The sequence below is a fragment of the Campylobacter curvus genome (assembly GCF_013372125.1).
GTDB classification, from domain to species: Bacteria; Campylobacterota; Campylobacteria; order Campylobacterales; family Campylobacteraceae; genus Campylobacter_A; species Campylobacter_A curvus.
This window is the reverse complement of record NZ_CP053826.1, coordinates 1,666,770-1,724,440: the sequence shown is the minus strand read 5'-3', so window position 1 is coordinate 1,724,440 and position 57,671 is coordinate 1,666,770. Positions and strand designations below refer to the sequence as shown.

The 57,671-nt window shown below is 43.4% G+C and carries 54 protein-coding genes and 1 tRNA gene (1 of these 55 only partly in view); 27 read left to right on the top strand and 28 right to left on the bottom strand.

What is annotated here, in order from left to right:
• From CCVT_RS08445 to CCVT_RS08435, 3 genes are all read left to right on the top strand, one after another.
• A protein-coding gene (locus tag CCVT_RS08445; protein ID WP_227898161.1) for a M99 family carboxypeptidase catalytic domain-containing protein crosses the window boundary here: on the top strand, positions 1-1,105 show its 3' portion. Its footprint begins 197 nt before the window's first position; only the last 1,105 of its 1,302 coding nucleotides appear in the window; its start codon lies beyond the left edge, outside the window; it ends in the stop codon at positions 1,103-1,105.
• Entirely contained in the window at positions 1,102-2,121 is a 1,020-nt protein-coding gene (tsaD, locus tag CCVT_RS08440) for a tRNA (adenosine(37)-N6)-threonylcarbamoyltransferase complex transferase subunit TsaD (protein ID WP_018135937.1), read from the top strand. The genes CCVT_RS08445 and tsaD overlap by 4 nt, the downstream gene beginning before the upstream one ends.
• A 184-nt stretch (positions 2,122-2,305) precedes the next feature.
• Complete coding sequence (locus CCVT_RS08435) at positions 2,306-5,251, top strand: TonB-dependent receptor domain-containing protein (RefSeq protein WP_018135938.1); 2,946 nt, start codon at positions 2,306-2,308, stop codon at positions 5,249-5,251.
• 66 nt (positions 5,252-5,317) lie between these two features.
• Here the strand turns inward: CCVT_RS08435 and CCVT_RS08430 are convergent.
• Positions 5,318-5,415, bottom strand: a tRNA-Sec gene (locus CCVT_RS08430).
• Positions 5,416-5,581: 166 nt separating this feature from the next.
• Between CCVT_RS08430 and CCVT_RS08425 the strand changes: the two genes are divergently transcribed.
• On the top strand, positions 5,582-6,133 hold the full coding sequence (locus CCVT_RS08425; RefSeq protein ID WP_018135939.1) for a BON domain-containing protein: 552 nt from the start codon (positions 5,582-5,584) through the stop codon (positions 6,131-6,133).
• Positions 6,134-6,391: 258 nt separating this feature from the next.
• On the opposite strand, the gene CCVT_RS08420 is transcribed toward CCVT_RS08425, so the two are convergent.
• From CCVT_RS08420 to CCVT_RS08410, 3 genes are read right to left on the bottom strand one after another with little or no spacing between them, the layout of a single operon-like run.
• Entirely contained in the window at positions 6,392-8,836 is a 2,445-nt protein-coding gene (locus tag CCVT_RS08420) for an efflux RND transporter permease subunit (RefSeq protein ID WP_026175395.1), read from the bottom strand.
• A 6-nt stretch (positions 8,837-8,842) separates the two neighbouring features.
• Positions 8,843-9,439 carry a Tgt2/MlaC family protein gene (locus CCVT_RS08415; protein WP_018135941.1) on the bottom strand — a complete coding sequence of 199 codons (597 nt, stop codon included), beginning with the start codon at positions 9,437-9,439 and terminating at the stop codon, positions 8,843-8,845.
• 2 nt (positions 9,440-9,441) lie between these two features.
• On the bottom strand, positions 9,442-10,143 hold the full coding sequence (locus CCVT_RS08410) for an MlaA family lipoprotein (RefSeq protein WP_018135942.1): 702 nt from the start codon (positions 10,141-10,143) through the stop codon (positions 9,442-9,444).
• A gap of 159 nt (positions 10,144-10,302) precedes the next feature.
• Here CCVT_RS08410 and CCVT_RS08405 point away from each other — a divergent pair, with 159 nt between their 5' ends.
• The 8 genes from CCVT_RS08405 to CCVT_RS08370 all read left to right on the top strand — a co-directional run bounded on the left by CCVT_RS08405 (position 10,303) and on the right by CCVT_RS08370 (position 17,897).
• Positions 10,303-11,088, top strand: coding sequence for a TOBE domain-containing protein (locus tag CCVT_RS08405; RefSeq protein ID WP_018135943.1), 786 nt, complete (start codon positions 10,303-10,305; stop codon positions 11,086-11,088).
• On the top strand, positions 11,089-11,844 hold the full coding sequence (modA, locus tag CCVT_RS08400) for a molybdate ABC transporter substrate-binding protein (protein WP_018135944.1): 756 nt from the start codon (positions 11,089-11,091) through the stop codon (positions 11,842-11,844).
• Positions 11,841-12,239, top strand: a complete 399-nt coding sequence (locus CCVT_RS08395; protein ID WP_018135945.1) for a TOBE domain-containing protein — start codon at positions 11,841-11,843, stop codon at positions 12,237-12,239. Before modA (CCVT_RS08400) ends, CCVT_RS08395 begins: the two co-directional genes overlap by 4 nt.
• Entirely contained in the window at positions 12,232-13,107 is an 876-nt protein-coding gene (locus CCVT_RS08390) for a sulfate/molybdate ABC transporter ATP-binding protein (protein ID WP_018135946.1), read from the top strand. The genes CCVT_RS08395 and CCVT_RS08390 overlap by 8 nt, the downstream gene beginning before the upstream one ends.
• A 50-nt stretch (positions 13,108-13,157) precedes the next feature.
• Positions 13,158-13,823: a molybdate ABC transporter permease subunit gene (gene modB, locus CCVT_RS08385; RefSeq protein WP_018135947.1), complete on the top strand. Its 666-nt coding sequence runs from the start codon at positions 13,158-13,160 to the stop codon at positions 13,821-13,823.
• Between the two features lie 313 nt (positions 13,824-14,136).
• Positions 14,137-14,634, top strand: a complete 498-nt coding sequence (locus CCVT_RS08380; protein WP_018135948.1) for a redoxin domain-containing protein — start codon at positions 14,137-14,139, stop codon at positions 14,632-14,634.
• A gap of 39 nt (positions 14,635-14,673) precedes the next feature.
• On the top strand, positions 14,674-16,245 hold the full coding sequence (locus CCVT_RS08375) for a class I SAM-dependent methyltransferase (protein WP_018135949.1): 1,572 nt from the start codon (positions 14,674-14,676) through the stop codon (positions 16,243-16,245).
• Between the two features lie 176 nt (positions 16,246-16,421).
• A complete protein-coding gene (locus CCVT_RS08370; protein WP_227898160.1) occupies positions 16,422-17,897 on the top strand; it encodes a Na+/H+ antiporter in 1,476 nt (491 codons plus the stop codon).
• Between the two features lie 129 nt (positions 17,898-18,026).
• On the opposite strand, the gene CCVT_RS08365 is transcribed toward CCVT_RS08370, so the two are convergent.
• From CCVT_RS08365 to topA, 6 genes are all read right to left on the bottom strand, one after another.
• Positions 18,027-18,839, bottom strand: coding sequence for a 3'(2'),5'-bisphosphate nucleotidase CysQ family protein (locus CCVT_RS08365; protein ID WP_018135950.1), 813 nt, complete (start codon positions 18,837-18,839; stop codon positions 18,027-18,029).
• A 15-nt stretch (positions 18,840-18,854) separates the two neighbouring features.
• Positions 18,855-20,132 carry a citrate synthase gene (locus CCVT_RS08360; protein WP_018135951.1) on the bottom strand — a complete coding sequence of 426 codons (1,278 nt, stop codon included), beginning with the start codon at positions 20,130-20,132 and terminating at the stop codon, positions 18,855-18,857.
• Positions 20,133-20,135: 3 nt separating this feature from the next.
• Positions 20,136-21,305, bottom strand: coding sequence for a cation:proton antiporter (locus CCVT_RS08355; protein ID WP_009650930.1), 1,170 nt, complete (start codon positions 21,303-21,305; stop codon positions 20,136-20,138).
• 88 nt (positions 21,306-21,393) lie between these two features.
• Positions 21,394-22,272 carry a biotin synthase gene (locus CCVT_RS08350; protein ID WP_227898180.1) on the bottom strand — a complete coding sequence of 293 codons (879 nt, stop codon included), beginning with the start codon at positions 22,270-22,272 and terminating at the stop codon, positions 21,394-21,396.
• Between the two features lie 475 nt (positions 22,273-22,747).
• The gene (locus CCVT_RS08345) at positions 22,748-23,272 is read right to left on the bottom strand and encodes a YfcE family phosphodiesterase (protein ID WP_018135953.1); all 525 of its coding nucleotides are present in this window, start codon (positions 23,270-23,272) and stop codon (positions 22,748-22,750) included.
• Positions 23,273-25,381, bottom strand: a complete 2,109-nt coding sequence (gene topA, locus CCVT_RS08340) for a type I DNA topoisomerase (RefSeq protein ID WP_018135954.1) — start codon at positions 25,379-25,381, stop codon at positions 23,273-23,275.
• Between the two features lie 189 nt (positions 25,382-25,570).
• Between topA and CCVT_RS08335 the strand changes: the two genes are divergently transcribed.
• The 4 genes from CCVT_RS08335 (at position 25,571) to CCVT_RS08320 (ending at position 29,867) form a co-directional block, all read left to right on the top strand.
• On the top strand, positions 25,571-27,079 hold the full coding sequence (locus CCVT_RS08335; RefSeq protein WP_018135955.1) for a flagellin B: 1,509 nt from the start codon (positions 25,571-25,573) through the stop codon (positions 27,077-27,079).
• 478 nt (positions 27,080-27,557) lie between these two features.
• Positions 27,558-27,842 (top strand): hypothetical protein, encoded by a 285-nt coding sequence (locus CCVT_RS08330; RefSeq protein ID WP_018135956.1) that lies wholly within the window; start codon positions 27,558-27,560, stop codon positions 27,840-27,842.
• Positions 27,835-28,554, top strand: coding sequence for an SDR family NAD(P)-dependent oxidoreductase (locus CCVT_RS08325; RefSeq protein ID WP_018135957.1), 720 nt, complete (start codon positions 27,835-27,837; stop codon positions 28,552-28,554). The genes CCVT_RS08330 and CCVT_RS08325 overlap by 8 nt, the downstream gene beginning before the upstream one ends.
• An 8-nt stretch (positions 28,555-28,562) precedes the next feature.
• The gene (locus tag CCVT_RS08320) at positions 28,563-29,867 is read left to right on the top strand and encodes an ANL family adenylate-forming protein (RefSeq protein WP_018135958.1); all 1,305 of its coding nucleotides are present in this window, start codon (positions 28,563-28,565) and stop codon (positions 29,865-29,867) included.
• A gap of 138 nt (positions 29,868-30,005) precedes the next feature.
• Here CCVT_RS08320 and CCVT_RS08315 read toward each other — a convergent pair whose 3' ends face one another.
• The 13 genes from CCVT_RS08315 to dcd are packed head-to-tail and all read right to left on the bottom strand — an operon-like array spanning position 30,006 to position 41,382.
• Positions 30,006-30,776 (bottom strand): oxidoreductase, encoded by a 771-nt coding sequence (locus CCVT_RS08315; RefSeq protein ID WP_018135959.1) that lies wholly within the window; start codon positions 30,774-30,776, stop codon positions 30,006-30,008.
• Positions 30,769-31,470: an acylneuraminate cytidylyltransferase family protein gene (locus tag CCVT_RS08310; RefSeq protein ID WP_018135960.1), complete on the bottom strand. Its 702-nt coding sequence runs from the start codon at positions 31,468-31,470 to the stop codon at positions 30,769-30,771. Before CCVT_RS08310 ends, CCVT_RS08315 begins: the two co-directional genes overlap by 8 nt.
• The gene (locus CCVT_RS08305) at positions 31,463-32,371 is read right to left on the bottom strand and encodes a Gfo/Idh/MocA family protein (RefSeq protein ID WP_018135961.1); all 909 of its coding nucleotides are present in this window, start codon (positions 32,369-32,371) and stop codon (positions 31,463-31,465) included. The genes CCVT_RS08310 and CCVT_RS08305 overlap by 8 nt, the downstream gene beginning before the upstream one ends.
• Entirely contained in the window at positions 32,371-33,417 is a 1,047-nt protein-coding gene (locus tag CCVT_RS08300; RefSeq protein WP_018135962.1) for a nucleotidyltransferase family protein, read from the bottom strand. Before CCVT_RS08300 ends, CCVT_RS08305 begins: the two co-directional genes overlap by 1 nt.
• Entirely contained in the window at positions 33,414-34,577 is a 1,164-nt protein-coding gene (gene neuC, locus CCVT_RS08295; protein ID WP_018135963.1) for a UDP-N-acetylglucosamine 2-epimerase, read from the bottom strand. Before neuC ends, CCVT_RS08300 begins: the two co-directional genes overlap by 4 nt.
• Positions 34,574-35,572 carry an N-acetylneuraminate synthase gene (neuB, locus tag CCVT_RS08290; protein WP_018135964.1) on the bottom strand — a complete coding sequence of 333 codons (999 nt, stop codon included), beginning with the start codon at positions 35,570-35,572 and terminating at the stop codon, positions 34,574-34,576. Before neuB ends, neuC begins: the two co-directional genes overlap by 4 nt.
• A 43-nt stretch (positions 35,573-35,615) precedes the next feature.
• Entirely contained in the window at positions 35,616-36,110 is a 495-nt protein-coding gene (locus tag CCVT_RS08285) for an LbetaH domain-containing protein (RefSeq protein ID WP_018135965.1), read from the bottom strand.
• A 15-nt stretch (positions 36,111-36,125) separates the two neighbouring features.
• The gene (locus CCVT_RS08280) at positions 36,126-36,290 is read right to left on the bottom strand and encodes a PglD-related sugar-binding protein (RefSeq protein WP_018135966.1); all 165 of its coding nucleotides are present in this window, start codon (positions 36,288-36,290) and stop codon (positions 36,126-36,128) included.
• Positions 36,291-36,302: 12 nt separating this feature from the next.
• Positions 36,303-36,437 carry a PglD-related sugar-binding protein gene (locus CCVT_RS08275; protein WP_018135967.1) on the bottom strand — a complete coding sequence of 45 codons (135 nt, stop codon included), beginning with the start codon at positions 36,435-36,437 and terminating at the stop codon, positions 36,303-36,305.
• Positions 36,438-37,589, bottom strand: a complete 1,152-nt coding sequence (locus CCVT_RS08270; protein WP_018135968.1) for a LegC family aminotransferase — start codon at positions 37,587-37,589, stop codon at positions 36,438-36,440. It lies immediately after the preceding gene.
• Positions 37,576-38,763, bottom strand: a complete 1,188-nt coding sequence (locus CCVT_RS08265) for a UDP-N-acetylglucosamine 4,6-dehydratase (protein WP_155827505.1) — start codon at positions 38,761-38,763, stop codon at positions 37,576-37,578. The genes CCVT_RS08270 and CCVT_RS08265 overlap by 14 nt, the downstream gene beginning before the upstream one ends.
• Positions 38,760-40,763, bottom strand: coding sequence for a motility associated factor glycosyltransferase family protein (locus CCVT_RS08260; RefSeq protein WP_081605504.1), 2,004 nt, complete (start codon positions 40,761-40,763; stop codon positions 38,760-38,762). Before CCVT_RS08260 ends, CCVT_RS08265 begins: the two co-directional genes overlap by 4 nt.
• Before the next feature lie 58 nt (positions 40,764-40,821).
• Positions 40,822-41,382: a dCTP deaminase gene (gene dcd, locus CCVT_RS08255; protein ID WP_009650856.1), complete on the bottom strand. Its 561-nt coding sequence runs from the start codon at positions 41,380-41,382 to the stop codon at positions 40,822-40,824.
• 196 nt (positions 41,383-41,578) lie between these two features.
• Here dcd and modA (CCVT_RS08250) point away from each other — a divergent pair, with 196 nt between their 5' ends.
• The 4 genes from modA (CCVT_RS08250) (at position 41,579) to CCVT_RS08235 (ending at position 44,840) form a co-directional block, all read left to right on the top strand.
• A complete protein-coding gene (modA, locus tag CCVT_RS08250; RefSeq protein WP_018135971.1) occupies positions 41,579-42,280 on the top strand; it encodes a molybdate ABC transporter substrate-binding protein in 702 nt (233 codons plus the stop codon).
• A 40-nt stretch (positions 42,281-42,320) separates the two neighbouring features.
• Complete coding sequence (locus CCVT_RS08245) at positions 42,321-42,986, top strand: molybdate ABC transporter permease subunit (protein ID WP_026175398.1); 666 nt, start codon at positions 42,321-42,323, stop codon at positions 42,984-42,986.
• Positions 42,987-43,050: 64 nt separating this feature from the next.
• Positions 43,051-43,509 (top strand): acetyl-CoA carboxylase biotin carboxyl carrier protein, encoded by a 459-nt coding sequence (gene accB, locus CCVT_RS08240; protein WP_018135973.1) that lies wholly within the window; start codon positions 43,051-43,053, stop codon positions 43,507-43,509.
• Positions 43,509-44,840, top strand: coding sequence for an acetyl-CoA carboxylase biotin carboxylase subunit (locus tag CCVT_RS08235; protein WP_009650871.1), 1,332 nt, complete (start codon positions 43,509-43,511; stop codon positions 44,838-44,840). The genes accB and CCVT_RS08235 overlap by 1 nt, the downstream gene beginning before the upstream one ends.
• A 67-nt stretch (positions 44,841-44,907) precedes the next feature.
• On the opposite strand, the gene CCVT_RS08230 is transcribed toward CCVT_RS08235, so the two are convergent.
• The gene (locus CCVT_RS08230; protein WP_026175400.1) at positions 44,908-45,738 is read right to left on the bottom strand and encodes a peptidyl-prolyl cis-trans isomerase; all 831 of its coding nucleotides are present in this window, start codon (positions 45,736-45,738) and stop codon (positions 44,908-44,910) included.
• Positions 45,739-45,807: 69 nt separating this feature from the next.
• Here CCVT_RS08230 and gltX point away from each other — a divergent pair, with 69 nt between their 5' ends.
• The 3 genes from gltX to upp are packed head-to-tail and all read left to right on the top strand — an operon-like array spanning position 45,808 to position 49,064.
• On the top strand, positions 45,808-47,187 hold the full coding sequence (gltX, locus tag CCVT_RS08225) for a glutamate--tRNA ligase (RefSeq protein WP_018135975.1): 1,380 nt from the start codon (positions 45,808-45,810) through the stop codon (positions 47,185-47,187).
• On the top strand, positions 47,184-48,437 hold the full coding sequence (locus CCVT_RS08220; protein ID WP_018135976.1) for a malic enzyme-like NAD(P)-binding protein: 1,254 nt from the start codon (positions 47,184-47,186) through the stop codon (positions 48,435-48,437). Before gltX ends, CCVT_RS08220 begins: the two co-directional genes overlap by 4 nt.
• The gene (gene upp / locus CCVT_RS08215) at positions 48,438-49,064 is read left to right on the top strand and encodes a uracil phosphoribosyltransferase (protein WP_018135977.1); all 627 of its coding nucleotides are present in this window, start codon (positions 48,438-48,440) and stop codon (positions 49,062-49,064) included.
• 375 nt (positions 49,065-49,439) lie between these two features.
• Here the strand turns inward: upp and CCVT_RS08210 are convergent, their stop codons facing one another.
• A complete protein-coding gene (locus CCVT_RS08210) occupies positions 49,440-49,589 on the bottom strand; it encodes a hypothetical protein (RefSeq protein WP_169331153.1) in 150 nt (49 codons plus the stop codon).
• Between the two features lie 135 nt (positions 49,590-49,724).
• Here CCVT_RS08210 and CCVT_RS08205 point away from each other — a divergent pair, with 135 nt between their 5' ends.
• Together CCVT_RS08205 and CCVT_RS08200 are read left to right on the top strand one after the other, a co-directional pair.
• Entirely contained in the window at positions 49,725-50,276 is a 552-nt protein-coding gene (locus tag CCVT_RS08205; protein ID WP_018135978.1) for an NAD(P)H-dependent oxidoreductase, read from the top strand.
• A gap of 15 nt (positions 50,277-50,291) precedes the next feature.
• Positions 50,292-50,990 (top strand): MqnA/MqnD/SBP family protein, encoded by a 699-nt coding sequence (locus CCVT_RS08200; protein ID WP_018135979.1) that lies wholly within the window; start codon positions 50,292-50,294, stop codon positions 50,988-50,990.
• Positions 50,991-51,011: 21 nt separating this feature from the next.
• Here the strand turns inward: CCVT_RS08200 and CCVT_RS08195 are convergent, their stop codons facing one another.
• The 3 genes from CCVT_RS08195 to selA all read right to left on the bottom strand — a co-directional run bounded on the left by CCVT_RS08195 (position 51,012) and on the right by selA (position 54,932).
• The gene (locus tag CCVT_RS08195; protein ID WP_018135980.1) at positions 51,012-51,731 is read right to left on the bottom strand and encodes a thioredoxin domain-containing protein; all 720 of its coding nucleotides are present in this window, start codon (positions 51,729-51,731) and stop codon (positions 51,012-51,014) included.
• A 61-nt stretch (positions 51,732-51,792) separates the two neighbouring features.
• Positions 51,793-53,610 carry a selenocysteine-specific translation elongation factor gene (gene selB, locus CCVT_RS08190; protein WP_018135981.1) on the bottom strand — a complete coding sequence of 606 codons (1,818 nt, stop codon included), beginning with the start codon at positions 53,608-53,610 and terminating at the stop codon, positions 51,793-51,795.
• Complete coding sequence (selA, locus tag CCVT_RS08185; protein WP_018135982.1) at positions 53,607-54,932, bottom strand: L-seryl-tRNA(Sec) selenium transferase; 1,326 nt, start codon at positions 54,930-54,932, stop codon at positions 53,607-53,609. The genes selB and selA overlap by 4 nt, the downstream gene beginning before the upstream one ends.
• 138 nt (positions 54,933-55,070) lie before the next feature.
• On the opposite strand from selA, the gene CCVT_RS08180 reads away from it, so the two are divergent.
• Positions 55,071-56,747 (top strand): 4Fe-4S binding protein, encoded by a 1,677-nt coding sequence (locus CCVT_RS08180; RefSeq protein WP_018135983.1) that lies wholly within the window; start codon positions 55,071-55,073, stop codon positions 56,745-56,747.
• Positions 56,740-57,456, top strand: coding sequence for a TorD/DmsD family molecular chaperone (locus CCVT_RS08175; RefSeq protein WP_018135984.1), 717 nt, complete (start codon positions 56,740-56,742; stop codon positions 57,454-57,456). Before CCVT_RS08180 ends, CCVT_RS08175 begins: the two co-directional genes overlap by 8 nt.
• The last annotated feature ends 215 nt before the right edge of the window (positions 57,457-57,671 follow it).

Sequence of the window (57,671 nt, the reverse complement as noted above, 5' to 3'; positions counted from 1 at the left end):
CAGCCTCTGGGTCGTGCCAAATCTAAATTTCCCAAGCATCATCCAGCGAAGCCGCGGCACCAAAGGCGACATGAACCGTAAATTTGCGCACATCGACAGGGGCGATCCAGACTATGACGCGGTAATGCGCATCAAAGACGTGATAACGGACAAAAACGTATCTATCATCTTAAATTTACACGATGGCAGCGGGTATTACCGCGACACTTTCGTAAATAAGGACGAAAATCCTGACAAATGGGGCAATACCTGCATAATAGATCAAAGCAGTCTAAAGGGCGCTAGGTACGAAAATTTAGAGGGCGTAGCGGCTAGGGTGAGAGACGTCATAAACGCTCATTTACTCGACGCCAAGCATGCTTATCACATCAAAAACACACACACCGCACTTGGCGATAAAGAGATGCTAAAGAGCCTCACGTATTACGCTGTGACGCAGAGCAAGTCGGCATTTGCAAACGAAGCGAGCAAAAATTTAAACGCCGAGCAGCGCACCTACTATCATCTGCTGGCCATCGAGGAATACATGCGCGTAGCGGGGATAGAATTTACGCGACCTTTCGCGCTGAACGTAAAGGAGGTGAAAAAGGCGATAGAAAAGGAGATCCGCCTGAGTCTCTTTGACGATGCTTTCGTGCTGAATATCCACAATCTAAAAGGCAGTCTAAATTTCGTCCCGCTAAAAAAGGGCGAGCTAAGATACAGCTCGTCAAACCCTCTCATCGCCGTTTTAAAGGACGGTAACGGCTACAAGGTGCAGTATGGAAACCGCTTTGTGACAAAGCTAAATCCGCAGTATTTCGAGTATGCACCCGTTTTAAAAGATATCGCGCTGGTCGCTGATGGCAAGCAAATTTCAGCCAAAAGCGGGGATAAAATTTCGCTCAAAAACAGCTTTAAAATTTTAAAGATCCCTAGCGTGCGCACAAATGTCATCGGATACAGCGGCAAGAGTGGCGACGAGGCGGGCGAGGAGATAGCTAAAAGGCAAATGAGCGGCTCTTATGCCGTCGATAAAGAAAGCAAAGTCTACCGCGTGGAATTTTACCGAAACGATGGCGGCGCCGATAAATTTGCCGGTATGATCTTGGTGGAGTTTAAATGATACTTGGTATAGAAAGCAGCTGCGACGATAGCTCGGTTGCGCTTTTGGATATCAAAAATTTAAAGCTGCTTTATCATAAAAAGATCTCTCAAGAAAGCGAGCACAGCCCCTTTGGCGGCGTAGTGCCGGAGCTTGCCGCGAGGCTTCATACAAAGGCACTGCCGGCGCTACTTGAAGAGATAAAGCCAAAATTTAAAGAGATAAAGGCTATCGCCGTCACAAATGAGCCCGGCCTTAGCGTGAGCCTGATAGGAGGCGTGAGCATGGCAAAGGCCCTTAGTGTGGCGCTAAATGTGCCGCTCATCGCCGTAAATCATCTGGTGGGGCATATCTATTCGCTGTTTTTGGGCTGCGAGGCGAAATTCCCACTTGGCGTCTTGCTGGTAAGCGGCGGGCATACGATGGTGCTTGACATCGATACGGCGGGTAAAATTTCACTGCTTGCCGGCACTAGCGACGATAGCTTTGGTGAGAGCTTTGATAAGGTGGCTAAGATGATGCAGCTTGGCTACCCTGGCGGCGCGGCGGTGCAAAATTTAGCGCAGCAATGCAAAGACAAGCAGAGGTTTAAATTTACTATCCCGCTTTTGCACGATAAACGGCTGGAGTATAGCTTTTCCGGGCTTAAAAACCAAGTGAGGCTTGAGATAGAAAAGATAAAAGGCCAAAATTTAGCAGGCGCGACAGATCGCGAGCTCTCAAACGACGATATGGCGGACATTTGCTACGCTTTTGAAAATGCAGCCTGCGCGCACATCATGGATAAGCTGACTAAAATTTTCAAAGAGCGCCAGTTTAAGCGCTTTGGCATCGTGGGTGGAGCGAGTGCGAACCTGAATTTACGCTCTCGTATCGAGCGACTATGCCTTGAAAGCGGTTGCGAGCTACTTTTAGCTCCGCTTGAATTTTGCTCCGATAACGCCGCGATGATAGCACGCGCGGGCCGCGAGAAATACCTAAAAGGCGAGTTTGTGAAGCATAACGAGCTAAACATCAACCCGCGTGTGAAATTTTGATCATCGATACTACCGATCCTTTCGTAATTTATAATAATTTATTTATCCAAAACTAATCAATTTTTTTTATTTTTAATAAAGTTTTAATAATTTTCATTTTAAAATACGCTCAAAAATTGATAAAGATTATATAAATTGCTATATATCGTGTAATCAAAATTTTTAATAAATTCAAGGAGTTTTTATGAGTGGCAACAGATTAAAGTTGTCTTTGATTGCTTTATTGATCCTAAACGCAGGAGGGTTATTCGCAGCAGACGAAAAGGATGTAAAGCTAGATAGTATCGAAGTTATCGGCACGACGCCTGATGACGATGTGAAGACCAAAAAGGTCGGAGAGACTAAGAAGAGCGCTGAGACGCTTAGCAAACAGCAGGTTTCAGACAGTAGAGACCTCGTAAAATACGAAACCGGCGTAACGGTCGTAGAGGCGGGAAGATTTGGCGCTAGCGGATATGCCATACGTGGTGTAGACGAAAACCGCGTAGCTATCACTATCGATGGGCTTCATCAGGCCGAGACGCTTTCGTCTCAAGGCTTTAGAGAGCTATTCGAAGGATACGGAAATTTTAACAATACCCGCAACGGCGTAGAGATGGAAAACGTCAAGCTAGCTACCATAACAAAAGGTGCCGACTCTATAAAGACAGGCTCAGGTGCACTTGGTGGCTCTGTGATGTTTGAGACCAAAGATGCAAGGGATTATCTGATAGATAAGAACTGGTATTTTGGTTTTAAAAATGGTTACCAAAGTAGAGATAGTCAAAATTTTAGATCCATTAGCGCTGCTGCCAGGGTCAAGTGGTTTGATATATTAGTCATAAATACAAACAGGAACGGACACGAAACAAAGAATTATTTTTACGATATATATTCTCCTGAAGAAGATAGGCATAAAGTTGGTAGAGAAAGGGAAAAGGTAGATCCATATAACATAACTCGCAAAAGCACTATGATAAAAATAGGCTTTCAACCAAGCGAAGAGCATAGATTTAGTGTAATGCATGATGATTCCAAAATAGGTTCAGTAGGGGAAGACTTTTCTTATACATTAAGACCAAGCACTATGACAAATATATTTTACGATGGAGGTAGAGTAAATAACGACAAATCAACTAGAACGAATACACAATATACTTATGAGAGCTTTGTAGAGACTCCTTTTTGGGATAGTTTTAAGATATCATACTCTAAACAAAAGATAACAAATACCGCCAGAACTGATGAATTTTGTACTGGCTCAGAGTGTAGAGAGGTACAAAATCCACAAGGGCTACATATTGATAGCGGTGGTGGAGCTCATAAAACGGTTGATAAAAGTGGTAATGAACTAACGGCAGAGTATGATTATGGAACTACCATTAAAAATTCTGCTGGACAAGAGCTTCATCAAGGAACTGACTATCAAGAGTATTCGATAGAAAGGACATATCTTGACTGTTCTAAAATAGACTGCACAAAGAAATTTAAGGTTCTTCAAAAGACAGATGAAGAATGGAGTAGCGTTTATAGATTTGTAGAAAGAGATATAGAAATCATAGAAAGAAATGGTAAAAAATATGGTTATATCAAAACTAAAACAAAAGATTTAGGATGGACTACCGCAAAAGAAGATACATCATTTATAGTTCCAGGCAGAGCTGGTCGCCACGTGAGTTTTTATAATGATAGGGATCTAAACACTGATACAAAGCAATTCAATATAGATTTTGATAAAGAATTTACACTACTAGGTACAGAGCACTCTATGAAATACGGTATGCTTTATAGTAAAACAAATAAAAGTATGGTGAATAAAGATGGATTTAGAGGAGGTAATATCCAGTGGTGGTCTGATTGGTTTATAGGATCGGATAGCACTCCTGATGCAAATGGGATTTACCAGCCAAATCCGGGAAATTGGCCAAATGGCTCAAATGTAAAACAAAATACAAACGATATCCACAGCTATCTTGTACCCGTAACCACTAAAACTTCTGCATTTTATATCGGTGACGATATGAAGATTGCGGATTGGCTAGGATTTGATTTAAATTATAGATATGATAAAGTCAAACATCAGCCAAAATATAATAGCAATATTCCTATACCACACGGAATGATAGTGGGTATCTTTGTGCCAGTACCATATAATTGCGATCCTTATGCCAATGGCGCCTACAATTCTCCTTGTGTGTTAGAAAATCTTAGACAAAATTTAGCGATATTGCTACAAGATAAAGAATTTAAGAGCGACTCTTATTCACTTGGTGTAAATTTAGACCCTTTGTCTTTTATGAGATTTCAAGTGAAGTATTCAAAAGGTTTTCGTGCTCCAACAGCAGATGAGATGTATATGACTTTTAAACATCCAAGTTTTTCTATCTCGCCAAATATTAATCTAAAAGCTGAGATAGCAAAGACAAAAGAAGCTGCTCTTACTTTTTATAAAAATCAAAGCTTTGCTAGTTTTAGTGTTTTTAAGACTGACTATGAAAATTTTATAGATCTAGCATATCTTGGAGAAAAGCCTGTTGATATTGGTAGCGGTATAGCTTATCCTTTTTGGCAAAATATAAATAGAGATAAAGCAAAAGTAACTGGATTTGAGATAAATTCTCGATTGGAGCTAGATGAAATTTCATCTTCACTAAGGGGCTTTAGAGTAGGATACAAATTTACTCATCAAAAAGGCAGGATGAATGATACTATCCCCATGAATGCCATTCAGCCTACAACTTCTGTATATACGCTAGGCTACTCTACACCGGGTGATAAATACGGTATAGATTTTTATATAACAGATGTAGGGGAGAAAAAGGCGGATGATACTTATAATATGTATTGGGAAAGTCAAAGAGATGCAGGAAAGATAGTAAAAGGAAAACCTGTAACCGATAGTACTATAGCATGGAGAAGTGGTAATTATACCATTTTAGACATGATAGCTTATGCTAAGCCTATTAAAAATTTCACATTTGGCTTTGGGCTTTACAATATAACCGACCAAAAATATATGACTTGGGATTTAGCTAGATCGATAAGGGCAGTTGGTACCAATAACATGATTAACCAAGATACGGGCGTTGGTATCAAAAGATTTTACGCTCCGGGCAGGAATTTCAAATTTACATGGGAGATCAAATTTTAAAGTATAAGTAGGCTAGCTTTGGCTGGTCTACTTTACAAATCAGCGTATCTGTAGCGGTTGGAATTTTGGCGAGAGGATGAGAGAATCGAACTCCCCGCAAGACGGTCAACCGCCCCGCCATCGGATTTGAAGTCCGTGAGCGCCACCAGATCACTTTATCCTCCGTAAGTGAGCGTATTTTAGCAAATTTTATGTAAATTTTACTTCAAATTTTTATTAAATTTAAAATTTTAATAAAAATAGCCGCCCCGAGCCCAAAGCATGGCTTAAAAATGCTATAATTCGAGCAAAATTCATAAGGATCTTACCATTTTAAGAGCCGTTATCGCTATGGTTTTGATATTGTCGCTCTTTGGCTGCTCGGCGCTGTTTACCCCGGCTACCGCACCGCTTAATGTCTACGACGCCTACTCGATCTCACGCGATCAGCGTGGCATCTACTCTATCACGCGAGATAAATTCATCCAGAGCAAACTACGAAGCAAAATTTTCTTTTCAAAGGGACTTAGTAACCTTGACATCGAGATCGAGTGCTTTTACGGCGATGTCTATCTCATCGGGCTCGTAGATGATATAAAGATGCAAGATAAGCTCATAGAGCTCGCCAAAGATACGGACGGTGTGCGCAAAATTTATACGTATTTGCAGATAAAAAAGCAGGACTATCCCTGCGATAGTTTTAAAATTTTAGCCGATTTGAAGCAAAATTTATTTAAAGACAGCATCGTCGAGGGCACGAACGTCAGGGTCAGTATCGTGGGCTGCGATGTCGTATTTAGCGGAGTCGTGGATAGCATCGAGCAAGAAAAGCACGCTATATGGTACGCCAAACACATTGACGGCGTAGCTGATGTTTATTCATTTTTAAAGATAATGAAATGAAATTTTAATCTCCATTAAAACATCTCATTGATTTTCAGCTCTCAAAGTGAAGTCAAACCTTATGAAGCGACACTATCGCCGCCGATTTTGAGGGAAGCTATAAAGCTGACCGCGGTCTGCTTGCAGTTGCGAGTGCAACGAAGCGTCTTAAAAAGCTGCGAGCAACGCGAATATGTTCGGCGTCTTGCGAAGCGAATAAGATTTGCGAAGCGTTAGTTTAAGGCTATCAGCATTTTATTATAAGAGCCAAATTTTATTTCACCTTCTTACAAAGCTTATGATGAGGCTTGGCAGTATTATGAGTGCGCCAAGCAGCATAAAGATCATAACCAGATCGGTCAAAAGTCCAAAATAAATAGTCGGTATGAAGTTGCTCGTTATCATTACGCTAAAGCCCAAAAATATCGTGAACGAGGTGTAATACATCGCGTATCCGATACTGGCGTGGCTGGCTTTTATGCTCTCTACTATGCCTTTTGTGAGGCGTTCCTCGCGGAAGCGATGTATATAATGGATGATGTCATCGACGCCGATGCCGATACTGATGGCCGCGATTGTGATACTCATAACATCAAGCGGTATGCCAAAGATACCCATCACGCCAAATAGCGTGCAAAGCGGGATGATGTTTGAGACTATGGCGATCGTGGCCAGCTTGATACTTTTAAATATAAAGCAAAATACGACAAATAGCATGAACACGGTCAGCCCGAAAGTATCGACCTGCGAGCTTAGCAAATTTTGAAGCATGTTGTTATAAAGCACCATCATGCCGACCGTTTCGACCTTTACATCGTCGTTTTTGCTGATCTGCTCTACGCCGGCTTTGAGCTCTTTTAAAAACTCGTTGCGACGCAAATTTTTATCACTGTCGATGATACGCATGCTAAATCGCAGTTGGTTGTTTTCTACGCTCACGTAAGGGGTCAGGAGTATGTTTTTGTAGTTTTGCGGTAGCTTCTCATACATTGCCGCGAGTAGGAAATCATCGACTTCGCCGTTGTTCAGCTCTTTCATGACCTTGATAAGCGTGCCTAGTGAGCTTACGTTGCCGATGAAATTTTGCTTTTTTAGATGATCGTGGATCTTTTCTGCGACACGCATGTGATAGCTGTTAAACCAATACTTCGCATCGTTCGCATCCGCGTCGAATTCGCTTTCAAATTCATCCTTTTGCCCGCTATCGTCTTTTGTCCGTGCGCTACCCTTAAAGGTCACGATGATGTCTACCGGGATCGTGCCGCCTAGCTTGGTGTCTATGATCTGCATGCCTTGGCGGATCTGCGTGTCTTCTTTGAAATAGCCGATGAAGCTGTTTTCGACCTTTAGGTTACTGATGCCATAAAGTCCGAAAACTACGACCAAAACGCAGACGCCGTAGACAAATTTACGCGAATTTATGGCGATAGCGGCGCATTGCTTGGTAAAGTGGAATTTGTTTTCAAACGTCCTCACAGGCGGAATTTTACTTAAATTCACAACTATCGAGCCAAACAATAAAAACGCAAGCACAAGCGATACCGCGATACCCGAGCTCATCATCACGCCTAGCATTATGACGGGCTTGATGTCAGCGGTCACTAGCGAGCTAAAGCCGATGATCGTCGTAAATATCGCCCAAAAAGAGGGGCTGAATTTATCACACAGCGTGAGATATACGAGCTGCCTTTGGCTGTATTTTGGATGCTTTATGTAAAATTCTCGGTAGCTTACGATGAGGTGGATGACCGTGGAGATGGTGATGATGAGCTGCAGGGCGATGTAGTTTGAGCTGATCACCGTTACCTCCCAGCCAAAGAGCCCAAATATCCCGGTCGTAAAAACTACGCTCACCGCGCAGATGAATATCGGCAGCACTATCCAGCGTATCTGCCTGAAAAATAGCCACAAACTAAAGCCAAGCAGCAGCAAAACGCTGATGCCGTAGATGTAAAGATCGCTTTTGACAAAGCTTATCATATCATCGGCTATCATGTTTGCGCCGCCCAGGAATAAGCTATTTTGGCTGTTAAATTTCGCGATGCTGGCTTTTATGCGCTCTAAATTTTCATGTTCCTTGACCCTGAGCTCGTCTCGGTAGCGCTTAAACTCGACCTTCACCTCTTCAAATTTCACATTTTCGGCTGCGCTTATCGTGCCGTTTTGCTCTTTTAAACTAAGCTCGTTTCGCTCGTTTAAAAGCTCGTTAAATTTCTCGTCGTCCTTTAAATTTAGCACGATCGCCGTGGTTTTTAGATCTTTGCTGATGAGGTTGCCGCTATAAAGGGGGCTACGTGAGAATTCCTCCCTTGCCTTGCTTTTGTTTATATCCGCATCCATCAGCGTAGGAGTGTGCTTGAAAATACCCGTCAGCCCGCCATCTACGCTCTCAAGGAGCGGGACGTTCAGGATAGAAAGGACGTTTTGCACCATATCGTTTTTGGCCAGTTCGTCGCTTAAATTTTTGATGAGATCAAGGCTCTCGTTAGCTAGCAGATCGCCATTTTTGGGCGTATAGGTCACTACAAGATAGGTCGGTGAGATGTAGCGTTTTGAAATTTCGCGCCAGGCCTCAAGATCGGGGTCGTGTTCCAGCAGGAGCGTTTCCGCCGAGGCGTCTATGCTAAGCTTCGTGCTAAAGTAGCCAAATAGCGCGCTTAATGCCAAGACAAGCGCGATGATGAGCTTGTCAAAGGTCAGGATAAATTTAAAAATAGCGCGCATCAAGGGCTATTTGTCGCCTTGATTTGGTAGGGTTGTTTGATTTAGCTTTGCTATCAGTGTCGCAAAATCGGCGTTGTCAAGTAGGTCGGCAAACTGACTGCGGTATGTCTGGATGATGCTCACGCCTATGATATCGATATCATATATTAGCCAGCCGCGCTCCTTCGCGTCGTAAAATTTATAGACGAACTCATAGGGTTTGCCCTCGCTTATGAGCTCGGAATTTAGCCAGTAGCGATTTGGCTGAGGTTTGCTCGCGTCTTTTATGTTTATTTCTTGATTGGTGTAGCTAAGTAGCTTATCGATGTATGAGCTTTTTAGCTTTTGCTCGAAAGCCTCGTCAAACTGCTTTTGCTCGCTGGCACTTAGGCTGTTGTAGCGCTTGCCAAGGCTGATTTTAGCCATTTGCTTAAAGTCAAACAACGGATCGAATATCGCAAACAAGGCCTTACTCTTTGCCGCGTTGTCTAAATTTGTATCTTTTAGCACCTTGATAGCTTCGTCTGTGCGCTTAGTCACCTCTTGCTTGATCTCGTTTTCAGAGACCGCCCAAAGGCTACACGCAAATAGCACCGCAGCGAGTAAAATTTTAAAAATTTTCATATTCATTCCTTGATTAGGTGTTCGCGTCTTTGCTCGTAGCCGTCGCGTAAAAACGGATAAAGATCGATCGCGTCTTTTTTGAGCTTATCGTAGGCCGTCGGATCGTGCGAGAAGTCGTTTAGGTATTTAAACGCGCCTATACCGATGGATAGCTCTCTTGGCTTCACGTAGCTGATAGGATTTGCGAAATAATCTCCCACCATGCCCGCAGTATCTCTTAAATTTGAAGGTCCTAAGATCGGCCAAACGATATGAAAACCGCTGCCTACGCCCCAGTATCCTAGCGTCTGCCCCAGATCCTCGTCGTGCTCTTTTAGTCCGTAGTATTTCGCGCCGTCGGTCAGTCCGCCAAAGCCGATTATCGTATTTGCAAGAAATCTCAGCGTCTCCTCACCTGCGTTTTGGAATTTAAGCTGTAACACGTTATTTACGAAGCGGATAGGGAACATGAGATTGTCAAAAAAGTTTGAGATCGCGGTGCGCGCGGGCTCGGGAACTACGTAGGCATAGCCCTTGGCGGCAGGAGTGAGTATGTTTGAATATATAAAATCGTTCACATTCGTCATCACGCGGTTGTAGCCGCTTAGTGGGTCAAAGGTGTTGGCTTTGGCGTCAAATTCCACGTCGAATTCGTCCGCTTCGTTTGTGCTAGGGTTTGCAAAAGCTAGTAGCGTGCTAAAGAAAATAGCCAGCAAAATTCTCATAAAATGTCCTATAATAGCCTAAAATTTTAAAAATTAGTCTAGATTTTATCCTTTTGAAACTTTAAAAGAATTAAAACACTTTATTTGAAATTTTAAGTAAATTAATATATAGCATGAGCTATACTTACGAAATTAAATTATTATATAGAAAGGAAAAAGGTGAAATCGGACGTAAATTTAGAGCTGTTTTTGAGCGAAGATACACAAGTTTTAGCAAAGCATATACAGCTTCTTAAAGCGGTAAAAAAGACAAAAAGCATAACCAAGGCGGCCGATTTTGTCGGCATCTCGTATAAAAATGCTTGGGACAGTCTCGATACTCTCAACAATAAAAGTCACAAGCCTCTCATAGTTCGTGCGGACGGAAACAAGAAAAATAGCGGCTCGGAGCTAAGCGAATACGGCGAAAAGATGATCGAAATTTACGATGCGATACTTGAAGCGCAGAAAGATTTTTTACAAAGGATCTGCGAGAAGGTCGATTTTAACGATGTCGATATCGTGAATTTACAGCGCATGAGCATGAATTTAAGCGCTCGCAACCAGCTATGCTGCGAGATAACGCATATAAACTCAGGTGCGGTGAATACCGAAGTCATCGCTCGCCTTAGCAACGGCAGCACTCTAAGCGCGACTATCACGGTCGAAAGCGAGAAAAGTTTAGCCCTAAAGGTCGGCAAAAAGGTCGTTTTTATATTCAAAGCCCCGGCTGTCATCCTGGTAAAAGGCGACGAGAAGCTTAATCTCAGCACGCGAAATCAGCTAAAAGGCAAGGTCATAGAGGCCAAAATAGGGGTGGTTAGCGCCGAGATAACGATGAAACTAAGCGACGAGCAGACCCTGACCGCTATAATCACAAAAGATAGCGCTATGGATATGCAAATAGGCGTCGGCGACGAGCTGACAGCGGTAGTAAAATCATCACAAATCATAATAGGAGTATAAATGAAAAAATTTCTTTCTTCGATAGTTGCGAGCATTACGCTTGCTATCAGCGCATTTGCGGGGGATATAACAGTCTATGCGGCGGCAAATACGACATACGCTTTCCCTGAGCTCATCAGCGAATTTGCCAAGGTCAGCCCGCAAACAAAGGTAAATGTGACACTTGGCGCGAGCGGCGGCCTCACTACGCAGATACAAAACGGCGCGCCTGCCGATATCTTCATGGCTGCTGACATGGGCTTTACTCAAAAGGTATATGACAGCGGATTTGCAGCAACCAAGCCGGTAATTTATGCACAAGGCGCGCTTGCGATGTTTTCTATCAGAAATATCGACTTCAAAAAAGGACTAAACGTAGTCGTGGGGCTAAAATCCATCTCGATAGCAAATCCTGAGACCGCACCTTACGGCAAGGCAAGTATCGAAGCGCTCAAAAACGCGAAATTGTTCGATAAAGTCGAAAAACATATCGTCTATGCGCAAAAAATTTCAGAGACCCTCTCTCAGGCTCTAAGTGCTGCTGATGTCGGATTTATCGCGGCTAGCGCGCTGTTTGACGAGAAAATGTCAAAATACAAAGAGGGCGTGAACTACGCATTTGTAGATCCAAAGCTCTACACTCCGATCGATCAAGGTATCGTGATAACTAAACGCGCCGAAAATAACGCGGAAGCAAAGGCATTTTACGACTTCGTTTTGGGCGATAAAGGTAGGGAAATTTTCAAAAAATTTGGCTACAACGTCCCGGCTAAATGATAAAAGCGCAAATTTTACAAATACTTGAGCGTGATGGCGTCGGTTGCTATAAATTTCAAATTTCAGATACTGACGCCGTCATCTATATGTTGGCCCTTGGCGATCACAGTCGTTTGCGCGAGGGCCTTAACGTCAGGCTAAATTTCAAAAGCTCCGATGTGATAATCGCTACTTCAAAGCTTCAAAACTGCTCGATAAGAAACGAACTTCCATGCAAAATACTTAAAATTTCAAAGGGCGAAATTTTAAGTGTTATTCATCTGAAATTCGCTCAGTTCGAGTTTGAGAGCATAATCTCCAGCCTTTCTTGCAATGAGCTGAATTTAAACGAGGGCGACAGCGTCTTTGCCTATATCAAATCGACCTGCGTCCACATAAGCGGCATCGATGATTGAAATTTCGTGCAAAAAAGAGCTCAGCGGCGCTAGCGGGAGATTCGTCCTTGATGCGAATTTACAGATAAATCGCGGTGAATTCGTCGCGCTTTACGGCAAGAGCGGCGGCGGCAAAACGACTATCTTACGCTTGCTGGCCGGCTTTGAGACGCCAGATAGCGGACGTATCAAGGTCGGCGAACGAGTCTTTTTCGACGAAAACGTAAATTTACCGGCACAAAAGCGAAATATCGGGTTTTTGTTTCAGGATTACGCCCTGTTTGAAAATATGAACTTGCTTGAAAATTTACTCTTTGCAAACAAAGACAAGCAGCTTGCGGATAAGCTTTTAGCCATGTGCGAGTTAGGCAGCTTAAAAGATGCACGTATCTCAAAGCTCTCCGGCGGTCAAAAACAGCGTGTGGCGCTCGCTCGTGCGCTGATGAGACGACCTGAAATTTTACTGCTTGACGAGCCGCTAAGTGCACTTGATAACGATATGAGAGGCAAGCTACAAGATTATTTGCAAGCGCTTCACGCCGAATTCAAGATGAGCGTAGTGCTCGTTAGTCACGATGTGGGCGAGATCTATAAGCTTTGCTCGAAAGTTTTCGTGCTTGATGGCGGTAAGGTAAGCACCGCGGCGAGCCCTGCGGAGGTGTTTTTAAAGCAGTCCGGCTCTCAAAAATTTGCATTTAACGGCAAAATTTTAGAGATAAAACGCTGCGACGCGATATTTGTAGCGCTTGTGCTCGTGGGCCAGCAGCTTTGCGAGATAGTGCTAAGCTGCGACGAAGCGGCCGGGCTAAAGGCGGGCGATATCGTCACCGTGAGCGCAAAGGCCTTTAATGTAAATTTGCAAAAGATAGAGGGCGAAAATGCACGCTAGATCGGACGTAAATTTAAATGGGATTTACCCACAAACGATGCGAGCGAGCCATGTTTGATATAGATTTCTCGCCGTTTTATCTATCTTTAAAGCTCTCTTTGGTTTCAAGCGCCATACTCTTTTTCGTAGTGCTTGCTTTGGCTTATGCGATGTCGCGCAGGGATTTTTGGGGCAAGCCCGTCATCGAGGCCGTAATCTCTTTGCCACTCGTGCTGCCACCTAGCGTTTTAGGCTTTTATCTGCTCATATTTCTTTCGCCTTATTCGCCGATCGGTAAATTTTTCGAGAGCGTGTTTGACATCAGGCTCGTTTTTAACTTCACGGGACTGGTCGTAGCAAGCTGCATATATTCGCTTCCTTTTATGTTTCAGCCTGTCTATGCGGGGCTAAATAGCCTCAGTAAGAGCTTGTTTGAGGCTAGTTATTCGCTTGGCAAGGGTAAATTCGAGACGCTTTTTCGCGTGATCTTGCCAAATATCAAGCCAAGCTTGCTGACGGCGATCGTCGTTAGTTTTGCGCATACGATGGGGGAATTTGGCGTCGTGTTGATGATAGGCGGAAGTGTCGCCGGCGAGACGAAGGTCGCTAGTATCGCGATATTCGAGGCGGTCGAGATGCTTGATTATACAAAGGCGCACGTATATGCCGCCTTGATGCTTGCTATCAGCTTTGGCGTGCTGTTTTTGGTATATTTTTTTAATACCAAGAGCAAGTGAGCTAAATTTATCGGATGAAATTTCAAGGTTTCGTTCCAGCGTAGTCAAATCTTATGAAGCGACACTATTTTGCTTCGCAACTGCAAGCAGACGTCGCCGATTTTGAGGGAAGCGGTAGTTGACCGCTGTCTGCTCGCAGTTGCAAGACGAAGTCGAAGCAAAAAATCGTGCTACACGTTCGGCACTTTGTGGAGCAAGTAAGATTTGCGAAGCATTCGTTTAAATATAATACTTTGTTGAAATATAGCTGAATATAATTAAATTTAAATGTTATAATGCGCTTAAGATTTCATTAAAATTTTAAAGGATCGATATGATCAAAATTCCTACGAGCATACATTTAAAGGGTCTAAAGGGCGAGGATTTCGACTTTTCGGCGTTTGCCAGGACGCATGATTGCGTCGTATTTTTGTATCCTAAGATGGGCGAGAGCGGCAAATTTTTAAGCGAACAGCTCAAAAACACCGAGGGCATGACCGGCTGCACCGTGCAAGCGGGCGAATACAAAAGACTGATGAGCGAATTTAACGAGCTTGGCTTTATGGTCGTGGCTATCGGGACGCAAGATCTTGCGGAGCAGATAAAATTCAAAGAGGACACCGGCGCGCAATTCATGTTCTTAAACGACGCTGATTTCGCCCTTGAGCGTGCGCTGGAGCTTCCCGTGTTTTCAAGCGGGGACGGCAAGAAATTTTATTTTCGCCAGACTCTCATCATAAAAGGCGGCAAGATCGTGCGCGCAGATCTGGTGCTAAAGCCGCAAGACGATGCTAAAAATACACTCGAGCTCATAAAAAACAGGGCGTTTTAGTCTAAATTTACCAACCAAAGCGAAATTTAAAGGACGAAGATGAGCGACATACAAAACGACATAAAAAGATCATACGATGAGCTTACTTACACCTCTAGCGCCTTCCCGCAGTGCTCGCCTCTGAGGCTGGAGGCGTGCGCGGCGCTGCTTGGCATCGAGCCCGCATCCAGTCAAAACGCTAGGATCTTAGAGATAGGATGTAGCTTTGGCGGCAACCTCATACCATTTGCCCTGCATAATCCAAACGCAAAGCTAGTCGGCGTCGATCTAAGCGGCGAGCAAATAAAGCGCGGGCGCGAAATTTTAGGCGAGATCGGTATAAAAAATTTAACCCTCGTGCAAAAAGATATCTGCAAATTTAGCGCAGCTGATGTCGGAGTGCAGAAATTTGACTACATCATCGCTCACGGCGTTTATAGCTGGGTACCGGACTTCGTCAAAGAGGCGATCCTGCGCGTCATAAAAGAAAATTTAAGCCAAAACGGCGTGGCTTTCATCTCGTATAACACCTATCCTGGCTGGAAGATGAAGGATATCTTGCGCGATTTGATGTATCTGGCATCCAAAGATGAGCAAAGTGCGCAGGGTAGGCTAAAGGCCGCCAAAGAGGCGCTTAAAATTTACGAGAAATACCTGCAAGATAAGGTGCAGAGCGGTAAAATAGACAAAGAGACACCTGTATCCTCGCTTTTAAAGTGGATCGATAACATAAAAGCTCAAAAGGATCATTATATCCTGCACGAATACCTCGAGCATGTGAATGATCCTTTTTATTTTAAGGATTTTGCTGGCGACCTTGATAAAAACGGACTTGCCTATCTTTGCGAGAGCGATCTGTCGGATATATTTAGGCCTGATCTTGGCGCTAGCGATATCGATACGTATAAAAACGAGAAATTTAAAGACAGGATAGAGTCCGAGCAGCTTTTGGACTTTCTTACAAACAGAGCGTTTAGACAAAGCCTCATCGTACATAAGGACGCCTACGCCAAGGTCGCCGATAAGCAGATCGGACCAAGCGACGTAAATAAGCTTCATATCATAATAAATTTCAAAAAAGAGGATGGCTCTTGGCTAAATGCTGACGATCAATATATGCCAGAAAACATCGACTGGCTGTGCGAAGTCTTTCACAAAATGTATCCTGCTAGTATAAATTTGTCTCAAATTTTAGAGCTTTTGCCCGAGCAGAAGCTAAATGTATATCTGGCGTTTGTAAAACTACTCTCTGTAAACGATAATGTCGCACTGGCCGTGAAGGAATTTAAAAATATCGAGTATGAGCCGGGCAGATCGAGACTAAAGCCTTATGTGGCGGATTATTTGAGGTATTTTTTAAATCACGAAAAGCCCGATATCGCCTTTGCCAGCGAGCTAAATTTTAATGAAAACATCAAAAATACGGACTATCTCATCGGGCTTGAATTTGACGGTAAAAATTCTCTCGAGCAGATAGGTTTGATGTTTGCGGAGTATGTAAAGAAAAATAAGATGAGAATTTATGACAACGACAAGGAGATAAAGGGCGAGAAGATAAACAAATACGCCCTCGGGCTCGTAAAAGAGACCGCAAAGCTGTTTAGTGCGTTGTTTCTTTTTGAGGAGATTTGATTTGTTTTGCAGCACGATTAGACGCGCGGTCAGCTACCACTTATCTTGTTCGTAGCGAAGTTTTGACTATGCTAAGAATTCTACGAATTTTGACCCCACGCAGGTGAGCTGCCGTAAGATAAACCGCCCGTAAGCCTCATTTTGTTATACTCGCACATTTAAATTTAGGATAAAAAATGACCGAAAAATTCTTGCTATTTCTTGGACTGCTCGCGCTGATCGTAGCTCTAATGATGCTCGCAAACCGCCTAAAGATCGCCTATCCGATACTTTTAGTCCTTGGCGGGCTGGCGATTAGCTTCGTGCCAAATTTACCACACGTCCGCATCGATCCTCAGCTCATTTTCATCGTATTTTTGCCTCCATTGCTTTACGAAGCCGCGTGGGCGGTATCGTTTAAGGAGTTTTGGAAGTGGAGGCGCATGATCGGCGGCTTTGCTTTCGTCGTGGTTTTCATCACCGCTGCTGCCGTTGCACTCGTCGCAAACTGGCTGATACCGGGCTTTTCGCTCGCACTTGGCTTTTTGCTGGGTGCCATCGTCTCGCCGCCTGATGCTGTGAGCGCGGCTGTGATATTGAAATTCGTCAAAGTGCCAAAGCGCGTCTCGGCGATACTGGAGGGCGAGAGTCTGCTAAATGACGCCTCCTCACTCATCATCTTTCGCTTTGCGGCGGTCGCGGTCACGACGGGGCAGTTTGTCTGGTACGAGGCGGTGGGCAGTTTTATCTGGATGATCGCAGGAGGCGTGGGAGCGGGGCTTGCAGTGGCATTTATCGTTTGCAGGCTGCATAAAATTTTGCCTTTTGATGCAAATATGGATACGATCCTAACGCTCATGACGCCTTATGCGATGTATATTTTGGCCGAGGAGATCCACTCCTCGGGCGTGCTCGCGGTGGTCACCGGAGGGCTATATCTCTCGACGAAGCGAAACGAGATGTTTGACGCTACCACGCGCACTCACGCCGTGCCCGTGTGGCGAAATTTCATCTTCATCTTAAACGGTCTTGTGTTTGCGCTCATAGGGCTTGACTTGCCGCAAATTTTAGAAGGGCTGCAAAGAGAGGGCGTCTCGCTCATCACCGCGACCGGCTACGGACTGCTCGTGACGGCGGTGCTCATCGTCGTGCGTATCTTCGCCTCTTACGGCGCAGCGATAGTTACCTTGATAATGAAAAATTTCATCGAGGTCGCCGACGATAAATACCCCGGCAACGGCGCACCGCTCGTGATCGGCTGGGCTGGCATGCGCGGTGTCGTGTCTCTGGCGTCTGCTTTGTCGATACCGATAATGGCTGGTACGCAGGCGTTTCCGCACCGCGATCTCATACTTTTCATCACCTTTGTGGCGATCTTGATGACGCTTGTGGTGCAGGGACTCACGCTTTCACTACTCATTAAAAAAGCGAAAATGCCTGAATTTGACGATCATATGCCCGCCACGCAGGCGGAGACGCTAATACGAAAGACACTAGCGCAAGCGTCGCTAAATTTTATGCAAAGCCACTTTAAAAATGACGAGAGCTTTTTACTTCAACTGCGAAAAAAGGCGTGGAGCTTTCAGGTTTCAGCCGATAGCTGCGGTATCACTGCGGACGCGAAAGAGAGGTATTTTGCTATCCTAAGCGAGCAACGCCGCGTGCTAGCGTAGCTAAACAAAGATCCGCGCATCGATGAGGAGCTGATACGTAGATTTTTGTATCAGATCGACCTTGAAGAGGAGAAATGGCGGCTTTCAGACAGGCATGAGTGATCGAAATTGGCGGTCGAGCCGATTTGCCTAAATTTTATCCTCGCAAAGGTCTAAGATAGGCTCTAAAAGCACTAAATTTTCGCGGCTTAGGGCTATGAAATGAGGACTGGCGAGCGTTTTTATGTCGTATCTTGGCGGTAGATGCGTGTTAGTGTCCACGACCGCCCCGCCGCTAAAGCAGACTATCGCGTCGCCTGCGGCATTGTCCCAAAGGCAGCTGGGGCTAAATCTCGCATAAACGCCGCCGCTTCCCTCCGCCAGGCGGCAAAATTTTATCGCAGAGCCTATTTTAGCATGATTTAGACTGAGTTTTGCAGCGATAGCTTTTGCTTTTAGGCTTTTGCTCCTATGACTTAGAAGGATGAAATTTTTGCCGTTTTGCCTGCTTTGGCGTAGATTTGTTTTGGTTAAAATTTGACCTCTTGCGTCCAAAATTTCCTTAAAAGCTCCGCCCGCGCTCGCGTAAAAAAGCTCGTTCGTGTGGGGGATGAATATCACGCCAAGGGTAGGGCGTTGGTTTTCTATCAAGGCGATACAAACGCAAAATTCTCCGTTTTTGGCGATGAATTCTTTCGTGCCGTCAAGCGGGTCTACTAGCCAGAACCGCTCTAAATTTTCGCAGCTTTTAGGCTCTAAAATTTTCTCCTCCGAGCAAACGGGCAGGCCGCTTTGGCTTAAAATTTTGATGATAGCCTCGTTTGCGGCCAGATCGGCGCTAGTGAGCGGTGAGCGGTCGGCCTTTAGCGTGAGCGTGAAATTCTCATAATGCCTTTTTATCTGCTCGCCGGCAGCCAGTGCGGCGACCTTGGCAAGGGCTAGTAGATCATCTATGCTTTTCAAAATTTAAGATGCTTCCTATTGTTTTGGTGTGCGGTTGGTTTCCCCAACATACAGCTGGCGAGGGCGCACGATCTTGATGCTGCCTTGCTCTTTTAGCTCGATCCACTGGCTGATCCAGCCCGGCGTGCGGCCGATGACGAAGATCACGGCGAACATATCGTTTGGTATGCCAAGGGCTTTTAAGATGAGTCCCGAGTGAAAATCGACGTTCGGATAGAGGTTGCGACTGACGAAATACTCGTCATTTAGCGCGATCTCCTCGATGCGATTGGCAATCGCGATGAGTTCGGAGTTGATACCGATCTCGCTAACTAGCTGGTCGCGCATCTTTTTTAGCACCTTCGCGCGCGGGTCGAAATTTTTATACACGCGGTGTCCAAAGCCAAGCAGCCTAAACGGATCGTTCTTGTCCTTGGCGCGAGCGATGTATTTATCGACGTTTGCGACCGAGCCGATCTCTTCTAGCTGGCGGATGACGCCCTCGTTCGCTCCGCCATGCGCCCAGCCCCACAGCGCGCCGATGCCAGCAGAGATGCACGCATACGGGTGTGCGTGTGTCGAGCCCACGGTGCGCACGGTCGTGGTGGAGGCGTTTTGCTCGTGATCGGCGTGCAGCATGAAGACGGTGTCAAGCGCCTTGACTTCGATAGGCTTAAGATCGACATGCTCGTAAGGGTAGCTGCGCATCATGTAGAGAAAATTTTCGGTAAAGCCACGGTCTAAATTTGGATAGATGATCGGTAGTCCGCGTGAAAAGCGGTAGTAAAACGCCGCGATAGTCGGGATCTTTGCGATGATTCGCATCGCCATCTCGTGGTATTCTTCTGGCTTGTCCATATTGAGATGATCGAAATAAAACGCCGAGAGCGCCGAGACTGCCGCTTGCAAGATCGCCATAGGGTGGGCTTTGTCAGGGAATGCGTCAAAAATTTTAAGCATACCCTCGTGGATGAAACTGCGCTTTTTGAGTTCGAGCTTAAAGGCGTCGTATTGGGCTTTGTTTGGCAGCTCGCGGTTTAAAAGCAGATACGCCACGTCCAAAAAGGTCTTATTCTCGGCGAGATAGGCGATGTCGTAGCCCCGATACATCAGTTCGCCTTTTAGCCCGTCGATGTAGGTGATAGACGAGCGGCACATCGCAGTCGAGGTGTAGCCGCGGTCAAAGGTGAACATCCCTGTGTCGCTAAAAAACGTCGAGATGTCGATCACATCGGGTCCCATCGTGCCTTTTAATATCGGGAATTCGTAGCTTTTACCCGTTCTGTTGTCCGTGAGTGTCGCGGTTTCGCGCATCGTTTATCCTTTCGTTTGGCTTTTAAGGCTCATTAAAATTTTGATTGCTATCGTTGATATTATAGCTTGCATAAGGCTTGCTAGGATGAAAGAGGTGTAAGAATTTTCGCTTATCTCGCCCGTTTTGTGTGCTATCGTAGCAACGGCGATGAGAAGTGTCAGCGGCATCGACTGAGAAAGTGCGTAAAGCACGATACCTTTAAATTTAAGCAAATTTAAAAATACCACGCTCGCAACGAGCCTGCAGCCAAGCATCGCGGCAAATATGAACGCCGCTTGCTCGAGCACGTCAGGCGAGGATAAATTTGCAAGCTTGAAGGTCGAGCCGATATGCACAAAAAAGGTCGGCACCAAAAAGCCAAAGCCAAAGCTGGCTAGCTTGTGCGGCAGGTCTTTTTTGTGATCAAAAAACGTCGCGATGAACATACCTGCGATAAACGCACCAAACGCCACCTCTAAATTTAGATATATCATGAGTGCGACCATGGCGAAAAATACGGCGATACTAAGGCGGATATCCTTTTCGTCCTTGTCATAGTGAGGCATCAGCACGACCTTAAGGCTTGGATACCACCAAAATATGACGTTTAAAAGCTTAAAGCCAAGCACACTAAGTGCTAAAAACGCGACTAGATAGGTGATAGTAAGCCACAGCTTCACGCCAGCGCCAAACTGCAAATAAGCCGCCGCAAACGTCAAAAGCATGATACTTATGAGCTCGCCGATAGTGGCGATCAGCATGCTTAAATTTAGCCACTCTTGCTGCTTGCCATACTCTTTAAACAGCGTAAATATCATGCCTACAGCCATTATCGGTATGATGATGATATAAAGCGTACTAAGATCTAAACTAAAGGTCAGCACAGCTGCTAGCAGGTAGATGAGCGCCAGATAGATGCAGCCTAGCCTTAAAATTTTGCGGTCGATGTTTATCAGCATCCTTAGATCTATCTCCATGCCCGCTAAAAACATCAAAAAGAAAAAGCCTACCTCGCTAATGAGCCCGAAAATTTCGTTTTCGCCTATGACGCCGATGTAGCCTGCGAGCGCGCCTAGCATTATCTCGACCGGAGCTACTTGCACGCGCAATATCCTGGAGATATAAGGCGATGCGAAAATGATGAAAGCTAAGGTGACAAGTATGCTAAGCTCGCTTGCGACGTTGGTTTGCAAATGTATCCTTTTTGAAATTTTTTGATTATATAAAAAGCTTGGTTACGATTTGATTAATGCTCCGTCGCTCGCATAGCCATGTTAAATACTAATGGCATTTGCTGGCAAATTCAAATCCCATTTGCTTAAATTTAGCGATATCTTTGCAGCTTTCCTCGCCCTTTGTCGTGAGGTAGTCGCCTATCACGACCGCGCTTACGCCGTGATCAAAAATTTCGTATTGACGCTCGCCAAGCACGGCCTCGCGTCCGCCTGCGATCATTATGCGCGCATTTGGCAGGGCTAGCGCGGTATCGTCTACGATCTTTAGCGCCTCATCTACGCTTAGCCTTGGTGTATCGATCTTGAGCGCGGGATTGGCGATGAAAAAATTTATCGGACTGGAAAATGGAGCTAACTCTTTTAGACTGGCGCGAAAGCTAGCGCGATCGGCCTCACTCTCGCCGATGCCGTAGATACCGCCACAGCAAAGCTGTAGCCCTGCAGCCTTGGCGTCTAAATTCGTCTGCCAGCGCTCGTCCCAGCTGTGTGTGGTGCAGATTTTCGGGAAAAATTCCCGCGAGGTTTCTAGGTTATGGTTGTAGCTAAAAACGCCCGCATTTTTGAGCTCTTTTAGCTGATCTAGGCTTGCCATACCGTTGCAAGCTATAAGCATAAGCTCTGGCACCTCTTTACTGACGGCTCTTGCTATGCGAGCGACTTGCTCGGTCTTTTGATCATCGAGCCTCGCTCCGCTAGTCACCAGGCAAAAGCCCAAAGCGTGGTTTGCGTATGCTTTTTTAGCCTCACTTACGACTTGATCCGGAGTTTTTAGCTTATAGCGCTTGATGTCGGCCTTGGTGCCAGCACTTTGCGTGCAGTAATGGCAATCCTCCGAGCAGTTGCCCGCACTCAAAGATGATATGGCGCATAGCATTATGGTTTTCATTGAAATTTCCTTTTTATTTGATTTTCTTAATCGCTCTATTATAATAAACTATTGACACTTGCTTCGCAACTGCAAGCAGACCGCGGTCAGCCTGTGGCTTCTCTGCTCGTAGCGCAGTCTCGTCACGAGCGATAGCGAAGTGAAAAATCGGCGGCGATAAGCTCGCTAACAAGGTTTTACTCGAATGCTGTTCGCATTCTCCTGCTTTAAAAACTGAAAATCAATGAAATATTTTAACAGAGCCTTCTTAAATTTTACCAGGTTCGTCTAAAGCAAAATTTATTAGGTTTTTTTAAAATTCTAGCTTCTGCTTTGCAAATAAGATGAGCAAAAGGCAGAGTACTTAACGTTTAACACGTTTTGCTCGCAGTTGCAAAGCAAAAAATCGTGCTACAATTCGGCGCTTTGTAGAGCTAGCAAGATTTTTGCTTCACTCCTTTCGCAACTGCAAAGCAGAAGCGAAGCGCTCGTTTAAGAAATCAACACTATACTAAAATTCTCTCGTCCGTAAAATTTAAACACTCTCTATCTTTATCGTTTCTTTGTGCCACCGGCTCTCGTTTGGCGATCTGCTAAACCTTGCGGCGATAAATTCCTGATTTTCGTAGACTAGTAGCATGAAGCTGAATTTACCGAATTTCCGTCCGCAAATTTCACCCGGATTTACAAAAAGCTTGCCGTCTTTCATGATCGCGCCAAAGCTATGCGTATGACCGAAAACTACGACATTAGCATCGATATTTAGAAATTTTGGATGATGCATGAGGGCGATTTTGATATCCATAAATTTAAACTCATAAGGCTCGTCAAAAAGTTCGAATTCGCCCTTAAATTTCGCAAGCTCGTCATCGTTGTTGCCAAGCACGGCGCGATACTCCAGCCCGCTTTCACGCAGAGCCAAAAGTGTATCAAGCTCCACGATATCTCCGGCGTGAAGCAGTATCTGCGCCCTCTCGCGCTTTAAAATTTCGATCGCTTCGCGCGCGACGTCAGGCTTAAAATGACTATCCGAGATCAGTCCAAGCTTAAGAACGCTCAATCAGTTTTCGCCTATCTGGACTTTGTGCTTGCATTTGGTGCACTCTAAAAACGTCCCTTTTTTGAGCTCTTTTTTGACCATCATCGACCCGCATTCGCTACATTTATGCTCGGTCGGCTCGTAGTTGCTGATGAAGTCGCACTTTGGATAGTTGGCGCAGCCGTAAAATTTCCCTCGCCTGCTAAACCTTTCCACGATGACGCCGCCGCACTTTGGACATGGCACGTCTAGCTTTACCAGCTCTTTTTTGGCTTTTGGCTCGGCTGTTTGCGCGCCTGCGTCGCTTGCCTCGCTTGCGATGTTGCGTGAGTATTTACACTTCGGGAAATTGCTACATGCGATGAATTCGCCGTATCTACCCTTTCTTTTTACCAGCTCGCCGCCACATTGAGGGCATTTCTCACCGATCGGAGTGGCGACTTTGAGGCTTTTGATGCCCGTTTTGCCTTCTGAAATTTTATCCATGAAAGGATAGTAAAATTCGCTCAGTACCTTTTGCCAGTCGGCCTTGTCCTCGGCGATGAGGTCGAGCTTCTCTTCAAGATGTGAGGTAAATTCGCTATCTACGATATCATTAAAATGCTCCTCCAAAACGCCTATCATGCTAAAGGCGACGTCGTTTGGTATGAGCTGCTTTTTCTCGACCCTGACGTATTCGCGAGAGGTCAGTAGTGAGATCGTAGGGGCGTAGGTGCTAGGACGTCCTATGCCAAGGCTTTCTAGCTTTTTGACAAGTCCGGCCTCCGAGTAGCGAGCAGGCGGCTCGGTGAAATGCTGGCTTTCTTTGATGCTTTCAAGCTTCATCTCATCGCCTACATTTAGATTTGGTAAAATTTTATCCTTATCCATATCTCCATAAACGCGGTAAAAGCCGTCAAATAGCACCTTTCTGCCGCTTATCTTAAACTCGCCATTATCGCTTACGACGAATAAATTTTGCGTTTGGCTCACGCATGCGCTCATCTGACATGCTAAAAATCTATTGTATATCAAAGTATAAAGGCGCAGCTCGTCTTTTTGTAGAAATTTCGCCGCGATCTCGGGCGTGAAATTTAGATTTGTCGGGCGTATGGCCTCGTGCGCTTCTTGCGCGCCTTTTGAGCTAGTGGCGTAGTGCACGGCTTTTGGCGGCAGATAGTCTTTGCCAAACTCGCTTTTTATCAGCTCGCGCGCGGCCTCGATAGCCTCTTTGGCTAAATTTAGACTGTCCGTTCTCATATACGTTATCGCGCCCATGAAGCCCTCGTGCGTCTGCACGCCCTCATAAAGCGTTTGAGCCAGCATCATCGTCTTTTTAGGGCTAAAGCCTAGGCGGTTTGAGGCGCTTTGTTGAAGCGTAGAGGTCATAAATGGCGGGCTTGGCTGGATCTTTCTATCCTTGCTCTCTATCTCGCGGACGCTAAATTTCTCGTTTTTTAGGGCGTCTACGATGTATTTGGCGCGATCGGCGTTCGTGATAGTGAGCTTTTCTATCTTTTTGCCTTCAAATTTTATCAGCTCGGCGTCAAGATCGGTCTTAAATTTCGTATCGATACTGTAATACTCGACCGGTTTAAACGCCCTGATCTCGCGCTCACGATCGACGATGATCTTGAGTGCGGCACTTTGCACGCGTCCTGCGCTTAGGCCCTTTTGTATCTTTAAATTTAAAAGGGGGCTTAGCTTGTAGCCTACGATACGATCGAGCAATCTACGCGCTTGCTGCGCATTTACGCTGTTCATATCGATCTTTCGCGGATGTTTTAAGGCATTGTCGATGGCGGTCTTTGTTATCTCGTGAAAGACTATGCGAGGCAGCGCGGAGACCTCTTTACCGATAGCATTTGCGATGTGAAATGCTATCGCCTCGCCCTCTCTATCCTCATCGGTCGCGAGGTAAATTTCGTTTGCACCCTTGGCGAGCTCTTTTATCTCTTTTACTATCTTTGAATGATCCAGGCTCACGCGGTATTCTGGCGTGAATTTCTCATCCTCGATCTTTATGCCAAAGCTGGTTTTGGGCAGGTCTCTTATGTGCCCTTTAGATGCGATGACATCGTAGTTTTTACTTAGGAAATTTTTTATAGTTCGTGCTTTTGCAGGCGACTCTACAATGATTAGATCTTTCATCCGTAGCCTTTTAAAATTTTTGGCGTAATTGTAACAAAAAAATCTGATATTACAATAATGAAAAGGAAAATTTAGGGTAGTCATAAAATTTTTAAAATTTTTTCTTTTTAGCTCTAAAGTTTTTTTGAAAGCTTCCGATATAGTTTTTGTGCGACAAGAAGTCGTAACTAAAAACTAAAAGGATTTAAAATGAGTTTTCGTATTAACACTAACGTAAACGCCCTCAACACACACGCTAACGCAGTTAGCAACAACACTGACCTATCAAAGTCTCTAAACAAACTTTCTTCAGGTCTTCGTATCCAAACAGCCGCTGATGACGCATCTGGTCTATCTATCGCTGATAGCCTTCGCTCACAAGCAAGCGCTCTTGGTCAAGCTATCGCAAATGGTAACGACGCTATCGGTATCATCCAAGTAGCTGACAAGGCTATGGACGAGCAGCTTAAAATTCTTGACACTATCAAAGTTAAAGCTACTCAATCAGCCCAAGACGGACAAACTACTCAATCACGTCAAGCACTTCAAGCTGACATCGTTCGCTTGATGGAGGAGCTTGATAACATCGGTAACACTACGTCTTTCAATGGACAACAACTCCTAAACGGAACATTCTCTAACAAAGAATTCCAAATCGGTGCTTACTCAAACCAAACAGTTAAAGCAAGTATTGGTGCGACTACATCTGATAAGATCGGTCTGACAAGATTTGAGAGCTCAAAGCTTTTAACGGCTATGGGTGATGTAAATCTTAAATTCTTAAACGTAGATGGCGTAAATGATGTCGGCGTTACAGGTGCTACTATCTCAACAGGTATCGGTAAAGGTATTGGTGCTTTAGCTGAAAATATCAACAAAGTAGCTGATAAAACCGGTGTTCGCGCTACTTATGATGTAACATGGAAAGCTGAAGGTGCTATAGCTGGCGGACAAATAAAGAGCCTTACCATCAACGGCGTAAAGATCGGTGATCTTGAAGTCAAAGCAAACGACAGCAACGGCGCTTTGGTAAATGCTATCAACTCTGTAAAAGATCAAACAGGTGTAGAGGCCTCTGTCGATGCAGAAAGCGGTAAAATGGTGCTTACTAGCCGTGATGGTCGGGCTATACAAGTAACGGGTGATAAAATAAGCTTAGGTCTTGGTGGCAAAGGTAAAGCTGCTGGTGGCTCATCATTAACAGCGGGCTTTGTCGGTAGATTGAACCTAGTTCGCCTTGACGGACGCGATATCAAAATGGTAGGCGGCGGTAATACAAAACTTTCGATAGCATTCTCTGTCAATGGCGGCGCGCAACAATCAGTATCTCTAAGAGATGTTCGCGGTCAAATAGATAAAAATCTAGCTACCGCTATGGGCTTCCAAAGAATGAGTAAAGCCCTTTCTGTTAATCAATCAGCAGGTGTCATGACACTACGCGGCGCTATGGCGGTAATGAGTATAGCTGAGTCAGCTCAAAAAACACTTGATCTAGTTCGCTCTGACCTTGGTTCTGTTCAAAATCAGCTCCAAGCAACAGTAAATAACATAACTGTTACTCAAGTTAACGTAAAATCAGCAGAATCTCAAATCAGAGACGTTGACTTCGCTAGCGAGTCAGCAAACTTCTCTAAGCATAATATCCTAGCTCAATCAGGTGCTTATGCTATGAGCCAAGCAAACAGCGTTCAACAAAACGTCTTGAAACTACTTCAATAATTTAGTTAGTGCATTGCGGGTTGGCGGGCTTTCCGCCCCTTACGCAAAGGTGTTAAACTCAGGGCTAAGGTCGGCGAAAGTCACCTTAGCCTTTTTTATTTCTACGAAATTCCTCTTGTTTTGTCTATTGAAATTTATATATAAAACAGTTAACAAGCATGTAGGTTTGTAACTTTTTACGTCCGTATCCGCGCGATTCGCTACTTTGGTTTGTCTAGAGCTTGGCGATAATGAATACCTTATTTTTTGCAGTGTTGAAATTTAGGATTTTAATTTATTTTCTTTTGCTTTAAATTTGGCTGATTTTAGCGTAAGTTTTATTATTATTAGCTACAATGCTTTAAATCGATATGAGGAAGGTGTAGGCTTTTAGATGACGAGACGCTTCAAATTTTACTCATCAGAAATAAAAGATAAAAATAATGCAAAATATTTTAAAAATTTCAAAGAATTTTGATATTAAAGTAAAGGAGTGAAAATGCAAAATTTACAAGAGTTGATCATGTCCACACTGAGGCAAACTTGCGAAGATTACGATATAAAATTTAGCGACATAAACGAGGATACTAAGATATTTGGTAGCGATGCACTGCTTGATTCTTTGGGACTTGTAGTGTTTATCAGTGAACTTGAAGACAAGATCTCATCAAATTTAAACAAAGATATCGTCATAGCTAATGAAAAAGCGATGAGTATGCGCGTGTCACCTTTTAGAGATGTAAAAAGCCTTGAAAAATTTATCAAAGAGATGTTGGATGAGTAGAGTCGTTATGATAACCGGCACGAGCAAAGGTATCGGCAAAGAGCTTTGCTCGCATTATCTTGAAAAAGGCTTTGTGGTTGCAGGATGCTCACACGGACAAAGCGGGATAAAGGATGAAAACTATCGTCATTTTAGCCTTGATATCGGCGACGAGAGTGCAGTCGTGGATATGGTAAGAGCCGTGAAGCGAGAATTTGACGGTATAGATGTGTTGATAAATAACGCAGGCATCGCATCGATGAATCATATCCTGACGACACCAACTTCAAGTATGGATAGGGTTTTAGATACAAATTTAAAAGGAACATTCTTATTTTTGCGAGAAGTTGCGAAAGTGATGAGTCTAAAGGCAAAATCAGCAAAACAAAATCACTTTCGTATCGTAAATTTTTCTACTATCGCAGCTCCTTTAAATTTAGAAGGTGAGGCGGTATACGCAGCTAGTAAAGCGGCCATAGAGAGTATCACGAAAGTGAGTGCAAAGGAGCTCGCTAGCTTTGGCATAACAGTAAATGCCATCGCCCCAACACCGATCAAAACAGATCTCATCAAAGCCGTTCCAGAAAATAAGATAAATGAGCTTTTGCAAAAGCAGGCTATAAAAAGATTTGGTGAATTTGATGATGTGAAAAATGTCATCGACTTTTTCATTGATGAAAAGAGCGATTTCGTGACCGCACAAATCATATATCTTGGCGGTATCACCAACTAGGAGATAAGATGAGTGATAAAATTTTAGAATTTGGGCAAAAGCAGGCTATCGTTTATGACGGTATCACTTATACTTATAGCCAGCTTCATGATAAGATAAAAGAGCTCAAAGGCGGAATTTTAAAATGTATAAAAAATAAGGTCGTAGCTATTTTGGGAGATTATAGCTTTTTAAGTATCGCATCATTTTTTGCGCTTTATGAAAACCATAATATTATCGTGCCTATAACGAATACTGTAAAAGAAGAGATACAGAGTCGCTTGGATGAAGCATTTTGCGAATTTAGTATAGCACCTGATGATGGGCTTAGGCTAGTAAATTTAGAGTGCAATGAAACTCATGAAATGATAGAAAAATTAAAGCGAGAAAACCACGCGGGACTGGTGCTGTTTTCAAGTGGTAGTACTGGTAAACCAAAGGCAATGGTGCATGACCTTGATATTTTGATGAGACACTATGATGGTAAAAGGCAAAAGAGTCTCAATATGCTTGTGTTTTTGATGTTTGATCATATTGGCGGTATAAATACGCTTTTAAACATCTTGTCGATAGGCTCGACCGCCATCATAGCAAGGAATAGAGATCCAGACGAAATTTGCAAGCTTTTGCAAGATCATAGAATAATGATTTTACCAAGCTCGCCGACATTTTTAAATTTGATACTTATGAGCGGTGCGCACAAAAGATATGATCTGAGTGCACTTCGGATGATCACTTATGGCACAGAAACGATGAGTGAGAGCTTGCTAGAACGGTTAAAGACCCAGTTTCCTAAGGTCAAATTCCTACAAACATTTGGTACGAGTGAAACTGGTATCGCAAGTACCAGCTCAAAAGATTCTACCTTTATGAAAATAGATGATAAAGACCTCGAATACAAAATCGTAGATAACGAGCTCTGGCTACGCTCGAAAACGCAGATAGTGGGCTACTTGAATGCTCCTATGGATAGTTTTACTGATGATGGTTGGTTTAAGACTGGCGATCTGGTACAGCTTGGAGAAGATGGGGGTATAAAAATAATAGGGCGTTCAAAAGAGGTCATAAATGTCGGTGGACAAAAGGTACTCCCATCTGAGGTGGAAAGTGTGATATTTGAGCTTGATGCCGTAAAAGACGTGATGGTATCGGCAGAAAAATCCACGATAATCGGACAAATGGTCGTCGCAAAAATCGTTTTGAATAAAGAAATTTCAAAATCTGAAATCTTGAGACATTGTATATCAAAACTCGATAAATTCAAAGTTCCTGCAAAGATAGAATTCGTAGATGAGATAAAATTTAATCCAAGATTTAAAAAGCAAAGGCTTTGAAATTTAGCTTTAGGCTTTATTTATAAAATAAAAATATCGATAATTTAATAGGACTAAAAAATCCAAATTCTTGACCTGCTCCAAATCAATAAAATTTGTTACTCTTACAGAGACTAAGTAGTGAAAGTCACCTAAATTCTATAAACAAAATCCGTCATCTACTATGATATTTTGACCATTTACGTATAAACTAGCATTGCTCAATAAAAATATCAACGCACCCGTTAAGTCGCACGGGTCAAGCATGCCCTTGTTTAGGCATTGAGCTTTATAATTTTTTAGAAAAATTTCATTTTGATGATCGAATATCCCGCCCGGGCTTATGGCATTTACTCTGATATTTTGACCTTTGAAATATTTTGCCATGTATTTTGTAAGATGGATAAGACCTGATTTTATCGCGGCATATTCGACCGGCATAGTCATCGGCGTATCGTCATAAACTTCAAATTTCGGTGCGATGACTCCGTAGATCGAGCTTATGTTTATGATGTTGCCGTATTTTTGAGTCTGGAAAAATTTAGCGAAATGCTTCGAGCTTAAAAAATATCCGCCTAAATTTAAGCCTAAATTTTCAACGAAATCATCAAATTTCACATCGAAAAAATGTCTGCCGTAGTTTTTGTTCCTAGGATAGGCTGAATTTACAAGAGCGTCTATCTTGCCGTATTTCTTGCTGATATGCTCAATGCACGCTTCAAGAGAGTCGGCTGAGGTTATGTCAAGCTTTATGAAGTCTATGCTCGCGCTACCTGGCTCTTTTTGTAAATTTTGCTTGGTTTGCAGTCCTATGTTTTCATCTATATCGGCTATTATCGCAGTTGCGCCGTTTTTAGCTATGGCTTTTATGAATTCCTTTCCTATGAGACCTGCGCCTCCGCTTACGAGTACTACTTTATCTTTAAGCATTTCTTTCCTTTAAGATGGATTCTACGAATTTAAAATCAAGCTCGCTATCGATGTCGATAGAGCGCTCCTCCAGCATGATATAAAGTCCGGTTTTAGGCAAAAATATAGAATTTTCATTTAGTAAAATTTCACGCTTCCAGATATAAATCGACGCGTTCATATCGTAAGTCTTTGGTGCGTCTTGCCTTCTTAGGACTGGGTTTTGAAGCTGTTTTGACAGTCTGACTTCGCCGTTTTGGCTGATCTCAACGAGATTAAAATAAGGACTTCTTCTACTTGGCATAGCCGTTATCAGATTGTCATTATCGTTTGCGATAAATTGCTCGAACGCGTTTTTGATGTCGCTAACGTCACGAAGTGGAGCAGTTGCGTCAAGGTCGATCTCGTAGTCAAATTTTTGATTATAATGCGCTTCGCTTCTTTTAAAAGCGTCTTTTATCACGTCTAGTTTGCCTGCCGTATCGCTTGCCATCGCAGTATCTCGCTTGAAAAATACCTCAGCACCAAATTTGACTGCAATATCAGCTATCAAGTCGCTATCGGTGCTCACGACGATATGGCGAAATAAATTTGAAGCGAGAGCTTGCTCAATTGTGTATGCGATGAGCGGTTTGCCGCAAAGCTCTTTTATATTTTTACCTTTTACGCCCTTGCTGCCGCCTCTTGCACATATCGTGCATAAAATTTCACTCATTGTTTTGCCTTTGAATTTTAAAAATAGTTTCCATCGTTTCTAGCCCTTCGTTAAATTTGCATATAAATTTTTGCTCTTTAAAAATATCCTCGTGCATCTTTACAAAAAGCTCATTTCGCTGTAAATTTGGCGTCTGAAATATCTCCTCGCTATCGAATTTATCTTTTTTTACCAGTTTGTTCGCTATAAAATCAAGCCTGAAAGTAGAATTTTCACACTCTACCAAAAGCTCGCGACGAGAAATTTTGCTTATGTAATCGATGCTTATATTTACGATAGCGCCGCTTTGGTTTTTGCCTAAAATGACGCACAGATCGTCGCTTGTTATCTCAAGGTCTGAAATTTTACCTTTAAAGCTTTTTATCCGGTTTAGCTTCCCGCCAAGCCACGTCGTGTAGTCTATCTCGTGGCTTAGATCAAGTAGCACTCCGCCGCCTTTGAGTTTATCTGCGCTGTAAGATAGCTTGTAGTCGTCGTTTCGCCAAGTCGGCAGATACTGCCCGCAGCTTGCGTTTATAAATAAAATTTTCTCATTTGCCAAAAGCTCTTTTAGCTTTTGTAAAAGCGGATGAAAACGCAATACATAGCCTACGAAAATTTTATTATTTTGCGGGGTAAATTTATGTGCCGTTTCAAAAAGCGGCTTTTCACAAAATATGATCTTGCCTTTTACTCTTTCGTCTAAAAATTTTAAATTTTCAAGATGTAAAAAAGTAGGTGTCGCGATGATGAAATAACCAAACTGAGATAAATTTGGCACACTTTGAAGGTTTTTATAACAAATTTTATCCCTGACTTCTTGGCTTGTGACCAACGAAACAGACGATATGAAGTCTAAATTTTCTAAGACCTCGCAGTGTCTTTTGCCGATCGAGCCATAACCTACAACCAAAGCTTTCATCAAAATATCTTTGCGTATTCTTCGTTTGCCTTTTGATACTCTTCGATCCTGCCTATATCGATCCAGTATTCGTGAAGTGGGAAAGAGATCGTGTTTTTGCCGCTTTTTATCAGGGCGTCAAAGAGCATTGGCATATCGTAGTATTCGTCTTTTGGGATGAGGTTTAAAATATCTGGTGAGAGCATATAGATGCCGGCACTCACAAAAAATTTGTGGATAGGTTTTTCGGTGATGGATGTGATTTTGTTGTCATTTACTTTTACTACGCCATAAGGCACTTGATAGTCATACTCTCTCACGCACATCGTGGCTGTGGCGTCATTTGCTAGATGATAGTTTAGGATGTGCTCAAAATTTACATTAGTAAGAAGATCGCCGTTCATCACGAAAAATGGCTCGCTAGGGGTCTTTTTAAGCAGGCTTAGCGCACCGGCTGTGCCCATTCTTTTTGATTCTAAGATGTATTCTATATTTACGCCAAATTTGCCCCCATCTCCAAAATAGTTTTGAATGACCTTGGCATTGAAATTTACGCACATTTTTATATCTGTGTAACCATACTCGGCGAATCTCTCCACTATCGTTTGAAGTATCGGCTTATCACCTACTTTTAGCATCGGCTTTGGAGTATTTTCAGTCAGTGGGCGAAGCCTGGTGCCAAGCCCGCCTACCATCAAAACGACTGCGTTTGGCTTTGTAGTCGGCATCAAGATATTTTCTATCTCTTGGATGCCTACTAGCACGCCGTTTTCATCGACTACCGGGATTTTGTGGAGCTTTTTTGCGAGGGCTAGTTTTAAAATTTCATCTTTCGTATCGCCGATGTTGGCAACGGTCGGGTTTTTAAAGACGATGCTTTCTATCTTACTGTTTAGATCAAGCCCGCTAAGCAGACCGCGCCTTATATCGCCGTCGGTTATTGTGCCTATTAGTTTGTCATCTTTATCTACGACCAGCGCGATTTGCAAAGCACCGTTTTGTATGATTTGTAGCGCTTGCTTTATGGTCGAGTTTATATCAAGCTTGACTTTGTCGATAGTTTTCATGAAATTCCCTTTATATCGTAAAATTTCTTTTTTAAAATGCCGTCTAAATTTATCTCTTTTAAAATTTTTACTATTTTACTGCTCGTGTTGCCGTTCTCGTAAGGATTTGATATGCTTTTTAAATTTTTTTGAAACTCTTTTGAGTAGGCTTTTTTGAAAGCTTTTAAAATTTCATTTTTTATAGGCTCGCACTCTATCACGCTATTTGCTTTTATGCGCCCCTTTTGTCTGTCACCTATGTCTATCGTCGCTTTTTTGAAGCTTGGGGCTTCCATGATGCCGCTTGAGCTATTCCCCACTACGACATCTACAAATTTTAAAGCATTTAAATATCCAGTTTGCCCCATAGATGTGAATGCGACGGATCTATCGGCATTTTTTTTGACGTAATCGTCTATCATCTTGTTTATTATCCTGCCGTCCGTATCGGAGTTTGCCTTTGTAAAAATGATATTTGTATCTTTTAGTTCGTTTATCGCGCTTAAAATTTCGTCAAATTGAGCTTTCGCGGTAGCATTTTCGAGTGTGACCGGATGAAATGTGACGATGATATTTTTTTTATTTAGTTTGAAATTTATAAATTTTTCAAATTCATCACGTGACATAAAATTTAGCTTTTTTATATTTTCTACACCAAGTGCGCCGACATTGAATACAAATTTTGGGTTTTCGCCAAGCTGGATGACTCGGTTTTTATATTCGTCTGCCGATACGAAATGAATATGACTCATCTTTGTGATGCTGTGGCGTATAGACTCGTCAAACGCTCCTTGCGTCGTCTCTCCGCCGTAAAGATGAGCGATAGGTATCTGCGCTATCATCGCAGCACTCGCAGCAGCAAAAATTTCATACCTATCGCCAAGAAGCACTACTATGTCAGGCTTTAACTCGTCATAAGCATCGCTAAATCCTATTTGTGCTAGCCCCATAGATTTTGAAATTCCGACTGCGGTATCTGAGCTTAAAAGCATCTCTATTTTTTTATCTATCTTAAAATCTTTTTGGATTTCTTTATAAGTAAGCCCAAATTCAGGGCTTAGGTGCATGCCCGTGACGATCAGTTGAAGTTTTAGATTTGCCTCTTCTTGCACGGCTTTTAAAAGCGGATGAAGCAGTCCGTATTCAGCCCTTGTCCCTGTTACGACGCAAATTTTTCTCATATCAGTTCATCTTCTTTGTAGTCTTTTTGTGCTCTTTGTCCTATAACTTCGTCCCACCGCATAGGGCTTATGCCACTTCCAGGGCGTTTTACGGCGAGATTTTTTTCGCTAAAAATTTCACCTTTTTTTATAGGTGAGTTTGCGACTATCGATTTTCTTGCTATCTTGATATTTTCACTCTCGCTTTTGCTTGCTTTTTTTATACCGTCGCCAAGCGCAAGTTCTATGTTTCGTATCGCCTTTACCATGCTGATTAGCTCATTTGGCTCAAGGCTTGCTTTGTGATCGGGTCCTGACATCGTTTTATCAAGAGTGAAATGCTTTTCTATTATCGTTGCTCCCATGGCGACTGCGGCGATAGGCACCTCGATACCAAGCGTATGATCGCTATATCCAACCAGTAGCTTAAAGGCTTCTTGCATGGTTTTCATAGCGTTTAAATTTACGTCTTGCATCGGTGTAGGATACTGGGTATTTGCGTGAAGCAAGCTGATATTTTGCCGTTTCGTACCGTTTGAAATCAAGACATTTATAGCTTGTTCTATCTCTGCTAAATTTGCCATACCTGTGGATAAGATAATATTTTTATCAAGCTTTGCGATCTGCTTTAGATAGGGTAAATTTGTAATCTCTCCGCTTGGGATTTTAAATATTTTTAACCCAAGTTTATCCAAAAGTTTGATGCTTTCACTATCAAACGGTGTTGATAAAAACGTGATATTTTTTTTATCGCAATATGCCAAAAGCTCTTCGTGCGCCCTTTGGTTTAGTTCAAGCTTTTTTATCATCTCAAACTGGGTTTCGTTCGTGTCAGTCGTCTTTTTTTGATACTCGGCTTTATCGGCATTTTTTGAGATACAAAGCTCGGTTTTAAATGTCTGAAATTTTACCGCATCCACGCCGGCTTTTACGGCGATGTCTATGAGCTTTTTGGCTAGTTCGATGCTTCCATTGTGATTAACTCCGGCTTCTGCGATTATAAATACTTTTTTCATATTTTTATGGCTTCTAGTAAAGTATTTAAGAAAAAGAGACCCATTACATTCTCCTTTTTATATTATCTCTTGTAAATTCAATAGCTGGATTACCAAAAACTTTCATACCATCTGGTATATTTTTGGTAACGACAGAACCTGCTGCTATAACGACACTTTCTCCTATGACTAGCGGCTCATCTTTTTTGCCCTGATAGATAATAGTGCCGGTTCCCATATAAACATTATCTTTGACTATAACATTGCCATTGCATTTAACGCTGGGCGCAAAAGTTACATTATCACCTATGATACAATCATGCGCCACGTAGCTATATATATTTGCTTGAAAATTATTACCTATCTTGGCATTTGAAGTTATAGACACAAATGGACATAAAATAGCACCGTCTCCGATAATGGATGATTGTGAGATGAATGTATTTTTGTGAATAATATTTGGAAAATTTAACCCCTTACCTTTAAGATTGGTATATATACGTTTTCTAATTTTATAATCAGATATGGCTATGACAATATTATCGCCTCGCTTAAACATAAAATCTACCTCATTTCATAAATATGGTGCATCATATCCATAATATTTGTGATTTGTATCGTCTATATCAAAATACCCATCTATCTGATATCCTATATCTAAAATATACTCCGTAACTTCTGAAGCAAACCCGCCAGTACCGATTATATATAGTTTGTTTGCTTTTATATCTATCATCATGCTCGTACTCTCCTAATCAAATATCTTTTTTCCGACATTTTCCGCCGTATCTATGATGCCTAAAATTTTAAATTTATTTTCAAGCTCTATCACGTCTATGACGCTTTTACAATGCCCTCCGCCCCCTACTAAAACGATATCTTGCATTTATATTCTCGCGCTGCTTGGGATATTTACTATCCTGTCGCTTAAAAATTTAGCGTTTTTCAGCTCGTCCTTTTGGCAATCTTTGAACATATCAAGCTCACTCATAAGCCTCCAAATAGGGCGGGTGCAAACTCCATTTTCGTTGCTTAGCTTTAAAAATTCGTCTCTTTTGTCTTTGTTTTCAAGCAAAATAGCATTCAACCAAAAATTTGAATGAGAATTTGATGGCTCATTTATAAATTTAATATCGTCAAATTTGGCGAAAAATTCGCTATAAATTTGCGATAGCTCACGCTTGCTTTTTAAAAATATTTCTAAATTTTCAAGCTGGGCTATGAGCAGGGCGGCATTTAAATTTGGCATACGGTAGTTAAAGCCGATCTCGTCATGAACGTATTCGTAAGGATGTGGCATTTTTGCCGTGGTCGTGATATGTTTGGCTCTTTTTGCCAAAGCTTCATCGTCTGTCACGATCACGCCTCCCCCACCGCTCGTGACTATTTTGTTGCCATTGAAGCTAAATGCGCCCAGTTTGCCAAATGTGCCTGTGTGCTTACCTTTATAATAGCTTCCTAGGCTTTCGGCTGCATCTTCGATCAAATTTATATGCCAAGTATCGCAAATTTCTTTTATCTCGGATATGCGGCAAGGAAGTCCGAATGTATGCATTGGCAGGCATGCTTTTACGATCTTTCCGCTTGTTTTATTTATGCAAAAGCCATCTGCTATCTCGCAGTTTTTATCTAAAAAATTTTGTAGCGAAGTGGGGCTAAGTCCCAATGTGTCTAAATCAACATCAATAAAAATAGGCTTTGCATTTAGATAGCTTATAGCGTTGCAAGTTGCTATGAAGGTTAATGGCTGGGTTATGACCTCGTCATTTAAGCCAACTCCGCCCAGTTTGAGTGCCACATGTAGTGCAGAAGTGGCGTTGCTCGTGGCTACTGCAAATTTTGAATTTACTATTTTGGCAAATTTGCTTTCAAATTCATTTACATATTTGCCTACGCTTGAAACAAAACCGCTGTCGATGCAGTCTGTTAAATATTTTTTTTCGTTGCCAATAAATTTGGGCTCATGAAGCGGGACTTTATCTTTGCCAAATGTTTGCTTGATAAAGTCCAAAATTTCGTTAAAATCACATTTTTTCATCTAAATATTTTCTCTTTTCTTTATGCGTAAAATCAGGGATCAGCTTAAAAAACTCTTTTAATATATCTTCTTTTTGCCATTTTAAGCCATTTTGCATGGCTTTTATGTTGATTTCAAATTCGTCTAGTTTCTTACTTTCGATAGTCATCTTGTTTTTAATGATGCCTATACTTTGAAATTTATTTAGATCAAGCTGCTCTCCTTGCATAAAAAATTCTTCAAAATCTTTCTCGCCGGTCGTATCGCTAGGGGTAAAAAGACAAGGATAAAGACCTTTTTTGGGCAAATTTTTGGATAGCTTTCTAGCTTCGTCTTCACTTTCACATAAAAATGGCTCGAAACCTAAGCTTTTTAGATACCTTTGTGCTATCTCGCTAAAAGTCATGAGATGTAGCTTTTCATCTAGTTTTGGAAAAAATATATCTCTATTTTCGCCAAATATACAGCTCATAAGGCAAAGCTCACCACTTTCTTTTGGTGTTACGAAATATCTTTTCACATCGTTTGGAGCGACTATGGGCTGGGCTTTTTCGATACGTTTTTTAAATCCAAAAAGTAGCGAACCGTCGCTAAATGCTACATTAGCAAAGCGAGCCATAGATACGTCGATGTCTTTTGAACGTCTTATAGCAAACATTTCCATTATCCTTTTGCTTGCACCCATTAAATTTACAGGATTTGCGGCTTTATCGGTACTGACACAAAAGTATTTTTTGCTGCCTTTTTCAATAGCTTGTTTTAATGTTTTGTCGGTATTAAATATATTTGTTTCGATCATTCGCATGAGTGTGAAAGGATCTTTTTCACTTCTTACGTGTTTAAGCGCTGATAAATTTAAAATATAGTCAATATTATTTTGAGCTAGCATAGCATCAAATTCATGACTTTTAATATCTATCGCAAATGTTTTGAATTCGCCCTTGATGTAGCCAAATTCGCTTCTTATATCTCTTACGAGTTCGACTAGATTATTTTCTGATATATCGACTGCGTAGAGTTTTTTGGGCTCTCTTTTAAAAATTTCTTTAGTCACGGCAGAGCCTATGGAGCCTGCTGCACCGATGACTAAGAAGCTAGAATTTGCGATGACTTCACGTAACTTGTCTTCAAAAAATGCTATATCATCTTCAAAAAGCTCTTTTTTCCTACCTATTAAATCTAAAATTTCCATTATTTTTTCTTCTGTGGCAAAATTCCACGTTTTTTAAGCTCATTTATGAGATTTTTGGCAGCTTTTTTCGTAGTTTGAATATCTGCTTCAAACCCACCGGCTGCGGAAAATAGCCAATATTTGTGAAATTCAGCCCATTCTATTAGCTTATTTACCTTTTCTAGTTTAGTATCGCTTGGAGCGACGGAAATTTTGGCGAGTTCAAGCTCTTGATAAAAGACTGAGATTTGAAAGATATGTTCTATGTAAGGCTTATATTTTTTTCTCGTGATGAAATCTTTTGTTTTGTCGATAGTTTTTATTATCTTTAAAAGCCTCGAAAAAAGTTTTTCACTTACTTTACCTTCGTTGCGAATTTTTAATATCTCGTCTATTTTAGGCACGACTTCTAAGAAGGTGTGTTCGATCTTATTCTTAACTAGAGTTTGAACTGAAATTTTATCTTGTATGGTTTTATAGGCTTTTAGCATATCTTTGCTTGATTGTTTGTCGCTAGTTTTTGGGATATTTGGGAGTCTTTTGGCTACCTTATCTTTGCAAAGTTCGTTCATTACTTCTAAAAATGGACGTTCGATAGCACCGTTTATCCTGGCGCCACCCTCTGTGCAGTTGTAAGAAGTTATGTCTTCCCTTTTAGCCTCTTCGATATCGTTTTCAAATTGATTTTTAAAGATCGTCCAAACATATGTCGTGCGCACTTCTCCTTCGCCACCATAAGCGGTCGTGTATAAATTTTCATCTGGCTGCATTATGGTATGACCTTTTGCGTGGCTGGCACCATCCTTGCCAAAGGCAAGATCTTGACCAATGAATACGATATTTTTATGCCCCAGTGCGTAAGCTAGCTGATACCCCATATTTGCGCAGCTATGCCCTACACCTAAATAACCGTATCTTTTAAGTCCATACATCATCTCTTCGTTTTGCGGACGCATCGTTAAAACTAAACGGCGCGGTAAGATATTTTTTATAGTTTGTTTATGTGTTACTGATGCTACTACGAAGTGTATATCTTTGTCGATTTTTGGGTGTTTTTTCTCAAAAAATGTCGATGTCGGGATCATTCGCTCGATCGAGGTCACGTAGTCAGGCTTTATGCCGTTTCTTGCAAGTATCGGATATGAGGCATCGACGCTTATTATGCTCACAAAGGGAGCAAATTTTTTGAGAGTTTCAAGCTGCTTATCAAGGCTTGGTCCAGTAGAGACGATGACGGCAGTATCCATTAATCCGTGCCTCTTTTTAACTAAGTCTGTATAGCAGTAGTTTGTGAGCATCTTTGGTAAATTTTCGATATGCTGCCTGACTCCTATCAAAAGGTCATCTATGCTGTTGCCATGAGAAACGGCCATGTGAGAAAATGCCTTGGTTATATCTTTGTTTATCCTAGTGTAATCATCCGCAAAGTCGTCGTAAAATTTAGTGTGGATTATCAGGTTGTAAGTTTTTGCATACATACTTAGATCAAGCTTAGTAATAAGATAGTAAAACTGTGTATATGTGGTAAATTCCGAATAAAATAAAATCAGTCGCTCTTTTGCTAAATCATCTGCAAAATCGATCAAATTTAAAACTATATATATGATCTCTAAGTCTGGCTCTATTACGATGATTCTTTTGTGTGTTTCGTTTTTTAATATCGCTTTGTAAAAAATACCGTTTCCTAGTCCGTAAAAAAATAGTGCAGGGTATCTTTTATATTTTCTTTGCGTTTCTTCTAATAAATTTTCAATATCCTTAACGGGGTTTTCGTAGATATATTTAAAAGTTTTTTTGTTGATGATGTTTATATCGATTATATCGCTTCCCTGAAAAACCTCATATTTGTCCTGGGATGAGAGACTAAATAATCTTGCAGCTAAAATTTCGTCTTGTTGAAATAGGGCATTCAAATTTTTTTCAAATATTGGATTTGCTATGCCCTTAAATTCGATTTCTTTTTTTTCTTCTTTGGCTATTTTACTAAGACCGCCAAGCCTGATATCATCATTATCTCTTGCCATATTTACCCCTTTTTGATTATTAAATTTTATGCCATAAAGCAAATTTTATGCCATAAATTTACTTTAATATCCTCGGCAGTGTTATCCCTTCTTGCGCTTGATATTTGCCCTTTTTGTCGGCATACGTCACCTCGCAAGGCTCGTCACCCTCGATAAACAGCACTTGCGCTATACCCTCATTTGCATAAATTTTAGCCGGCAGTGGCGTCGTGTTTGAGATCTCGATCGTGATATGTCCCTTAAATCCTGGCTCAAACGGAGTTACATTTACGATGATGCCGCAGCGCGCGTATGTACTTTTGCCAAGGCAGATAGCAAGCACATTATCAGGCATATTAAAATACTCTACCGTGCGCGCGAGAGCAAAGGAATTTGGCGGCACGATACAGACATCCCCGACGAAATCGACTACATTTCTCTCGTCGAAATTCTTGGGATCGACGACCGTTCCGCCTACGTTTGTAAAAATTTTAAACTCGTTTCCCACGCGGATGTCGTATCCGTAGCTGCTTACGCCGTAGCTCACGACCCCGCGCCCGACTTGTTCCTCGCAAAAGGGCACAATCATTTGCTCATTCAAACTCTTTTCGCGTATCCACCTGTCGCTTTTTAGCCCCATTTTTTATCCTTAATTAAATTTAAGCGATTATAGCATAATTTAAATTTAAGCATAAATTTTACTCTACGTGCGCTACTATCTTTTATTTCTATGTGATATTTTTATTTTGCAAATTTTGCACTTAAAATTCCTAAATTTATCAATATATAATAATATATTTTATACCATTAAAGCCAAATTCTATTTAGGAGGGACAATGAAAAAGTTATTGTTTTTATCGCTGGCAGCGGTATTTGTTTTTGGTGCGGATAGCCTTCTAGTCGGTGCTGGCGGTGGTTTTAAAAAGCCCGTGACCGCGGTCATCGAAAATCTCAAAAAAGATGGCGTGAATGTCGAGGGCGCGTTTGCAAATTTAGCCCAGATCACGGCTCAGGCAAAGCAAAGCGACATGGCGCTCATCGTGGGTGACGAGGCGTTTTTAAAGAAAACCGACCTTGACATCAAAGGTTACGAGCGCATCGGCAAGGCAGGTCTCGTGCTCGTCACGCCAAAGGGCAAGCAGATAAAGGACGCGAGCGAGCTTAAAAATTTAGCCAAGATCGCGATGCCAGATGCTAAAAAGGCGATTTACGGCATCCGCACGGTGGAATTTTTGAAAAATGCAAAGCTTGAAAGCGAGCTCGCACCTAAAATTTTAGCCGTTGCCGGCGTACTGCAAGTCGTTACATACGTGCTAAACGGCGAAGTTGATGCGGGCTTTATCAACTCGACCGAGGCGGAGGCTAGAAAGGGCGAATTTGGCTCGGTCATCTACATCGACGAGAGCCTTTATAGCCCCGTTTTCATCAGCGCGGCAAAGCTTGCTAGCTGCGATAAAAATGCTAATTGCGCTAAATTTTTGGACGAGCTAAAAACACCTCGTTCAAAAGAGATCTTTGCTAAATTCGGGCTAAAATAGATCAAAAGTGCGCCTAGCATTTGAAAGGGAAATTTTGCAGATCGTTGATCTAAACTGGCTGATACATCCTCTTTTTCTTAGTGCAAAGACGCTATTTGTGGCGTTTTTGCTTTTTATCTTCATCGGCTTGCCGATAGCTTATTTCCTCGCATTTTATAAAGGTAAATTTAAGGCGGTTTTAGAGGCCGTCGTAATGTTCCCACTCGTATTTCCGCCCATTGCGACGGGGTTTTTGCTACTTTATCTTTTGGGGCGAAACAGCTTTATAGGAAAGGCTCTTGGGCTAAATATCGTATTTAGCTTCAATGCTCTTGTCATAGCGGCGTTTTTAGCGGGCTTGCCGCTTTTGGTAAAGCCCGTTCAAAGCGTGCTCGAAAGCTTCCCAAAAAGTCTCATCGAGGCTGGTCTTAGCCTTGGTAAGAGCCGCTTTGAAATAGCCATTTTCATAATGCTGCCGCTCATTTTTAAAAGTGTGCTTTCGGCTCTTATATTGTCCGTCGCAAGGGCGCTTGGCGAGGTGGGTATCACGCTCATGCTAGGCGGCAATATCGTTGGTAAGACGGACACCGTTTCGCTTGCGATATTCAACGCCGTTTATGACGGACAAAATGAAAGAGCCTTGATCTTGAGCCTGATTTTGGTCGTTTTGAGTGTTGTTATGTTTGGATTTATAAACTTTTTAGACAGGGCTAAAGCGGCGAAGTAAGTTTTAATTTCACTAAATTTTGCTACAATACGCCAAACTACTTATAAAATTTTAGGAGAACTAAATGAAAAAAGAAGATATTAAGGAGCTGATGCAGATCTTTGATAGTATGACGATGAATAAAATTCGCATCAAAGAGGGCGATTTTGAGATAGAGCTTGAGAAATTCGCCGACTGCTGCGAGCTGCCCGCTCCTGCGCCAGTAGTGCAAGCCCCTACGCCCGCCGCTCCGACTCCGGTAAATGTCGTCTTAAGCACCGAATCAAAACCGAGCCAATCTCCAAAAGATAGTATCAAATCGCCTATGGTAGGCACGTTTTACATGGCTCCAAGCCCTGGTGCAGCACCCTTTGTCAAAGTAGGACAAAGGGTCAGAAAGGGCGATATCATCGGTATAATCGAAGCTATGAAGATAATGAATGAGATAGAGGCTGAGTTTGACTGTCAGATTACCGAGGCTCTCGTAGCCGACGGACAGCCGGTGGAATTTGGATTGCCACTATTTGGTGTGGAGAAAATTTAATGGAGCTAAAGCGAATTTTAATCGCAAACCGCGGAGAGATTGCTCTTCGAGCGCTGCGAACGATAAAGGAGATGGGTAAAGAAGCCATCGTGGTGCATTCGACAGCCGATGCCGACGCACTTTACGTTAGATATGCCGACGCTTCGATCTGCATAGGCAATCCTCGCTCAAGTGATAGCTACCTAAATATCCCGGCCATCATCAGCGCAGCCGAGATAAGTGAAGCGGACGCGATATTTCCGGGATACGGCTTTTTGAGTGAAAATCAAAATTTCGTTGAAATTTGTTCTCATCACAAGCTAAAATTTATAGGACCAAGCGTAGAAGCTATGGCTTTGATGAGTGATAAAAGCAAGGCCAAGCAAATGATGCAGCGTGCCGGTGTGCCGGTAATCCCCGGCTCTGACGGTGCGATAGCAGACATCAAAGTCGCCAAGGATCTAGCTAAAAAGATCGGCTATCCGGTCATTTTAAAAGCAGCTGCAGGCGGTGGCGGTCGAGGCATGCGCGTAGTCGAGAAAGAAGTCGATCTTGAAAAGGCGTTTTGGTCGGCCGAGAGCGAGGCGATGAGCGCATTTGGCGACGGCACGATGTATATGGAAAAATATATCCTAAACCCGCGTCACATCGAGGTGCAGATCATCGGCGACAGCCACGGCAACGTCCTTCACATCGGCGAGCGCGACTGCTCGATGCAGCGCAGACATCAAAAGCTCATAGAAGAGAGCCCTGCGATATTGCTTGATGAAAAGACGCGAAAAAGGCTTCACGAGACGGCTATAAAAGCGGCAAAAGCTATCGGCTACGAGGGAGCGGGCACGTTTGAGTTTTTAGTCGATAAAAATTTAGACTTTTACTTCATCGAGATGAACACTCGCTTACAAGTCGAACACTGCGTGAGCGAGATGGTGAGCGGACTTGACATCATCGAGTGGATGATAAGAGTCGCGCAAGGTGAGAAGCTGCCAGCTCAAAGTAGCATAAAGCTAAAAGGACACTCGATAGAGTGCCGCATCACTGCAGAGGATCCAAATACTTTCGTGCCAAGCCCCGGTAAGATCACAAAATACGTCTGTCCTGGCGGTCGCAACGTGCGAATGGACAGCCACATCTATCAAGACTACTCTATACCGCCGTTTTATGACAGCATGATAGGAAAGCTAGTCGTCTGGGACGAGGATCGAAACAGAGCGATCCACAAAATGAAAGTCGCATTAGATCAGCTCATCATCCAAGGCATCAAAACCACGCGTGATTTTCACATCGCGATGATGGAAAATCCCGACTTCATAAACAACAACTACGATACGAACTACCTATCAAGGCACTAGAATTTACATTTAGACCCGCTCTGGCTGAAATTTAGCCAAAGCGGGCGAAATTTACGTTAGCTACGATTTATCTTAAAATTTGTACCTTTGCTTTTGCGCGGAGCTTATCGAAATAATCCTGCATGGTTTTTTGCTGCTCGTTTTGATAAAGGCTGTTTATTATCTCGTCTTTAATCTGATCAAAGCTCGGCGTATACGAGCCGATCTTGTTTTTGACATAAAACATGTCAAAGCCCTCTTGTGTTTTGAAAATTTGCGTGAAGTCACCGATCGCGGTATTTGCTATGATCGAGGCTAGCTGCGGGTTCGTGCTTTGATACTCAAGCGTTAAATTTTGCGCCTGGACGCCTTTTAGCGGGCTTAGTTTGCCCTTTTGATTTTCTAGCTCTTGCATACTGGCGGCTCTAAACAGCACGATCTCGGCGCTGTTAAAGATATTAAACTGCTCCTTGTTCGCCTCGTAATACGCCTTTGCACGCTCGTCAGTCACGTTTTTACCGGCTTCTGATGCGATATTTCTATATAGCTTTTCTTGAAGCATCTTTTTTTCGACTTCGTTTTTAAAGTCCGTAAAGCTCGTTCCCTGCGACTCTACGGAGCTTCTAAACTGAGTGCTCGTCATGCCGTTTTGCTTTGCTATCGCGTCTATGCGCTCATTTACTTCAAATGGCGTCACGCTTATGCCTAAATTTTTGATCTGAGCTTGCTCCAGACGGTCTCTGATCAGTAAATTCAGCGCCTGCGACTCATCTGTTTTTAGCTGTTCTTTTAGCTGATAGACTTCATAAAGTGTGATCGGTTCGTTTTCGACGATAGCGGCGATCCCGTTTACCATTTGGGCTGAAAATAAATTTAAAGCAGTGCACACACTAGCGGTGAAAAAGAGCTTTTTTGTCATAATAAAACCTTTATTTAAGTAATTTGTAAATATAATTTGAGCCATTATAACATAAAATCAAGGCACGAAATGTTAGTCACCAGATTCGCCCCATCTCCTACGGGGTATTTACATATCGGCGGTCTTAGAACGGCACTTTACAACTATCTCTACGCCAGAGCAAACGGCGGAAAATTCCTGCTTCGTATCGAGGACACCGACCTGAAACGAAACTCAGAAGAAGCCACGCAAGCGATAAAAGAAGCCTTTGCGTGGTGCAAGCTTGACCACGACGGCGAGGTCACGTATCAGTCGCGCCGCTTTGAAATTTATAAACAATACGTCGCAAAGCTCCTAGCTGAGGGCAAAGCCTACAAATGCTATATGAGTAAAGAAGAGCTTGACGAGCTGCGCAAAGAGCAAGAAGCGCGCAAAGAGCGACCAAAATACGACAATCGCTACCGTGATTTTACCGGTACGCCACCAGCTGGCATAGAGCCCGTGATCCGTATCAAAGCCCCGCTAAGCGGTGAAATTTTGATACGTGACGGCATCAAAGGCGAGGTAAAATTTAAGGTCGAGGACATCCTCGATGACTTCATCATCGCTCGTAGCGACGGCACGCCGACGTATAACTTCACGGTCGTGGTCGATGATGCGCTCATGGGTGTCACGCACGTGATCCGCGGCGACGATCACCTCTCAAACACGCCAAAGCAGATCGTGCTTTATGACGCGCTTGGCTTTAAGCAGCCGGAATTTTTCCACGTCGCGATGATAAACGGCGAGGACGGCAAGAAGCTTAGCAAACGCCACGGCGCGACTGACGTGATGGAGTATAAACGCATGGGTTATTTGCCCGAGGCGCTTTTAAATTTCCTCGTGCGGCTTGGTTGGAGCCACGGCGACGATGAGATTTTTAGCATAGAGGACATGCTAAAATACTTCGATCCGCACGACATAAACAAGTCATCAAGCACCTACAACGCCCAAAAGCTCGACTGGCTAAACGCTCACTACATCAAGACCTTGCCGTATGAGAGGCTGGCTGATGAGATGAAGGAATTTGGCGTGGATTTTAGAGCGTTACCTAAGGGCGAGCTGCTGCTAAATTCACTTCGCGAACGCTCCAAAACCTTGGTCGAGATGAGCCAAAGCGCAAAGGCGATCATCGACGCACCTACCGCATACGACGAGAAAGCGTATGCTAAATTTATCACGCCGGCCAGCCTTGAAATTTTGGCTAAATTTGCTGAAATTTTGACGCTAAATTTAGACGCGGCGGGATATGAAAAGATCACGAACGAATTTTTAGAGCAAAACGGACTAAAACTAAAAGACTTGGCGCAGGCTTTGCGCGTGGCACTAACTGGCAGCAGCGTGAGTCCGAGCATATTTGAGGTGCTTGAAGTGCTTGGTAGCAAAGAGATCAAACAAAGAATTAAAAATATTTTAAAGGAGAGAAAATGACACACGTGACGAAAGAAGAGGCGCTAAACTACCACATCGGCGGCAAGATCGAGATAAAGGTCAAGACCCCGTGCGAGAGCGCAAAAGACCTATCCATGGCCTACACACCGGGTGTGGCAGAGCCTTGTAGAGAGATAAACAAAGACACCGAGCTAGCCTACAAATACACGAACAAGGCGAATTTAGTCGCCGTTATCACTGACGGCACGGCTGTGCTGGGGCTTGGCGACATCGGCGCGGTAGCGGGCAAGCCCGTAATGGAGGGCAAGGCGGTGCTGTTTAAAAAATTTGCAAACGTCGATGCCTTTGACATCGAGCTAGACGAGCACGACGCGGACAAGATCGTTGAAATTTGCAAAGCCCTTGCGCCAACCTTTGGCGGCATAAATTTAGAGGACATCCGCGCTCCAAAGTGCTTTGAGATCGAAAAAAAGCTGCAAGATGCGGTCGATATCCCCGTCATGCACGACGATCAGCACGGAACGGCGATGATAACGAGTGCGGGGCTAATAAACGCGCTTGAAATTTCAGGCAAGGACATCGCTAAAATAAAAATCGTCGTAAGCGGCTCGGGAGCTGCCGGTATCGCGTGCGCGAAGATGTATAAGGCGCTTGGCGCGAAAAATATCGTGATGATCGACAGCAAGGGCGTCATCCATAACGGGCGCACCGACCTCACGCCAGAAAAGGTCGAATTCGCCGTCAAAACCGCCGACAGGACGCTAGCAGACGCGATGAAAGGGGCGGATATGTTTTTAGGTCTTAGCAAGCCCGGAGTGCTCACAAAAGAGATGGTGCTAACGATGAATCCGGAACCTATTATTTTCGCGCTTGCCAACCCAGTGCCTGAGATCTTCCCGGAAGACGTGGTCGCCGTGCGTAGCGACGTGATGATGGGTACTGGCAGGAGTGATTATCCAAATCAAGTAAATAACGTACTTGGCTTTCCGTTTATATTCCGCGGGGCGCTTGATGTGCGCGCAAAAAAGATCACCGAAAATATGAAAATGGCGGCGGCGCGCGCGCTGGCAAATTTAGCCAAAGAGAGCGTGCCTGCTGAGGTTTTAAAGGCTTCTGGCGTGAGCGAGCTAAAATTTGGCAAAGACTACATAATCCCTAAGCCGTTTGACAAGCGCGTGCTAACCGCAGTCGCTCCGGCAGTCGCAAAGGCGGCGATCGAGGATGCCGTCGCTCGCGTAAATGACTTTGACATCGCGGCTTACACGGCAAAACTCGCAAAAGGATTTTAAATGAAAAACGTCAGGCTCATCTCGCACCCCTTGATCGAACACAAACTCGCCATTTTAAGGGATAAAAATACGCAGCCGTTTCAGTTTCGCATGCTCGTTGACGAGATAAGCCACCTGATGATTTTCGAGGCCACACGGGATCTAAATCTGCGCGAGATCAGCGTGCAGACCCCCGTGGCTACGACGAGGGCGCGAAAGCTCGCGACAAAGGTCATGATCTGCCCGATCCTGCGCGCCGCGCTTGGGATGCTCGATAGCGTTTTTACGATCATCCCCGATGCGAGTGTCGGGTTTCTTGGCTTTCAGCGCAATGAAAAAACCGCGCAGGCGGAGTTTTTCTACGCAAAGCTGCCAAAGGACGCTAAAAGCCGCCTTGCCATCATCATCGATCCAATGTTTGCCACCGGCGGCACGGCAATAGACGCGGTCAAATTTTTACGCGAAAACGGCATCAAGCAGATCAAATTTATCTCCATCATCGCCGCTCCCGAGGGGCTTAGGCGTTTTAGTGAAATTTACCCTGACGTCGAGGTCTATACCGCTGCGATCGACGAGCGACTAAACGAGAAAAACTACATCGTGCCGGGACTTGGCGACGCAGGTGATAGGGTGTTTAATACGCTGTAAATTTACAAAACCAAAGCAGATCTCACGAAACGACACCATTTTTGCTGTGACTTCGAGCTTATACGCTTAACAACTGCTTCTTGAAAAGCTGTAAACGTTCACGAGATAGGATTGAAGTAAACAGTAGCCATCGCCCAAGATCGCTACTGTTATTTGTCACGCTTGAATTTCAAATAAATCTTTGGCTCTGTTACAATATCTCATTGATTTTTAGATTTTAAAGCGAAGTCAAACCTTGTGAAGCGACGCTATCGCCGCCGATTTACAGGGAAGCGGTAGCTGACCGCGTAAATCGTGCTATATGTTCGGCGCTTTGCGGAGCGAACAGGGTTTGCGAAGCAAGTGTCAATGATTTATTATAACAGAGCCAAATCTTTACACCGCACTTTGGCTCATCAATGCCTGCACCCTGGACATTATCTTATCAGCTTGCTTTTTGGCTTCATTATCGCTTAGCAAAATTTTATGCGACATACCCTTGTCTCTATGCTTTAAAAGCTCGTATATCAGGGTCTTATCCTGCACTATTTTGTCGAAATTTAATTTTGGCTAGGTGGCGATCAGATAGGCTAAAGATCGCTCAAGAAGCATTAAAATTTTAAGCAAGTTTGAGTATAATTTTGAGAGAAATTTTTAAAATCTACAATCAAAGGAGCAAGTATGAAAACTATCGTTATAATGTCGCATCCGTATTTTGAGGATTCTCGTATCAATCGCGCTTTGTTTGAGGCGGCAAAGGGCGTGCCTGATGTTAGCGTGCGCCATTTGGAGGCTATTTATGGCAGCGATACGCGCGCATTTGATGCAAAAGCCGAGCAAGATCTACTGATCGGTGCAGACAGGATAGTGTTTCAGTTCCCGATGTTTTGGTTTTCCGTCCCGCCTATGCTAAAGGCCTATATGGACGAGGTTTTAAAGGGTAAGTTCATAAACGATAACGGTAGTAGCAAGCTTGATGGTAAAGAGCTTCAAATAGCCATAAGTATCGGCGCTCAAGAGTCCGAATATTCCAAAAAAGGCTCGGTTAAATTCACGCTGGGTGAAATTTTGCTTCCTTTGCAGCTTGGAGCGTATTACTGCGGCATGACTTTCAACCGCATCTTCGCAGCCGGCGGTGCTTTAGGCGCTACGGAGGCTGACATCAAGGCTCACGTGCAAAGATATGTGAAGCTGCTTAAAAACGAGCTGGAAGAGGATGAATATCAAATTTAAGCGAGTGAGCGAGATATGATATTTGGCAAGATAGACTATCTAAATTTGCTCCCTTTCCATATATTTTTAAAGCGCTCCCCGCTTACTAGCTACGTCAAAAAGGCGATCGAGTTTAAAAAAGGAGTGCCAAGCAAGCTAAATCGCGACCTAAGAAATGGGCGCATCGACGCTGCTGTGATATCAAGCGTCGAGAGCAGGCGAAGCATATATAAGAAGCTTGATCTTGGCATCGTCGCCAAACGACAGGTAAAAAGCGTGCTGGTGCGTAAAAATAGCGCACCAAAGCTTGATAGTGCGAGTGCCAGCTCAAATATGCTAAGCCGAGTTTTAGGGCTAAAAGGCGAGGTAGTCATAGGCGACAGGGCGTTAAAGGCTTATATAAACGAAGGCGCGGATAGATTTCACGATATGGGCGAAATTTGGCATGCCAAAACGCACCTACCGTTTGTTTTCGCCAGGTTTTGCTACCGAAAAAACGGCGAATTTTATAAAAGATTGGCCCGAAATTTCTTACGTCAAAACGTAAAGATCCCGGGCTATATCCTGCAAAGCTACTCAAGATCGCGTCAGATCCGCCCGCAAGAGATCAAATGGTATCTGAAATTTATCAGCTATAAGCTCACGGCCAAGGAGAAAAAGGCGCTTTTTGTATTTTTAAATCGTGCCAGAAGGCTGAAATTTAAGCCCGAATTTAAAGAGGCGAGCAAAATTTAGACTAAAGCTCGCCTCTTGGGGTTATTTTTTAGTAAGTATCGTTTCGTCGACGAAGAAAGGAACGCTTCTAAGGCCGGCTAAGAGGTATTTGCGTCTTAGGTTGTCCATTTGAGCGACTTGCTCGTCAGTGACGCTATGCTCCGGTACTTTGAAATTTTCTGCGAAATATTTCCTTAGTACTTTGACCTTGTCGCTGTCTGACTTGACCGATTTTAGGTCTTTGTAGATGAGGTAGCTCTTTTCAAGTGCACTTTTGTCGTGTACAGGTGTCAAGATGATCTTTAGATTCTCATTTTGCAGCGTTTTTTCGATATTTTTTAGCTCCTCACGGCAGTAAGGGCACTCCGGATCGCTAAACATCACTTTCGTGGTCTTTTTGCTATCGTTGCCAAGCCTTATGATATTGGCCGCATCCTCGTTTTTATAGATGGCTGATAGCTTGGTGATCATCATTTGTTCTTGAAGCTCGCCTTTATAGCTTTTGCCGGTTTTAAGATCGAGGATGTCAGGTAAGAGCAAATCGCCTTTCGTGAAGATTATCTCGTCTTGGCTCATACCGCCATTGCTTAGTTTCAAGATAACAGCTTCGTATTCTTGGTGGTCGCTTAGTTTGTGACGAGATAAAATTTCGACATTTACGCCTTGAGGGACGATCTGCTTGTAAAAGCCTAAAATTTGCGCATCTGTTGCGGCAAATAGCGCGCTAGCCGCGATCATACTCGTTAATACGATTTTTTTCATTGATTTACCTTTTTAAAAATTTTTTGCGATTATATATAAAAAATATAAAATAGCAGTTAAATCAGCCCTTAAAAATTCGGTTTTGCCCGTCTTTTGCTATATCGCTTGCGCGGTCGAGGTTCTCAAGATAGGCTATGACGTATTTTCGGCTTAAATTTAGAGCGTCTTTGGCGTTTTGCACATTTGCGAAGCCGTCTTTTTTAATGAGCTCTCGCAGCCTATTCATCGCATCTTCAAGCGATTTTGCCGTGATGAAGAGATTGTGCGCCAGCCTTACGACGCGACCGGCGGCGGTAAGCTTTTTTAGCGCATTATCGCCGCTGATGCGGTCTATCTCGAGCTGGTCATAGATGTTGTAAGGAGCTTCCGGAGCGAGCTTTGCGGCGTCTAAAATTTTATAAATTTCATCCTCCAAGCGTATCTTCAGCTCGCTGAAATTTACTCCGCTTTTGGTATAAACGCCCTCGTTTTTGACGATAGCGCCTTCATCTTGTAGCTCGTCTATGGCCTTTTGGGCTAAATTTTCACTCGCCCAGCCAAGTTTTAATGCGACCGAGGAGGCTGAAAATATGGCGAATTTGTTTTTCTCAAGTATGAATTTCACGAAGCTTTTTATACGAGAGATAGCGTTTATGTCGTAGATATTTAGTGCTTTTTCATCGACAAAGACGTTGTTTAGGCTCTTTGCTACGCCAAGTGCCTCTTCATGCGTAAGGCCGAAGCGCTGATACGAGCCTATGATGCCAAAGCCGTTTTTATGGATATCCTTTAGCATCGTAAAGGCACTTTTAAAGTCGCTTTTGTTAAGAGCGTTTAAAAATGCTATTTTGATCTGCTTTTTCATCGGCTCCATTATCGGATTTAGCACGCGTCCGCCGCCTATGACGCGACCATTTGAGATGAGCACGAAAGGCTCGTTAAATTTTAAAAACATCTCTTTTTCAAATTTGAACGTAGCAAAAAGGCTATCGCTTTCTTTGCTTAAAACTAGCGCTTTTGCCGCGCACTGCTTGCTTCCTACGCAAAATGTCACGCTTTGATTGTGCGTAAGGTCTGCAAAGACGACCGCATCGGCTTCGTTAAAGCCTCTAAAAAATCCTTTTTTACTAAGCAGCTGACCCTTTTTTAGCTCGCTTAGCTCCACGCCTGTTAAATTTAGCGCCACGCGATTACTGGCACTGGCGCTTTCTACGAAGCTGTCGTGCATCTGCACGCTTCGCACGCTCACTTCTTTGCCAAGGTCGCAGTCAAAGAGCTTTTCGTTTTTACGCACGCTGCCCTCTATCACGCTACCAGTCACCACCGAGCCTATGCCCTTTAGGCTAAAAACTCGGTCTATGTAATAGCGAAAAACGCCGTCTATATCGCGCTTTTTAGGCTTTATGTTAAAAAGATAGTTTTTTAGCTCCGCGATGCTTTGCTCGTCTTTTATGCTGGTCGCAAAGACGTTTAGGATCTGTAAATTTGGAAATTTTGCGATGTAGTCTCTGATCTCGCGCTCTCTTTGGGCTAGCTCCTGCGCGCTTACCAGATCGCTTTTTGTTATGGCTACTATGATGGAATTTACGCCAAGCAGACTTAGGATATTGATGTGCTCTTTGGTTTGAGGCATTATGCCTTCGTTTGCCGCGACCACCAAAAGGCACGCGTCAAAGCCAAATGCGCCGCTGATCATCGTTTTAACGAGGCTTTCGTGCCCCGGTACATCGATGAAAGCGATATTTTCATCACCTCTTTTTAGGTTTGAGAAGCTAAGATCTATCGTGATGCCACGCTCTTTTTCTTGCGCCATCACGTCGCCCTCAAAGCCGTTTAACGCCTTGATCAAAGCTGTTTTGCCGTGGTCTATATGCCCGGCGGTGCCGATTATCACGCTCATTTCGTCACCTCGTTTATGACCTTTGTGAGTTTGGCTACGTCTTTTTGTAGCACGCAGCGAAGATCTAGTAAAAATTTATCATTTTCTATGCGGCCGATGACCTTTTTGGCTCTGAAATTTCGCTCGTTTGTCTGCGCGTCGCCTTTTAATGCCAGTGCGATGCTTGGTATGCGCTTGTTTGGCATCGTTCCGCCGCCTACGAAGGTCTGCGTGTCTAAAATTTCAAGCGGGCGGGCTAAATTTTGATTTATCTCGCCGGCTAAAATTTTAAGCTCATCTACGCTTTTATGCAGCTGATTTAGCGTCGTGATGAGAGAAAATTCTTTGTTTATGTAGGCCTTTATGCTCTCGCAAAGTAGCGAGATGATGACTTTATCGACACGCAGCATCCTTAAAAGCTGATTTTTGCGAAGCTTTGCTATGAGCTCCTTTTTGCCAAGGATTATGCCGCATTGCACCGAGCCAAAGAGCTTATCGCCGCTAAAGCTAATGAGGCTTGAGCCGCTTTGTAAAATTTTACTCACGCTAGGCTCGTCTTTGTCTAGATTATACGGTAGATCGCCGATGTGACCGCTACCAAGGTCGTAGTAATCAAGTAAGCCTTTGCTTTTGGCTAAATTTGAAATTTCGCCGATACCCACATCCTCGCTAAAGCCCACGATGTCAAAATTCGAGCGATGCACCTTTAAAAGCATTTTTGTATTTTCGTTTATCGCGCTTTCGTAGTCGCTAAGGCGCGTTTTGTTCGTCGTGCCGATCTCTTTTAGGCTGGTCCCTGATGCGCTCATGACCTCCGGAACGCGAAAGCTGCCGCCGATCTCGACCAGCTCGCCGCGGCTGACTATCGTCTCGCCTCCTCGCGCAAAGGTGTTTAGGACCAAAAATACGGCGCTTGCGTTGTTATTTACTATGAGGGCGTCCTCGCTGCCAAAAAGCGTGGAAAGTAGCCTGGCCGAGTAGTCGTAGCGGTTGCCGCGAGAGCCCGAAAGCAGGTTGTATTCGAGGTTTGAATACGAGCAGATTATCTCTTTTGCCCGCTCATAAATTCGCTCGTCTATCACGCTCCTACCAAGATTTGTATGGATGCTCACACCAGTCGCGTTTATCAGCGGTGCTAGCTCGCCGGCCTTATACTGCTCGTATTTTTGCGCGATCTTTTCTATGATCGCCTCTTTGTTTAGCGAATTTTGCCCGAGTTTCAAAAGCTCTCTTTGCTCTTTTAAAATATCTCGTGAAATTTCGCCAAGCACTGGTTTTATGGCGTCTTTGAAACGCTCAAGGTTTAAAATTTTATCTATTTGCGGGAGGTTTTGAAAGCTCATGTTTTCTCCAAGTAATTTTTGTTACTGGCGCAATTGTATCACATTTTTACTTACTTTTAAAATTTAAAATTTTAACTTAACTGAGCTTTAAACTCATTAATAGTAGTATGTGAAAATTTTAAAATCAAGGCTGCAAAGATGAAAGAATTTGGCTTTTACAACCCTAGCGGCGAGGCCGTGATGCTAAACGAGCAGATCGAAGTGACCACCGATGAAAACGCTCATTTTTTAGTATCGAATTCGCCAAGATTGAGCGCTGATATTATCGCGCCGGAGATAGATTTTTATCTTAAAAGCTCAAGCGATGGCGTCCTCGAAAAGGCAAAAACCGCTCTCATGCTCTACGAGGCGCGCGCGACCTGTTTTGACTTGGCAAAGGACATCGACTACGAGAAAAAGGTCGGTAAAAACGTAGTCGTAGTAAGTAACGGCGGACGCGAAAATTTAGCTCAAATTTTAAAAGATAACGGCTACAAAGTGATCGAGCTTTCTCACATCGAAGTGAAATTCGTCTACGGCGCGGTCGGAGAGCTTAGCGTCATCGTCACTCGCGAAGAGGGCGAATTTGAGATCGACTGTGACTTTTTACTCGCTCAAAACGCCCGCGAATACATGCTAAAACAAAGCGGTTGTATCGAGATAGCACACATGAGCGATGATGAAATTTTAGAATTTTTGAACGCTCACTCGCCAAGCTATCCTTACAAAAGCTTCATCACTTATGATTCTAGTATTTGCCAGTATCACGAGCGCAGAGAGGAGATCTGCGGCAGATGCGTCGAGGTCTGCCCTAGCGTAGCGATACTAAAAGAGGACGAGACCAAGCATCTTGTGTTTTCGCACATTGACTGTGTGAACTGCGGCGAGTGCGTGAGCGTTTGTCCTAGCGGCTCGATCGATTATTCGCTCATGCCTAGAGCGGCGTTTATCGAGGTAGCCAGGATGTATAAGGGCAAGATCGCGCTTATAGTGCCGCGCGTAAGCGATCTTGAAAATTTAAACGTAAATTTACCTACCAATGTAGTGCCGTTTGCGATAGAGGGCGAGAAATTTTTGAGCCAAACGCATCTTTTGACCCTGCTTCAAGAAAGCGGTGCAAACGTTATCCTCTACTCAAATGCCAGGCTAAAAGGCACGAGTATGGCGATTGACATCGTAAATCAAATTTACGAGCTGAAATTTAAAAAAACCGCCGTTTTCGTCGCCAAAAACGAAAGAGAGCTAAAGGAGGCGCTTTTAAAAGTGGAATTCATCGAAGGCAGCGAACATCACATCAGCGAATACGCCCTAGCAAAACGCGAAATTTTCGCTAAGAGGCTGGAATTTCTAGTCGGCGATGAAAATTTAGGCGCGATCTACACTGACGAGCCGATAAGATACGGCTATGTCACGATAAATCAAGACACCTGCACGCTTTGCGCCAGCTGCGTCGGAGCTTGCAACGTAAATGCCTTGATAGCCGATAAAAATGAAAATTCTATCAAATTCAATCCTAGCGTCTGCACGGCGTGCGGATATTGCGAGCTTAGCTGCGCCGAAAAAGATACGATCAAACTAAACGTCGGCAAGGTCGAGCTGGAGCCAAAATTTTTCACCTATAACGAGCTTGCCAAAGACGAGCTATTTAAATGTATAGAGTGTGGCAAAGAGTTTGCGACCAAAAAAGCGGTCGAAAAGATAGCCACGATCATGGCGCCGCGCTTTGCCTCGCAACCGGACAAGATAAAGACGCTTTATTGTTGCGCCGACTGCAAGGCAAAGATAATGGTAAGAGCTCAGCTCGCAGCCGCTCAAAGGGGAGAAATTTATGAGTAAAAACGTCGAAATTTTAAAGGCGAGATCTTACTACTACGAATTTTTAGCAATGCCTTTTTTCTTTTACGAGACGCCGGATAAATTTAACCTTTGGCGTGCTCAGCTTGACGAGCTAGCGACAAATCCGCTAAACGAAGAGAGTGCAAACGCCTTTGCAGAGCTTGAAAAATTTGACTTTAAGGCGTTTAAAGCCGAGCAAAATTCAGTGCTATTTGACCTAAGCTACATAAATGTGCCTCTTGGTATCAGCTTTTATGAAGAGGGGCGAGACGAGGGTGCGGCTAGGCTACGTGCCATCGAAATTTTAAAGAAGAGCGGCTACCGTCGAGACGTGATAAAATGCACAAGCAGCGAGGATTTCGTAGGATTTGTGTTTCTTTTGATGGTTACGTTTTTAAGAGATGAAGCAAAAGAGGAGATAAATGAGCAAAGCTTTAGTACTGAGCTTTTTGAGAGCTTGATAAACGGCTTTATAGATGAGTTTATACAAATGCTTCATGACCATGAGAAGGCGGAATTTTTCAGGTCGTTAGCCTTAGTGATGAAAAGCTTTTTTGCACTTGAGCGCTCGCTTTTAGCGATCGAAGCCCCGCAAAGGGATAAAAACGTGCAAAGCCCGGCCGAGGCGGCGCTTAACCGCAAACCTTATCAAACTAAAATGCCGACTGCAAAATCTAAAATATACTGGGACGAATTTACTGCATTATAAATTTCAAACGATCTGAGTTTTCTTGGACTCGGATCATAATTTTTAAATTTCATTAATAAAACATTATATATTTTTAAAAATTTATAAATTTAAAAAAGTTATTTTTAAATTTTAAATCGTTTTTCTACTAATTATGATACATTACCCGTATTTGAATTTGTAAGGTTTATTATAGTTGCCCTAAAAATGGGCCGTTGCGAGTAAAATTTTGCCGT

What these genes read in the sequence shown, in the direction of transcription:
- CCVT_RS08425 (WP_018135939.1), top strand. Translation starts at nt 5,582, where the DNA reads ATGGTTTTGATATTGTCGCTCTTTGGCTGCTCGGCGCTGTTTACCCCG.
- CCVT_RS08380 (WP_018135948.1), top strand. Translation starts at nt 14,137, where the DNA reads ATGATCAAAATTCCTACGAGCATACATTTAAAGGGTCTAAAGGGCGAG.
- CCVT_RS08375 (WP_018135949.1), top strand. Translation starts at nt 14,674, where the DNA reads ATGAGCGACATACAAAACGACATAAAAAGATCATACGATGAGCTTACT.
- CCVT_RS08325 (WP_018135957.1), top strand. Translation starts at nt 27,835, where the DNA reads ATGAGTAGAGTCGTTATGATAACCGGCACGAGCAAAGGTATCGGCAAA.
- CCVT_RS08415 (WP_018135941.1), bottom strand. Translation starts at nt 9,439, where the DNA reads ATGAAAATTTTTAAAATTTTACTCGCTGCGGTGCTATTTGCGTGTAGC.
- CCVT_RS08175 (WP_018135984.1), top strand. Translation starts at nt 56,740, where the DNA reads ATGAGTAAAAACGTCGAAATTTTAAAGGCGAGATCTTACTACTACGAA.
- CCVT_RS08360 (WP_018135951.1), bottom strand. Translation starts at nt 20,132, where the DNA reads ATGCGCGAAACCGCGACACTCACGGACAACAGAACGGGTAAAAGCTAC.
- modA (WP_018135971.1), top strand. Translation starts at nt 41,579, where the DNA reads ATGAAAAAGTTATTGTTTTTATCGCTGGCAGCGGTATTTGTTTTTGGT.
- CCVT_RS08435 (WP_018135938.1), top strand. Translation starts at nt 2,306, where the DNA reads ATGAGTGGCAACAGATTAAAGTTGTCTTTGATTGCTTTATTGATCCTA.
- CCVT_RS08370 (WP_227898160.1), top strand. Translation starts at nt 16,422, where the DNA reads ATGACCGAAAAATTCTTGCTATTTCTTGGACTGCTCGCGCTGATCGTA.
- CCVT_RS08300 (WP_018135962.1), bottom strand. Translation starts at nt 33,417, where the DNA reads ATGAAAACTATCGACAAAGTCAAGCTTGATATAAACTCGACCATAAAG.
- CCVT_RS08280 (WP_018135966.1), bottom strand. Translation starts at nt 36,290, where the DNA reads ATGATGATAGATATAAAAGCAAACAAACTATATATAATCGGTACTGGC.
- selB (WP_018135981.1), bottom strand. Translation starts at nt 53,610, where the DNA reads ATGAGCGTGATAATCGGCACCGCCGGGCATATAGACCACGGCAAAACA.
- CCVT_RS08330 (WP_018135956.1), top strand. Translation starts at nt 27,558, where the DNA reads ATGCAAAATTTACAAGAGTTGATCATGTCCACACTGAGGCAAACTTGC.
- CCVT_RS08320 (WP_018135958.1), top strand. Translation starts at nt 28,563, where the DNA reads ATGAGTGATAAAATTTTAGAATTTGGGCAAAAGCAGGCTATCGTTTAT.
- dcd (WP_009650856.1), bottom strand. Translation starts at nt 41,382, where the DNA reads ATGGGGCTAAAAAGCGACAGGTGGATACGCGAAAAGAGTTTGAATGAG.
- CCVT_RS08420 (WP_026175395.1), bottom strand. Translation starts at nt 8,836, where the DNA reads ATGCGCGCTATTTTTAAATTTATCCTGACCTTTGACAAGCTCATCATC.
- CCVT_RS08270 (WP_018135968.1), bottom strand. Translation starts at nt 37,589, where the DNA reads ATGAAAAAATGTGATTTTAACGAAATTTTGGACTTTATCAAGCAAACA.
- CCVT_RS08180 (WP_018135983.1), top strand. Translation starts at nt 55,071, where the DNA reads ATGAAAGAATTTGGCTTTTACAACCCTAGCGGCGAGGCCGTGATGCTA.
- accB (WP_018135973.1), top strand. Translation starts at nt 43,051, where the DNA reads ATGAAAAAAGAAGATATTAAGGAGCTGATGCAGATCTTTGATAGTATG.
- CCVT_RS08235 (WP_009650871.1), top strand. Translation starts at nt 43,509, where the DNA reads ATGGAGCTAAAGCGAATTTTAATCGCAAACCGCGGAGAGATTGCTCTT.
- modB (WP_018135947.1), top strand. Translation starts at nt 13,158, where the DNA reads ATGTTTGATATAGATTTCTCGCCGTTTTATCTATCTTTAAAGCTCTCT.
- tsaD (WP_018135937.1), top strand. Translation starts at nt 1,102, where the DNA reads ATGATACTTGGTATAGAAAGCAGCTGCGACGATAGCTCGGTTGCGCTT.
- CCVT_RS08335 (WP_018135955.1), top strand. Translation starts at nt 25,571, where the DNA reads ATGAGTTTTCGTATTAACACTAACGTAAACGCCCTCAACACACACGCT.
- upp (WP_018135977.1), top strand. Translation starts at nt 48,438, where the DNA reads ATGAAAAACGTCAGGCTCATCTCGCACCCCTTGATCGAACACAAACTC.
- gltX (WP_018135975.1), top strand. Translation starts at nt 45,808, where the DNA reads ATGTTAGTCACCAGATTCGCCCCATCTCCTACGGGGTATTTACATATC.
- CCVT_RS08220 (WP_018135976.1), top strand. Translation starts at nt 47,184, where the DNA reads ATGACACACGTGACGAAAGAAGAGGCGCTAAACTACCACATCGGCGGC.
- CCVT_RS08315 (WP_018135959.1), bottom strand. Translation starts at nt 30,776, where the DNA reads ATGCTTAAAGATAAAGTAGTACTCGTAAGCGGAGGCGCAGGTCTCATA.
- CCVT_RS08310 (WP_018135960.1), bottom strand. Translation starts at nt 31,470, where the DNA reads ATGAGTGAAATTTTATGCACGATATGTGCAAGAGGCGGCAGCAAGGGC.
- CCVT_RS08230 (WP_026175400.1), bottom strand. Translation starts at nt 45,738, where the DNA reads ATGACAAAAAAGCTCTTTTTCACCGCTAGTGTGTGCACTGCTTTAAAT.
- CCVT_RS08195 (WP_018135980.1), bottom strand. Translation starts at nt 51,731, where the DNA reads ATGAAAAAAATCGTATTAACGAGTATGATCGCGGCTAGCGCGCTATTT.
- CCVT_RS08285 (WP_018135965.1), bottom strand. Translation starts at nt 36,110, where the DNA reads ATGTTTAAGCGAGGCGATAATATTGTCATAGCCATATCTGATTATAAA.
- CCVT_RS08260 (WP_081605504.1), bottom strand. Translation starts at nt 40,763, where the DNA reads ATGGCAAGAGATAATGATGATATCAGGCTTGGCGGTCTTAGTAAAATA.
- modA (WP_018135944.1), top strand. Translation starts at nt 11,089, where the DNA reads ATGAAAAAATTTCTTTCTTCGATAGTTGCGAGCATTACGCTTGCTATC.
- CCVT_RS08395 (WP_018135945.1), top strand. Translation starts at nt 11,841, where the DNA reads ATGATAAAAGCGCAAATTTTACAAATACTTGAGCGTGATGGCGTCGGT.
- CCVT_RS08275 (WP_018135967.1), bottom strand. Translation starts at nt 36,437, where the DNA reads ATGCAAGATATCGTTTTAGTAGGGGGCGGAGGGCATTGTAAAAGCGTC.
- CCVT_RS08305 (WP_018135961.1), bottom strand. Translation starts at nt 32,371, where the DNA reads ATGAAAGCTTTGGTTGTAGGTTATGGCTCGATCGGCAAAAGACACTGC.
- CCVT_RS08200 (WP_018135979.1), top strand. Translation starts at nt 50,292, where the DNA reads ATGATATTTGGCAAGATAGACTATCTAAATTTGCTCCCTTTCCATATA.
- CCVT_RS08410 (WP_018135942.1), bottom strand. Translation starts at nt 10,143, where the DNA reads ATGAGAATTTTGCTGGCTATTTTCTTTAGCACGCTACTAGCTTTTGCA.
- neuB (WP_018135964.1), bottom strand. Translation starts at nt 35,572, where the DNA reads ATGAAAAAAGTATTTATAATCGCAGAAGCCGGAGTTAATCACAATGGA.
- topA (WP_018135954.1), bottom strand. Translation starts at nt 25,381, where the DNA reads ATGAAAGATCTAATCATTGTAGAGTCGCCTGCAAAAGCACGAACTATA.
- CCVT_RS08390 (WP_018135946.1), top strand. Translation starts at nt 12,232, where the DNA reads ATGATTGAAATTTCGTGCAAAAAAGAGCTCAGCGGCGCTAGCGGGAGA.
- selA (WP_018135982.1), bottom strand. Translation starts at nt 54,932, where the DNA reads ATGAGCTTTCAAAACCTCCCGCAAATAGATAAAATTTTAAACCTTGAG.
- CCVT_RS08205 (WP_018135978.1), top strand. Translation starts at nt 49,725, where the DNA reads ATGAAAACTATCGTTATAATGTCGCATCCGTATTTTGAGGATTCTCGT.
- neuC (WP_018135963.1), bottom strand. Translation starts at nt 34,577, where the DNA reads ATGAGAAAAATTTGCGTCGTAACAGGGACAAGGGCTGAATACGGACTG.